This is a genomic window from Leucobacter faecis, assembly GCF_054456695.2.
In genome coordinates this window covers 1-57671 of the sequence record NZ_JBTJER020000001.1, presented here as the reverse complement: position 1 = coordinate 57671, position 57671 = coordinate 1, and the positions used below count along the sequence as shown (strand labels likewise).

49 protein-coding genes and 1 rRNA gene (1 of these 50 running past the window's edge) are annotated in these 57671 nt (G+C 63.9%); 8 read left to right on the top strand and 42 right to left on the bottom strand.

Annotated features, from left to right (window positions below):
- Window positions 1-292: the 3' portion of a single-stranded DNA-binding protein gene (locus tag ACXR2W_RS00250; protein WP_458815499.1), read on the top strand. The gene continues 260 nt to the left of window position 1, outside the view; only the last 292 of its 552 coding nucleotides appear in the window; the start codon falls outside the window, past its left edge; it ends in the stop codon at window positions 290-292.
- Between the two features lie 23 nt (window positions 293-315).
- Here ACXR2W_RS00250 and msrA read toward each other — a convergent pair whose 3' ends face one another.
- The 24 genes from msrA to ACXR2W_RS00130 form a co-directional block, all read right to left on the bottom strand.
- Entirely contained in the window at window positions 316-840 is a 525-nt protein-coding gene (gene msrA / locus ACXR2W_RS00245; protein ID WP_458815606.1) for a peptide-methionine (S)-S-oxide reductase MsrA, read from the bottom strand.
- Window positions 840-1688 carry an NAD(+) synthase gene (gene nadE / locus ACXR2W_RS00240; protein ID WP_458815497.1) on the bottom strand — a complete coding sequence of 283 codons (849 nt, stop codon included), beginning with the start codon at window positions 1686-1688 and terminating at the stop codon, window positions 840-842. Before nadE ends, msrA begins: the two co-directional genes overlap by 1 nt.
- Window positions 1689-1862: 174 nt before the next feature.
- The gene (locus ACXR2W_RS00235) at window positions 1863-4220 is read right to left on the bottom strand and encodes a hypothetical protein (RefSeq protein WP_458815495.1); all 2358 of its coding nucleotides are present in this window, start codon (window positions 4218-4220) and stop codon (window positions 1863-1865) included.
- A gap of 211 nt (window positions 4221-4431) precedes the next feature.
- Window positions 4432-7938, bottom strand: coding sequence for a DNA polymerase III subunit alpha (dnaE, locus tag ACXR2W_RS00230; RefSeq protein WP_458815604.1), 3507 nt, complete (start codon window positions 7936-7938; stop codon window positions 4432-4434).
- 133 nt (window positions 7939-8071) lie between these two features.
- Window positions 8072-8989: an RluA family pseudouridine synthase gene (locus ACXR2W_RS00225; protein WP_458815493.1), complete on the bottom strand. Its 918-nt coding sequence runs from the start codon at window positions 8987-8989 to the stop codon at window positions 8072-8074.
- The gene (gene lspA, locus ACXR2W_RS00220; protein WP_458815491.1) at window positions 8976-9578 is read right to left on the bottom strand and encodes a signal peptidase II; all 603 of its coding nucleotides are present in this window, start codon (window positions 9576-9578) and stop codon (window positions 8976-8978) included. The genes ACXR2W_RS00225 and lspA overlap by 14 nt, the downstream gene beginning before the upstream one ends.
- An 8-nt stretch (window positions 9579-9586) precedes the next feature.
- Window positions 9587-10267 carry a DivIVA domain-containing protein gene (locus tag ACXR2W_RS00215; RefSeq protein WP_458815489.1) on the bottom strand — a complete coding sequence of 227 codons (681 nt, stop codon included), beginning with the start codon at window positions 10265-10267 and terminating at the stop codon, window positions 9587-9589.
- Window positions 10268-10349: 82 nt separating this feature from the next.
- On the bottom strand, window positions 10350-10646 hold the full coding sequence (locus ACXR2W_RS00210; protein WP_458815487.1) for a YggT family protein: 297 nt from the start codon (window positions 10644-10646) through the stop codon (window positions 10350-10352).
- A gap of 3 nt (window positions 10647-10649) precedes the next feature.
- Window positions 10650-11159 (bottom strand): cell division protein SepF, encoded by a 510-nt coding sequence (locus ACXR2W_RS00205; RefSeq protein WP_458815485.1) that lies wholly within the window; start codon window positions 11157-11159, stop codon window positions 10650-10652.
- Between the two features lie 31 nt (window positions 11160-11190).
- A complete protein-coding gene (locus ACXR2W_RS00200; RefSeq protein WP_458815483.1) occupies window positions 11191-11886 on the bottom strand; it encodes a YggS family pyridoxal phosphate-dependent enzyme in 696 nt (231 codons plus the stop codon).
- Between the two features lie 6 nt (window positions 11887-11892).
- On the bottom strand, window positions 11893-13113 hold the full coding sequence (gene ftsZ / locus ACXR2W_RS00195) for a cell division protein FtsZ (protein ID WP_458815481.1): 1221 nt from the start codon (window positions 13111-13113) through the stop codon (window positions 11893-11895).
- A gap of 148 nt (window positions 13114-13261) precedes the next feature.
- Window positions 13262-14227: a cell division protein FtsQ/DivIB gene (locus ACXR2W_RS00190; protein ID WP_458815479.1), complete on the bottom strand. Its 966-nt coding sequence runs from the start codon at window positions 14225-14227 to the stop codon at window positions 13262-13264.
- 74 nt (window positions 14228-14301) lie between these two features.
- Window positions 14302-15738 (bottom strand): UDP-N-acetylmuramate--L-alanine ligase, encoded by a 1437-nt coding sequence (gene murC / locus ACXR2W_RS00185; RefSeq protein WP_458815477.1) that lies wholly within the window; start codon window positions 15736-15738, stop codon window positions 14302-14304.
- A 113-nt stretch (window positions 15739-15851) separates the two neighbouring features.
- Window positions 15852-16925 (bottom strand): UDP-N-acetylglucosamine--N-acetylmuramyl-(pentapeptide) pyrophosphoryl-undecaprenol N-acetylglucosamine transferase, encoded by a 1074-nt coding sequence (locus ACXR2W_RS00180; RefSeq protein WP_458815475.1) that lies wholly within the window; start codon window positions 16923-16925, stop codon window positions 15852-15854.
- Window positions 16926-16928: 3 nt separating this feature from the next.
- Window positions 16929-18122 (bottom strand): peptidoglycan glycosyltransferase FtsW, encoded by a 1194-nt coding sequence (locus tag ACXR2W_RS00175; protein ID WP_458815473.1) that lies wholly within the window; start codon window positions 18120-18122, stop codon window positions 16929-16931.
- A 5-nt stretch (window positions 18123-18127) separates the two neighbouring features.
- Window positions 18128-19618: a UDP-N-acetylmuramoyl-L-alanine--D-glutamate ligase gene (gene murD / locus ACXR2W_RS00170; RefSeq protein WP_458815471.1), complete on the bottom strand. Its 1491-nt coding sequence runs from the start codon at window positions 19616-19618 to the stop codon at window positions 18128-18130.
- Between the two features lie 56 nt (window positions 19619-19674).
- Entirely contained in the window at window positions 19675-20760 is a 1086-nt protein-coding gene (mraY, locus tag ACXR2W_RS00165; RefSeq protein WP_458815469.1) for a phospho-N-acetylmuramoyl-pentapeptide-transferase, read from the bottom strand.
- Window positions 20757-22166 carry a UDP-N-acetylmuramoyl-tripeptide--D-alanyl-D-alanine ligase gene (locus tag ACXR2W_RS00160; RefSeq protein ID WP_458815467.1) on the bottom strand — a complete coding sequence of 470 codons (1410 nt, stop codon included), beginning with the start codon at window positions 22164-22166 and terminating at the stop codon, window positions 20757-20759. Before ACXR2W_RS00160 ends, mraY begins: the two co-directional genes overlap by 4 nt.
- Window positions 22163-23722, bottom strand: coding sequence for a Mur ligase family protein (locus tag ACXR2W_RS00155; RefSeq protein WP_458815465.1), 1560 nt, complete (start codon window positions 23720-23722; stop codon window positions 22163-22165). Before ACXR2W_RS00155 ends, ACXR2W_RS00160 begins: the two co-directional genes overlap by 4 nt.
- Window positions 23723-23748: 26 nt before the next feature.
- Window positions 23749-25542 carry a peptidoglycan D,D-transpeptidase FtsI family protein gene (locus ACXR2W_RS00150; protein ID WP_458815463.1) on the bottom strand — a complete coding sequence of 598 codons (1794 nt, stop codon included), beginning with the start codon at window positions 25540-25542 and terminating at the stop codon, window positions 23749-23751.
- A 24-nt stretch (window positions 25543-25566) separates the two neighbouring features.
- Complete coding sequence (gene ftsL / locus ACXR2W_RS00145; protein ID WP_458815461.1) at window positions 25567-26139, bottom strand: cell division protein FtsL; 573 nt, start codon at window positions 26137-26139, stop codon at window positions 25567-25569.
- On the bottom strand, window positions 26136-27107 hold the full coding sequence (gene rsmH, locus ACXR2W_RS00140) for a 16S rRNA (cytosine(1402)-N(4))-methyltransferase RsmH (RefSeq protein ID WP_458815459.1): 972 nt from the start codon (window positions 27105-27107) through the stop codon (window positions 26136-26138). The genes ftsL and rsmH overlap by 4 nt, the downstream gene beginning before the upstream one ends.
- Window positions 27108-27118: 11 nt before the next feature.
- Window positions 27119-27550 (bottom strand): division/cell wall cluster transcriptional repressor MraZ, encoded by a 432-nt coding sequence (gene mraZ / locus ACXR2W_RS00135; protein WP_458815457.1) that lies wholly within the window; start codon window positions 27548-27550, stop codon window positions 27119-27121.
- A gap of 317 nt (window positions 27551-27867) precedes the next feature.
- A complete protein-coding gene (locus tag ACXR2W_RS00130; protein ID WP_458815455.1) occupies window positions 27868-28257 on the bottom strand; it encodes an SCO2097 family morphological protein in 390 nt (129 codons plus the stop codon).
- Window positions 28258-28329: 72 nt separating this feature from the next.
- Here ACXR2W_RS00130 and ACXR2W_RS00125 point away from each other — a divergent pair, with 72 nt between their 5' ends.
- The gene (locus ACXR2W_RS00125) at window positions 28330-29427 is read left to right on the top strand and encodes a polyprenyl synthetase family protein (protein WP_458815453.1); all 1098 of its coding nucleotides are present in this window, start codon (window positions 28330-28332) and stop codon (window positions 29425-29427) included.
- A gap of 468 nt (window positions 29428-29895) precedes the next feature.
- Here the strand turns inward: ACXR2W_RS00125 and ACXR2W_RS00120 are convergent, their stop codons facing one another.
- Entirely contained in the window at window positions 29896-30243 is a 348-nt protein-coding gene (locus ACXR2W_RS00120; RefSeq protein ID WP_458815451.1) for an Rv2175c family DNA-binding protein, read from the bottom strand.
- Window positions 30244-30373: 130 nt separating this feature from the next.
- Between ACXR2W_RS00120 and pknB the strand changes: the two genes are divergently transcribed.
- Window positions 30374-32311 carry a Stk1 family PASTA domain-containing Ser/Thr kinase gene (gene pknB / locus ACXR2W_RS00115; RefSeq protein WP_458815449.1) on the top strand — a complete coding sequence of 646 codons (1938 nt, stop codon included), beginning with the start codon at window positions 30374-30376 and terminating at the stop codon, window positions 32309-32311.
- Window positions 32312-32340: 29 nt separating this feature from the next.
- Here the strand turns inward: pknB and ACXR2W_RS00110 are convergent, their stop codons facing one another.
- Both ACXR2W_RS00110 and ACXR2W_RS00105 read right to left on the bottom strand, forming a co-directional pair.
- Window positions 32341-33705 carry a class II 3-deoxy-7-phosphoheptulonate synthase gene (locus tag ACXR2W_RS00110; RefSeq protein WP_458815447.1) on the bottom strand — a complete coding sequence of 455 codons (1365 nt, stop codon included), beginning with the start codon at window positions 33703-33705 and terminating at the stop codon, window positions 32341-32343.
- A gap of 71 nt (window positions 33706-33776) precedes the next feature.
- Window positions 33777-34460, bottom strand: a complete 684-nt coding sequence (locus tag ACXR2W_RS00105; protein ID WP_458815445.1) for a lysophospholipid acyltransferase family protein — start codon at window positions 34458-34460, stop codon at window positions 33777-33779.
- A gap of 147 nt (window positions 34461-34607) precedes the next feature.
- Between ACXR2W_RS00105 and ACXR2W_RS00100 the strand changes: the two genes are divergently transcribed.
- From ACXR2W_RS00100 to ACXR2W_RS00090, 3 genes are all read left to right on the top strand, one after another.
- A complete protein-coding gene (locus tag ACXR2W_RS00100) occupies window positions 34608-36443 on the top strand; it encodes an AMP-dependent synthetase/ligase (RefSeq protein WP_458815443.1) in 1836 nt (611 codons plus the stop codon).
- Window positions 36444-36448: 5 nt separating this feature from the next.
- Entirely contained in the window at window positions 36449-37039 is a 591-nt protein-coding gene (locus ACXR2W_RS00095) for a hypothetical protein (protein ID WP_458815441.1), read from the top strand.
- Between the two features lie 96 nt (window positions 37040-37135).
- Window positions 37136-38365: a winged helix DNA-binding domain-containing protein gene (locus tag ACXR2W_RS00090; RefSeq protein ID WP_458815439.1), complete on the top strand. Its 1230-nt coding sequence runs from the start codon at window positions 37136-37138 to the stop codon at window positions 38363-38365.
- A gap of 21 nt (window positions 38366-38386) precedes the next feature.
- On the opposite strand, the gene ACXR2W_RS00085 is transcribed toward ACXR2W_RS00090, so the two are convergent.
- From ACXR2W_RS00085 to ACXR2W_RS00070, 4 genes are all read right to left on the bottom strand, one after another.
- Window positions 38387-39037: a LuxR C-terminal-related transcriptional regulator gene (locus ACXR2W_RS00085; protein WP_458815437.1), complete on the bottom strand. Its 651-nt coding sequence runs from the start codon at window positions 39035-39037 to the stop codon at window positions 38387-38389.
- A gap of 42 nt (window positions 39038-39079) precedes the next feature.
- On the bottom strand, window positions 39080-40408 hold the full coding sequence (locus ACXR2W_RS00080; protein WP_458815435.1) for a sensor histidine kinase: 1329 nt from the start codon (window positions 40406-40408) through the stop codon (window positions 39080-39082).
- A 131-nt stretch (window positions 40409-40539) separates the two neighbouring features.
- A complete protein-coding gene (def, locus tag ACXR2W_RS00075) occupies window positions 40540-41031 on the bottom strand; it encodes a peptide deformylase (RefSeq protein WP_458815433.1) in 492 nt (163 codons plus the stop codon).
- Between the two features lie 18 nt (window positions 41032-41049).
- The gene (locus tag ACXR2W_RS00070) at window positions 41050-44448 is read right to left on the bottom strand and encodes a pyruvate carboxylase (RefSeq protein ID WP_458815431.1); all 3399 of its coding nucleotides are present in this window, start codon (window positions 44446-44448) and stop codon (window positions 41050-41052) included.
- A 191-nt stretch (window positions 44449-44639) separates the two neighbouring features.
- Here ACXR2W_RS00070 and ACXR2W_RS00065 point away from each other — a divergent pair, with 191 nt between their 5' ends.
- Window positions 44640-45440, top strand: coding sequence for a ParA family protein (locus ACXR2W_RS00065; protein ID WP_458815429.1), 801 nt, complete (start codon window positions 44640-44642; stop codon window positions 45438-45440).
- Between the two features lie 140 nt (window positions 45441-45580).
- Here ACXR2W_RS00065 and ACXR2W_RS00060 read toward each other — a convergent pair whose 3' ends face one another.
- From ACXR2W_RS00060 to ACXR2W_RS00045, 4 genes are all read right to left on the bottom strand, one after another.
- Window positions 45581-46147 carry a MerR family transcriptional regulator gene (locus ACXR2W_RS00060; protein WP_458815427.1) on the bottom strand — a complete coding sequence of 189 codons (567 nt, stop codon included), beginning with the start codon at window positions 46145-46147 and terminating at the stop codon, window positions 45581-45583.
- A 153-nt stretch (window positions 46148-46300) separates the two neighbouring features.
- Entirely contained in the window at window positions 46301-46975 is a 675-nt protein-coding gene (ftsR, locus tag ACXR2W_RS00055; RefSeq protein ID WP_458815425.1) for a transcriptional regulator FtsR, read from the bottom strand.
- A gap of 1 nt (window position 46976) precedes the next feature.
- On the bottom strand, window positions 46977-47441 hold the full coding sequence (locus ACXR2W_RS00050) for an FHA domain-containing protein (RefSeq protein ID WP_458815423.1): 465 nt from the start codon (window positions 47439-47441) through the stop codon (window positions 46977-46979).
- A gap of 143 nt (window positions 47442-47584) precedes the next feature.
- Window positions 47585-49051 (bottom strand): helix-turn-helix domain-containing protein, encoded by a 1467-nt coding sequence (locus ACXR2W_RS00045; protein WP_458815421.1) that lies wholly within the window; start codon window positions 49049-49051, stop codon window positions 47585-47587.
- Between the two features lie 135 nt (window positions 49052-49186).
- Between ACXR2W_RS00045 and aceB the strand changes: the two genes are divergently transcribed.
- Entirely contained in the window at window positions 49187-50839 is a 1653-nt protein-coding gene (gene aceB / locus ACXR2W_RS00040) for a malate synthase A (RefSeq protein WP_458815419.1), read from the top strand.
- 118 nt (window positions 50840-50957) lie between these two features.
- Here aceB and mnhG read toward each other — a convergent pair whose 3' ends face one another.
- The 7 genes from mnhG to rrf form a co-directional block, all read right to left on the bottom strand.
- The gene (gene mnhG, locus ACXR2W_RS00035) at window positions 50958-51359 is read right to left on the bottom strand and encodes a monovalent cation/H(+) antiporter subunit G (RefSeq protein WP_458815417.1); all 402 of its coding nucleotides are present in this window, start codon (window positions 51357-51359) and stop codon (window positions 50958-50960) included.
- Complete coding sequence (locus tag ACXR2W_RS00030; protein ID WP_458815415.1) at window positions 51352-51660, bottom strand: MrpF/PhaF family protein; 309 nt, start codon at window positions 51658-51660, stop codon at window positions 51352-51354. The genes mnhG and ACXR2W_RS00030 overlap by 8 nt, the downstream gene beginning before the upstream one ends.
- The gene (locus tag ACXR2W_RS00025; RefSeq protein ID WP_458815413.1) at window positions 51657-52265 is read right to left on the bottom strand and encodes a Na+/H+ antiporter subunit E; all 609 of its coding nucleotides are present in this window, start codon (window positions 52263-52265) and stop codon (window positions 51657-51659) included. The genes ACXR2W_RS00030 and ACXR2W_RS00025 overlap by 4 nt, the downstream gene beginning before the upstream one ends.
- Complete coding sequence (locus ACXR2W_RS00020; protein ID WP_458815411.1) at window positions 52262-53911, bottom strand: Na+/H+ antiporter subunit D; 1650 nt, start codon at window positions 53909-53911, stop codon at window positions 52262-52264. Before ACXR2W_RS00020 ends, ACXR2W_RS00025 begins: the two co-directional genes overlap by 4 nt.
- On the bottom strand, window positions 53908-54399 hold the full coding sequence (locus tag ACXR2W_RS00015) for a Na(+)/H(+) antiporter subunit C (RefSeq protein ID WP_458815409.1): 492 nt from the start codon (window positions 54397-54399) through the stop codon (window positions 53908-53910). The genes ACXR2W_RS00020 and ACXR2W_RS00015 overlap by 4 nt, the downstream gene beginning before the upstream one ends.
- Complete coding sequence (locus ACXR2W_RS00010) at window positions 54396-57281, bottom strand: Na+/H+ antiporter subunit A (RefSeq protein ID WP_458815407.1); 2886 nt, start codon at window positions 57279-57281, stop codon at window positions 54396-54398. Before ACXR2W_RS00010 ends, ACXR2W_RS00015 begins: the two co-directional genes overlap by 4 nt.
- Before the next feature lie 152 nt (window positions 57282-57433).
- Window positions 57434-57550, bottom strand: a 5S ribosomal RNA gene (gene rrf / locus ACXR2W_RS00005).
- Between the last annotated feature and the right edge of the window lie 121 nt (window positions 57551-57671).

The window sequence follows — 57671 nt, the reverse complement described above, 5'->3', positions numbered from 1 at the left end:
CACGCACGACAACAAGTCAGGCACGTCGGCAGTCGTTGAGGCAGACGCGCTCGGACACGACCTGCGGTGGGGCACGACCACTTTCAAACGCATGGCCGCCACCGCTCCGGTCGACGAAACCACACTAGACCAGGCATCGGCGGGAGCCGCTGAAACAGCGGGCCTGGCACAGTCAGCTGAGGCAGCCGAGGCTTCGAACTCGGAATCTAAAGATCAGGCGTTGACACAGAGCGGGTCCGACAGATTCGCCTCCGATGAAGTCTCGACCGCACCCGCTCTGGCGCCGTTCTAACGTTCTGTGCCGCGTGCCAAACCCTAGTTCGTGAGATAGGCGCTAAATTTGGCGCGAATCTTATTGACCTTCGGCACCGCTACAGCGAGACAGTACCCCTGGGTAGGGTTCTTGGCGAAGAAGTCTTGGTGGTGTTCTTCTGCCGGATACACCGTGCCCAGCGGTTCAATGGTGGTGACGACTTCTGCCGGCCACCAGTCCCGTGCACGGGCACGGGCGGCTTCGAATAGCTCCCGCTGTTCCTCGCTCGCGTAAAACATCGTCGAGCGGTACTGGGGGCCAACGTCGCCGCCCTGTCTGTTGAGCTGTGTGGGGTCGTGCATCGTGAAGTACGCATCGAGAATAATTTCGACGGGCACCACCTCGTCATCGAAGCTGACCGCGACCGCTTCTGCGTGCCCCGTATGGCCGGTGCAGACGGCTTCGTAACTGGGGTCAGGCGTTGAGCCGCCCGTGTAGCACGACAGCACTTCGGTGACACCGCGCAGCGGCCGATATGCCGCGTCCAGACACCAGAAGCAGCCACCCGCGAGTACAAACGTGTGAATCATCGATTTTCCCTCCACCATCCATCATCGGGCGTGACCGGAAGTCTGCGTTTGTGTTCGCTCCCCCGGTATCGCCGTTCCACATTCTCACGTGTATCTGCAGAGACGGGTTCACCCTGCAAGTAGGCATCAAGCTCAGCGTAGGTCACTCCGAGGCTGTCTTCGTCAGCCTGGCCTGGCTCACCGTCGAGAAGGTCAGCCGTTGGAATTTTCTGCCACAGTCGGTCAGGTGCACCGAGCACGCGCAGCATCGCAGCGCCCTGCCCTTTGGTCAGCCCCGCTAGGGGTGTCACGTCGGCTGCTCCGTCACCAAACTTCGTGTAGAACCCCGTCACGGCTTCGGCCGCGTGGTCAGTGCCCAGTACGAGCAGGGCTCGGTCGCCGGCGATGGCGTACTGCGCGATCATGCGCATACGGGCTTTCACATTGCCGCGATTGAAGTCACTGATCTCACCCCCACGAACTGCGACGGCGCCTGATGTTTCGACCGTTGCCGCCAGCGCAGCCGTGGCGGGAGCGATGTCAACGACAACGCTCTCATCAGGTGCGATGAAGTCGAGCGCCAGCTGAGCGTCGGCTTCATCGTGCTGTACGCCGTGCGGCAGTCGCACGGCAACGAAGGTCGCGTCGTGCCCGGCCGCGCGCAGGCGTTCAACCGCGAGTTGGGTAAGCCGGCCAGCGAGCGACGAATCTTGCCCTCCTGAGATGCCCAGCACATAACCCCGAACTCCGGGAATGCTAAGCGCGTAGTCACACAGAAATGCGACTCTGCGTTCAATCTCGGCCGCCGGGTCAATCGTGGCCCGCGCTCCGAGAGCGTTCATAATTTCTTGCTGCCGACTGGTCACAATGACACTCTACTCCGGGCGGCTGAGCCACACAGCGCGCCCGCTCAGGCCACGCCAGAATGCCCAGCAGACCAAGCGAATCAAGCGAATCAAGCAGTGGAACTCAGTCAGCGGCGCAGGGATTCACCCCGCGGCAAACAATTTGGTGCAGCATTCGTGGGAGTAGTTCAGCGCTTAGAACGGCACAGCTTTATCGCCACCAGGGGTGTCGCCTTCACTGCGTCCGCACTCGTTAGCGTCGGATTCGGATCCGGCGTTGGCGTGTTCCTCGGTGTGAGCACCAACGCTAGGTTTCGTAGTGTCACCAGCTTTGTTGTTGGCGGCGTCGTCCCATTCGTGTTCACCGAACGGGTGCTTGCGGGTGTGCTCGTCGGCGAGAGCCTGCACATCGGGCGGTTCGAGCGCGGTGCGAAACATCACCCGCGAGGGCGGCTCGGTGCGATACTTACGACCCGATGGGAACGTCCACGTGAAGTCACCGTTGTCGCCCTGTACGGGGAGGCACCCGCCGTGGTGTTTAATCACATGGTGACCGCGGCAGGCGGCGCCGACATTAGTGAGCGAGGTGGAGCCGCCGTCTTCTGCGGCGACCGTGTGGTCGATGTCGCACCGGTAAATCGGCAGAGTACACCCCGGGAACCGGCAAGACGTGTCTCGCGCCGCCAAATTCCGTTTCAAGTGGGCGGGCACCCGGTAGCTATCGACCGTGAGAATGTCACCGACGGTGGTGTTGCCGCTGTTCACGGTGCCGCAGCTACCGCAGATCGTCGTGTCGGTGCTGGTCCCTGTTCCGGTGCCGTCGGTGACGGTGATGATGTCCCAGCTGGGAGTGTCGTGCAGGATTCTTACCGCGGTGTCGGTGTCGATGGGGCCGACTCCCACGAGCTCGGGCTGGAACCCGCGCGTGAGCTCAGCCTTGCAAACGTTGCGCTCGGCTGCAGAGGTGTCAATGGTGTCAGCAGTGCTGGCGGAGCCAGCGGTATCGAGGCGGCCCGTGAGCGAGACCGGCACGAGCACCTGCACCCGCGCGGTGACCCGCAACCCGAGCCGCTTGCGCCCTGCCGTGCGGCCCGTACCTGCAACCCCAAAGCTCGCACCGGCCACGTCAGCGCCAGTCGCATCAGCACGAGTCGCATCAGCGCCACCCACTCCAGCGTCAGTCACGTCAGCGCTAGCCAGATCAGCGTCGCTCACATCAGTACCGTAGAAGTCTTCATCCGTGAGGTCACCATGCGCCAGCAGCGCGACCAGACTATCGGCCCGCGCCTCACCCAGCGGCCGTTTCAGCGCCGACACCGCGGCCGCCGAAAGTGGCGTGCCGGCCGCTTCGGCCGCCTGTTTGCCCGTGGACGTGTCGCGTTCTTGGAGGAGTTTCGCGTACTGGGTGACACGATCAAAAATGACGTGCGCTTCAAAACTCGTGACGACCGCCTGCACCTGGCACATGCCGTCATCGAGCTCGACCAGGCGCACATGCCGGTCACGCTTAGCCAGCTGATGCCGCTCATCAAACGTCACCCCGGCCAGCTTCTCGGCCATCCGCTTCGCCGTCGGAGCCACCTTAGGCGCGGTATCGCGCTTCGCGTGCACCACCAGCGCCCGATCAAGCAGCGCATACCGGCGCGCCACCTCACGCGCCACCGCGGCCTCATCATAGGCCGCGCCACCCGCGTTCCCTTCGGGTGACTCACTGCTGGGCGCGCCGGTACCCGCTGGCTCACCGTCACCGGTCATGCCGTCACCAGTCGTGCCGCCACCAGCCGCGGCAGCGGCCGCGTCGCTGGAGGTTTCGTCGGCTGCCGCGGCAGCAACGACGGCGTCTGTGTCGCTACCTGTGGCAGCGTCAGCTTGAGCGCTTGCTTGGGCGGCTGCTTGAGCAGCAGCCTGGTGGCCGATGACGCGGCCCGCGTTCACCAGGCCCCGCACATGCTGGTCGGTAACCTCACCCTTCGCAAGCGCCCCCAACATGACCGGGCAGCGCTCGACCGCATCAACGGCATGCGACATGTCATGCCCCACCCGACCCTCGGGCACCCGCAACGCGGCCGCGATCTCGGCCCGCACCACCCGATACGACCGATCACGCCACACCTGCGCACCCCGCGGAAGCCTAATCACGGGCCACCCAAACGACTCACCACCTGCGCTCGTGCTCGTGTCGCCGTAAGTGTCGCCGTAAGTACCGCCACCGGTGCTCGGCTGAGCTTCCCTCGCAGCGATACTCGCACGCACGACCGCTTCGTCGGTCACAAACGTCGGCTGCTCCGCTGACGAAGCGCCCGCTGCATCCTCAGCGCCCTCGGTGCCATCGCCCTCGGCGTCATGACCCTCGGCGCCGGCATCGTCGTCCTCGCCCGGCGCGGGCTTGAACGGCCAGTCCCCCTCGGCTTCCGCCAACTTGTACGCCTCAGCCAGCAGCACCGTCAGCTCGGCTTGCAGCGCCCGCATGCGCGCGTCTACATCTACGACCCGGGAGACCAGGTCGTTCAATCGCCCCCGGTTGGGGCTTTCGGCACTGAATGGATGTTGCATGATTCCATTACAACAGGGACCTACGACATCCGTGTTTACCGTTGAAAATATGCGGAAGTTGAACGCTTCTGCGGTGTTGTGGATCCTGCGACTCCTCCGTCGCGCAGGATGACAGGGTGGGGAATGCGCAGGATGACAGGGTGGGGAGTGCGCAAGATGACAGGGTGGGGAGTGCGCAGGATGATACCGCCGTACCCTCACACCGAAGCCGCTACGCGATGAGCTCCTCGAGTGGCAGCAGACAGCGCGGGCCGAGCAGCCCCTTGAGTTCACCAAACAGGTCAGCTGACACCCGCACCTGCAGCGGCACTTCGAACACGCGCACCGCCGTGGCGGTGAGTAGGTTGAGCCGCACCTCACTGTCGCCGCGGTGGCGCCCCAGGGTTCGTTTGAGCTCCTCCATCAATTCCTCAGTGGCCTTCGTGTCTGACAGTGTCAGCGTTAGAGTCGTCGCGTCGTCTTGTACCACCGCGTCAATCGGCTTTACCCCGTAGGCATGCATGGACATGCCGTCGTCGCGGGCCTTGAGCTTGCCTCGCAGCGCCACAATGGTGTCGGCCTGCAGCAAATTCCCAAACTCTTGGTAAGACTTGCCCATAAACAGCGCTTGGATCTCACCCGAGAAGTCTTCGACCGTCGCCATGCCGTACAGATTGCCAGACTTGGCGGTGCGGTGTTCCACGCTGGTAAGCAACCCCGCCACTGTCACAATTTCGCCGTCCATCCCCGCCATCGCGTCGGGGTTGGTAATCTGTGCAACGGTCGCTGAAGCTTCCTTTGAGATCGCCTGTTCAAGGCCGCGCAACGGGTGATCCGATACGTACAGCCCCAGCATTTCGCGTTCGAAGGCGAGCTTGTCCTTCTTCGTCCATTCGGGTCGATCTGGTACCTGCGACACCGGCTCCGGTTCACCCTGCTCTTCAGCCACCTCTGCGAAGAGGCTGTCGAAGTCAAACCCGACGTTACCCTTTTCGGCGTCGCGCTTTTCTTTGACTGCGCTCTCAATCGCGGTCTCGTGGATCTCGACGAGCGCGCGCCTCGTGCCCCCGAGGCCGTCGAAAGCCCCGGCCTTAATAAGCGACTCAATGGTGCGCTTGTTGAGAGCCGGGATCGCAACTTTCTTGAGAAAGTCATGGAAGCTCTCGAACGCACCGTCTTTTTCTCGGGCGGTACGAATTGCTTCGACGACGTGGCCACCCACGTTACGAATCGCGCCCAGGCCGAACCGAATGTCTGAGCCCACCGCCGAGAAGTCAGCAAACGAGTCATTCACCGCGGGTGGCAGTACTTTGATACCCATGTGGCGGCACTCGTTGAGGTACAGCGCAAGCTTGTCTTTCGAATCCCCCACGCTCGTAAGAAGCGCTGCCATGTACTCGGCGGGGTAGTGCGCTTTCAGGTAGGCCGTCCAGTAGCTCACCACGCCATAGGCGGCCGAGTGGGCCTTGTTAAAGGCGTAGTCAGAGAAGGGCAGCAGAATGTCCCACAGCGCTTTGATCGCTGGATCCGAGAAGCCGCGCTCGCGCATGCCCCCGCTGAAGCCCGCATACTGTTTGTCGAGCTCAGACTTCTTCTTTTTGCCCATGGCGCGGCGCAAAATGTCTGCCTGGCCCAGTGAGAATCCCGCGACCTTCTGCGCGATCGACATCACCTGCTCTTGGTAGATGATGAGGCCATAGGTTGTGCTCAGCACATCTTGGAGCGGTTCCTCGAGTTCAGGGTGAATCGGGGTGATGGGCTGCAGCCCGTTTTTGCGCAGCGCATAATTGGTGTGCGAGTCCGCGCCCATCGGGCCGGGACGATACAGCGCGAGCACTGCCGAGATATCTTCAAAGTTATCGGGCTTCATGAGACGCAGAAGGCCGCGCATGGGGCCACCATCGAGCTGAAACACGCCCAGCGTGTCACCACGGGCCAGCAGCTCATACGATGCGGTGTCGTCGAGTTCAAGCCTCTCGAGGTCGAGCTCTTCGCCGCGGTTGAGGCGAATGTTCTCGAGCGCATCAGAGATGATCGTGAGGTTACGCAGGCCCAAGAAGTCCATCTTGATGAGCCCGAGTCCCTCACAGGTCGGGTAATCAAACTGGGTCACGATCTGGCCGTCTTGCTCACGCTTCATGAGCGGGATGATGTCGATCAGTGGGTCACTCGACATGATCACGCCAGCGGCGTGCACGCCCCACTGACGCTTCAGCCCCTCGAGTCCGAGCGCCGTCTCGTACACCTGCTTTGCCTCGGCGTCGGTGTCGATCACGGCACGAAACTCGGCCGCTTCTTTGTATCGGGCATGCTTCGGGTCGGTGATGCCCGAGAGTGGAATGTCTTTCGCCATGACAGCGGGCGGCATCGCCTTTGTCAGCTTCTCACCCATACCGAACGGGAAGCCCAGTACGCGCGAGGCGTCCTTGAGCGCCTGTTTCGATTTAATCGTGCCGTACGTGACAATTTGAGCCACGCGCTCGTCGCCGTACTTCTCGGTCACGTACTTGATGACCTCGCCGCGACGGCGATCATCGAAGTCGACATCGAAGTCGGGCATGGACACGCGGTCGGGGTTCAAGAACCGCTCGAAGATGAGCCCGTGTTGCAGCGGGTCGAGGTCGGTGATGCGCATGGCGTAAGCGACCATCGATCCGGCGCCTGAACCGCGGCCCGGGCCCACCCGGATCCCATTGTTCTTAGACCAGTTGATGAAGTCGGCCACGACGAGGAAGTAGCCGGGGAAGCCCATCTGCGTGATGACCCCGATCTCATACTCGGCTTGTTTGCGCACCGCGTCGGGGATCCCCCCGGGGTAGCGGTAGTGCAGCCCGCTCTCGACCTCTTTCACGAACCAGCTGTCCTCTGATTCGCCCTGCGGCACGGGATAGTGCGGCATGTAGTTTGCTTTGGTGTTGAACTCGACGTCGCAGCGCTCGGCGATCAGCAGCGTGTTGTCACAGGCCTCGGGCAGCTCGCGAAAGATGTGCCGCATCTCTGCGGCGCTCTTCAGGTAGTATCCGGATCCACTGAACTGGAATCGGTTGGGGTCGTCGAGTCTCGAACCCGACTGCACGCACAGCAGCGCTGAATGTGCCTCGGCGTCTGCCTCGTGGACGTAGTGCAGATCGTTCGTCGCCACGAGCGGAATTTTCAGGTCTTTCGCGATCTCGAGAAGATCGAGCTTGACACGGCGCTCGATATCGAGTCCGTGATCCATCAGTTCACAGAAGAAGTTCTCTTTGCCGAAGATGTCTTGAAAGTCTGCCGCCGCCTCGCGTGCCTCTTTCAGCTGACCCAAGCGAATGCGAGTTTGGATCTCACCCGACGGGCAGCCGGTCGTGGCGATAAGCCCCTTACCGTATGTTTGTAACAGTTCGCGGTCCATGCGCGGCTTGAAGTACTGCCCCTCGATGGACGACAGGCTCGATAGCCGAAACAGGTTGTGCATTCCGGCGGTCGTCTCGCTGAGCAGCGTCATGTGGGTGTACGCGCCGCCGCCCGAAACGTCGTCGCCGCCGCCCGAACCCCAGCGCACCCGGCTCCGATCGCTGCGGTGTGTGCCCGGCGTGAGGTAGGCCTCGATGCCGATAATCGGCTTCACACCGTTGTCGCGAGCCGTGCGCCAGAAGTCGAACGCACCGAAAGTGTTACCGTGATCGGTCACGGCCACCGCCGTCATACCCTGCTCGGCGGTCGCTTTCATGAGCGGGCCGACACGGGCCGCTCCGTCAAGCATCGAATACTCGCTGTGCACGTGCAGGTGCACGAAGCCGTCATCAACCGCCACTATCGGGCCCCTCTCGCCATTACCCTCAAGGGTACCGCGGCGGCGCTGGAGTTACGCGGTACGCTTTACGCCCGCGCGGGCCTCACACAGCGAGAACGTCGAGTGCGTGCTGAAGGTCAGCCGGGTACACGCTTTCGTATTCGACGAGCAGCCCCGTACCCGGGTGCCTAAACCCGAGCCGCATAGCGTGCAGCCACTGGCGCGTGAGCCCCAGCCGTTCGGTCAGAGTCGGGTCGGCCCCATACATCGAGTCCCCCACGCACGGGTGCCGCTGCGCTGACATGTGCACGCGAATCTGGTGGGTGCGGCCCGTTTCAAGTTGCACTTCGAGGAGGGTCGCATACGGAAACGCTTCAAGCGTTTCGTAGTGGGTGACTGATGGCTTACCGTCGCTCGTAACAGCGAACTTCCATTCGTGGCCGGGGTGCCGGCCGATAGCACCTTCAATGGTGCCCGCAAACGGATCAGGGTGTCCCTGAACTACCGTGTGGTAAATCTTGTCCACCTCGCGCGCTTTGAACGCACGCTTGAGATCGGAGTAGGCGCGCTCACTCTTGGCAACCACCATGAGCCCGCTCGTGCCTGCGTCGAGCCTGTGCACAATCCCCTGTCGCTCGGGAGGACCAGAGGTAGCGATCCGAAAGCCCGCGCCCGCGAGTGCCCCGAGCACGGTGGGCCCTTCCCACCCGAGTGAGGGGTGGGCGGCCACGCCGGCGGGCTTATCAATCACGACGATGTCTTCATCGTCGTGAATAATGCCGAGCTCTGGGAGGTGCACGGGCACTATTTCTGGGCCGCGCTTCTCTTCCCACGACACTTCAAGCCATGAGCCCGCCGAGAGTCGATCAGATTTTGCGAGCGCGCGACCGTCAAGCAGCACGCCACCCGCCTGCACAATTTCGACAGCAAAACTGCGTGAGAAGCCCATCAGTTTCGCGAGCGCTGCGTCGACGCGTTCGCCCGCCAGACCATCGGGAACAGGGAGACTACGGTGTTGCATTCGATCCTTCTTGAGGGTCGCCCTCAGCGGCCTCATCAGCTTGACCTGCGCCACCATGTCGCCCGGTCCCGTCGATCGGCAGACCGATCAGTGTAATCACGACGAACAACACCATTCCGCTGACAATCGCGATGTCTGCAATGTTGTAGATAGCCTCTGGAAAACCCAGCCACATCCACGGTGTTGAGATGAAATCAATCACGTGGCCCTCTGGAAAGCCTGGCTCGCGGGTGAGACGATCGGTGAGGTTACCAAGCACACCACCGAGCAGAAGCCCCAAAAAGACCGCCCAGGGCCACGACCGTAGCCGTCGCAGCTGCCACAAGATCACGACGACGACAGCGACCGCCAAGATCGTAAAGATCCAGGTCGAGCCGCTGGCCATCGAAAATGCGGCGCCGGGGTTGCGCACAAAGTGCCAGCGCAAAAAGTCACCCAGGACGGGCACAGTTTGCCCCTCAACGAGGTGTGCGACGACCCAGTTCTTCGCGACCTGGTCGACCGTAAGCACGAGCGCGGCAATCGCCGCGAGCAGCACGGGAACGTGCCACCCGCGGCGAGACCGCGCAGTCGTTTGAGACGTGCTCACCCGGGGTACTACTGGAGACCCTCGGGAGCGCCCGAGGGCTCGGGCGAACCATCGAGTCCGCGCAGCTGCGACTGAATGTACGAGCGCAGCGTCGAACGGTACTCGCCTTCGAACTGGCGCAGATCCTTGATCTTGAACTGCAGGTCGCTGCGCTCGTCACCAAGAATGCGCAGCTCTTCTGCACGCTGCTCCTGGGCGTCCTGCACCAGCTGCTTCGCGGTACGCTCTGCGTCGTTGATCATCTGATCACGCTTGTTCTCGGCCTCGTTGATGAGGCGATCGCGGGTCGTCTCACCCTCGTGCACGTGCTTGTCGTGCAGCTCGAGCGCGAGCTGCAGCATAGCGCTCGACTTGATCGCGTCGGGCTGCGTACCACCAGCCGCTGCGACGACCGGCGCGGGCTCGGCAGCAGGGGCGGGCTCCGGCACAGGAGCAGGCGCAGGGGCCTCAACGACAATCGTCTGCTCTGACACGTCAGCGGCAGGGACGCCAGCGCCAGCTTTGCATGCGGCGAGCTTCGCTGTCAGCTCATCGATCTCTTGCTTGAGCGCGGTCTTCTCTTCGTCGTGCTCGCGCAGCATTTCGACAATCTGGTCGAGAAAGTCATCGACCTGATCCAGATCGTAGCCGTCACGAAACTTGGTGATCGTGAATTTCTGATTCACGACATCTTCTGGAGTCAAGGCCATGGTTACGTCTCTTTCGATTCGGGACCACCCGCGTGGTCTACAAGCTACGCTAGCAAATAACGCACCGTTTGTGCACGGCGCGCTATGCGAAGCCGGGAATGATGGCGAGCAGAATCCAGCAGCTTACGAGCGTGAGGATCCAGCCCAGGTCGATGGACACCTGGCCCAGCCTGATGGGTGGCAGGAGTTTACGAAACATCTTGATGGGCGGGTCTGTCGCACTGTAGACCAGCTCAACCAGTACAGCGACCGCACCGCGCGGACGAAAGTTGCGGCTAAAAATCATCACCCAGTCGATGATGAGCCTCGCCCACAGCACAATAATAAAGAGCCGAATCGCCAGCCGCAGAACCGTGCCGATCGCGAAAACAACCTCCACCTGTTACGCCGTCGGAGTAACGAAGAAGGAGCCACTCTCATCGCGCACAGAGTCCTCGCCCGCAATTTCAATGTGCTCTGGCGTCAGCAAGAACACCTTGCTGGTGACCCGCTCGATGCTGCCGTGGAGCCCAAGCGTGAGGCCGCTCGCAAAGTCAATGAGCCGCTTCGCATCGCCATCGGGCATCGCAGAGAGGTTCATGATCACCGGCACACCCTCGCGAAAGTTCTCGGCAATGACTGTAGCGTCACTGTACGCCGTGGGACGCATCGTGAAGATCTCACTCATGGGCTGCGGCGCAGCCTGCCGGGCGGGTGTCACACGCCGCAGCGGGGTCACCGCGGCAGCCTTGGGTTGCGCCGCACGAGCAGGCTCGGCAGCAGACGTCGTCGAGGACGACGCAGCACTCGTCACCTTTTCAGGCCGAGACGGTGTCGTCGTTGCCTGCTGCCCCTCGAGGTCCTCCTCAGCGAGGCCCAGGAACACCATGGTCTTCTTTAGTGGGTTGCTCATCGTTATCTCCCAACGGTGCGATGGTACGAGACTACAGGTGCTCTGGTCGTTTGCCTGTGATTGCGCTGCCGATGCGCAGGTGTGTCGCCCCGGCCGCGATCGCCGCGGCAAAATCGTGCGTCATTCCCGCAGAGATGTCGGTCGCCTCGGGCGCGAGTGCCCGCACCCGCTCTGAGTATTTGGCAAGGCGTGCAAATGCACTCTCGGGCGATTCTTCAAGCGGCGCGACCGCCATCACGCCGCGAAGGCGCAGGGCCGGGGCCTCCAGCACTCGCTCGGCGAGTCGCTCGAGCTCGGCGGGGGCAACGCCCCCTCGTCCCGGATCATCGGTGAGGTTGACCTGCACGAACGCGTCGATCACCCGGTCGCCCTGCGCGAGCGCGTCAACGAGCCGTTCTCGATCAATCGAATGGATCGCGCTGGCATACCGGGCGGCCTGCCGAGCCTTCTTGGTCTGCAGCTGTCCAATAAAGTGCCAGTTCAGATCGAGATCTGCGAGCTCCGCGGCCTTATCTTGCGCCTCTTGGTGCCTGTTCTCGCCAACGTCGTGCACGCCGAGCCCGGCGAGCTCACGAACGAGGCTCGCCGGGTGAAACTTGGTCACCACAATGAGCGTGGTGCTCTCGGGCGCGCGCCCGGCATCGCGGCACGCGCCTGCGATCTCGCTCCGGATCAGCGCTAACCTGTCGCCCAACCCCGGGTACGCGGGTGAAGCCACCTCTGTCATCGCCTTTTACCGCAGAAACTCGGGGATGTCGAGGTCATCGTCATCGTCGCCGTCGAAGGCCGGATCAGGGAGCTGCGCTTCAACCGGGGGGTTCGAGAGCACCTCACCGAACTGACCCGTGGCAGGCGCTCGGTTCTCTGCTTCGCGCTGCGGCGTGGTTTTGAAGCCGGGAAAACCGAGCCCGGTAGCCTCTGAAGCGACGGGAGCTGGCACGTCTTCAAGCCGCTCCACGTGGCTGCCGCGACGCCCGCGTTCGGGCACGACCGCGGGTGTGGGCGAGCCGTCGTCGTCGAAGCCGGCAGCGATCACGGTCACACGCACTTCGTCCCCGAGCGTGTCGTCGATGACCGTGCCGAAAATGATGTTGGCCTCGGGGTGCACAACGTCTTGCACGAGCGTCGAGGCTTCATAGATCTCGCTCAGCGCGAGGTTCGAGGAGCCCTGGATGGACAAGAGCACTCCGTGGGCTCCTTCAACGGAAGCTTCGAGTAGGGGTGAGGCGACCGCAAGCTCAGCAGCCTTGATCGCGCGATCCGCGCCCCGCGCCGAGCCGATACCCATCAGGGCAGACCCGGCCCCCTGCATCACTGACTTCACGTCGGCAAAGTCGAGGTTGATGAGACCCGGCGTGGTGATGAGGTCAGTGATGCCAGACACGCCCGCCAGGAGCACCTGGTCGGCCGCCGCGAATGCCTCGATCATGCTAATGCCGGGCTCACTGATGTCGAGCAGCCGGTCATTCGGCACAACGATGAGCGTGTCGACCGCTTCGCGCAGCGTGTGTACGCCAGCGTCGGCCTGCGCCGCGCGACGCTTACCCTCAAAGCTAAACGGCCTGGTCACCACACCAATCGTGAGCGCCCCGATCGACTTTGCAATGCGCGCCACAACGGGTGCGGCACCAGTGCCGGTACCGCCACCCTCGCCCGCCGTAACGAACACCATGTCGGCGCCAGCTAGCGCCTCCTCGATCTCCTCGGCGTGGTCCTCAGCAGCGCGACGACCCACCTCGGGGTCGGCGCCCGCGCCAAGCCCGCGCGTGAGCTCACGGCCGACATCAAGCTTCACGTCGGCGTCGCTCGCAAGGAGCGCTTGGGCGTCAGTGTTTACGGCGATGAACTCGACCCCGCGCAGGCCGAGCTCGATCATCCGATTGACGGCATTCACGCCGCCGCCGCCCACACCGACGACCTTGATCACCGCGAGGTAGTTCTGGTTCGCTGCCACGTGAATCCCCTCCAACCTTCAACCTCTACCTGAAGTTAAAAGTTAGTATAGCTGTATACGTTTCTGGCCTAACGCTAGGGGTTTTACAGGCCCACATGCATCAGACACGCCGCGCCATCCGACATTATGCGCGAATTCATGTAGTCGGTTACCGAAACACGGGTGCGTCTGGGGACGACACATCTATGAGCTCGAGCGGGCGATCGCCCAGCGCGCCCAGCATTGTCTGCAGCACGACCGCCTTGCGTGCCGTGTGCGTGTCATCACCCCACGCCACGCGCAGGCCGCTTGTCAAGATCAAAGTGATGTCTTGCGGCCCTGACGCTTCGACGGTGCTCACCTGAGCCCGCAGGTCGGTGGGCATGTCACGAATGATGCGCGCGGCCTCGCCGAACGCGGGCGAGGCGAGATCGCTAATCGCGCCCTGACCAACGGGCACGCCCTCGGTGGCGCCCTCACTCACCCCCACTTTTACCCCGGCAGCGTCGAAGTGATCAAACCCGCCGTCACTCTCAATAGCGATGACGGGCAGCCGTTCCTCTACCTGTACGCGCAGGGTATGCGGCGGAACACGCTCCACCTTGTACCGCTGGATGAGCGGAAACACCTCGAGCGCAGCGTGCACCTCGCCGTCGTCGACGAGAGCGAGCGGCACACCTTCAAACCGTGAGAGCGCGCGATGCAGGTCAGCCTCGGGCACTGCCGCCGCCCCTGAAACCTGCACGTCACGCACCGCGGTCAACGGCGTAAACGCGCAGAGGGCAACAAACAGTGCGAGTGCCGCAATAGTTCCTCCCGCGACGAGCAGGCCACGGCGCTGCTTGCGCAGTTGATCGGCGAAACGGCGACGTTCTCGACGCTCACTGCGGCGTCTGGCGCGCGCGGCCTGGCGCAGGCGCCTATCGGCGGCACGCACCGGATCCTTCGGTGCCCCGACACCTACCCAGGTCAGCGCGCGCGAGACTCCCGTACGTACGTCCCCCGTCACCGTCGCAACAACCCCAGGGGTCGTTTTCCCGCCGTCAGCGCGGTCGCCCTGGATCGGCGACTCCGGGGGCGCACCAGCGGCCGTCTCAGCGTGCGTCGACTCGTCGACGGTGCCCCCCTCGGTCACCGGCGCGTCGTGTTCCTCCCTCGACGTCGGCGCAAGGGGCGGTTCGGGTTCTCGATCAAACCCGCCCGGGCGTTTCACGCGCCCTCGGGCTCGAATCGTGCGCGCAACGCGTCTACGACCTGTGGAATGATGCGGTAGACAGATCCACAGCTCATAGTCACCATCACGTCACCGGGGCGAGCGATACGTGCGAGATACTCGGCAGCGTCAGCCCACTCTGGCACGTACGCAACGCGGCCCGGGTCAGTGAAATCGTTCGAAACGAGTGCGCCGGTCACGCCTTCCACGGGATCCTCGCGCGCGCCATCAACCGCGAGTACGACCGTGTGGTCTGCCCATGTTTCGAGGGCTTCGGCAAACTCACGGTGAAACAGACTCGTGCGGCTGTAGAGGTGGGGCTGGTGGATCGCAATGAGGCGGCCCTCCCCCACGACTGCTCGCGCCGACTCCAGCAGTGCAGCAACCTCGGTCGGGTGGTGCGCGTAGTCGTCGTACACGCGTACGCCCGCGACGTCGGCGTGAAACTCGAAGCGTCGCTTCGTGCCACCGAACTGCGCGATCGCGGCAAGCGCTTCTCCCGCATCAAATCCCAGGCCGGTGAGTACAGCGAGTGCGCCCACCGCGTTGACGGCGTTGTACTTGCCGTACACCGACAGCTGCGCGCTGTGCTGTTCGAGCTCGCCGTGACCGTTCTTGAGTTCAACGGTGAATTTAACCGGGCCCGAGTCGTCAACGTCGAGTAGCCGCACGTCTGCTGCCGGGTCTTCGCCGAAGGTACGCACGGGGGCATGGGCGTCTGTCTGGCGCAGCGCGTCAAGCACTTCAAGTGCCCCCGGGTCGTCGCTCGAGATGACGATCTGTTCACGCGCTGCCAACGCGAAATCGACAAACGCCTGCATGAACGCCTCGCGCGATCCGTAGAAGTCGAGGTGCTCGGGGTCTACGTTGGTGATGAGCGCGATCGAGGTGTCATACAGCAAGAAAGACTTGTCTGACTCATCTGCCTCGATCACGAATAGCTCGTCTGACCCCGGGGCGGCCGAGACGCCGAGGCTCTCGATGATGCCGCCGTTGACGAACGAGGGATCGGCGCCTGCGCCGAGCAATCCCGTCACGACGAGGCCCGTTGAGGTCGTTTTACCGTGTGCGCCCGCGACCGAGACGACGCGCTTGCCCCGCGCAAGCCACGCGAGCGCTTGCGATCGGTGCAGCACGGGTAGCCCGTGTGCGAGCGCGTACTGGTACTCGGGGTTGTCTTGCCACAGCGCGCCGGTAACGACCAGCGTGTCTGCGTCGCCCACATGCTCGGCCGCGTGACCGATGAACACTTTGATGCCGATAGCCTCGAGCGCCTCGGTCGAGTAGTTGGCGCTTCGATCCGAGCCCGTGACGGTGACACCGGCCTGGTGCATCATGCGGGCAATACCGCTCATGCCCGAGCCCCCGATCCCAACGAAGTGCACCCGACCAAGGTTGTCGGGGATTTCCATTTCGAGATCGGGGTAGATCATGTGCGCTCCTAGCGGGTCAGCTGACACTCCAGCGTACCGCGCCGAGCTCGCGATTCTGCCCGCTCTCTGTCAGATTCGTGAGCTCGGCGGCGCGGCTACGCTCGAACCCCAGCTCAGCTGCGCGCTGCCTCGTGTACGAGCGCGAGCAACCGCTCAGTTCCGTCGAGTGAGCCAGCGCCGCGAGCGCGCTTCGACATCTCGGCGAGCCGCGCGTCGTCCGTGATCAGCGGCAGCAGGGTGCCCCTGACCCAGTCGGGTCCAAGCACACCGTCTTCCACAAGCAGCGCGCCACCGGCGTGCACCACGCTCGCGGCGTTGAACCGCTGCTCACCGTTACCGTGGCTATAGGGCACGAACACGGCAGGCACGCCGAGTCCGGCCAGTTCACTCACGGTCGTTGATCCGGCGCGCGACACAGCGAGGTCGCACGCTGCGAGAGCCAGATCCATGCGGTCGCAGTATTCGAGCACGCTGTACCCCGGAACACCCGGGTCCTGCACCTCGGTGAGCCCGCCCCAGATGTGCAGCACCTGCACGCCGGCCGCGGTAATCGCCTCAGCCGATCCTGAGATGCCCTCATTGATGGCGCGCGCGCCGAGCGACCCACCCGTGACAAGCAGCGTGCGCTTGCCCGGTTCAAGCCCAAAGTGTTCGCGCGCGCTCGCGGCGAGGCTTGCACGGTCAAGACCCGTGATTTCGGGTCGCAGCGGCATGCCGGTCACGCGCGCGTGCCGGATCGGAGTGCCAGGGAAGGTCACGCCCACGAATCTGGTCGCTCGCGCCCCCAGCTTGTTCGCGAGGCCGGGTTTGGCGTTGGCCTCGTGGATCACGATGGGGGTGCGCTCCTTTGCGCCCGCGCGATATGCGGGGGCCGCAGCGTACCCGCCAAAGCCAACGATCACGTCGATCTTGCGGTCCCTGATGAGCGCACGAGTCTGCCTCACTGCACGCGCGAAGCGGCCCGGAAACTTGAGCGCGGCCGCATTGGGTCGGCGCGGGAAGGGCAGGCGTTCGATCGTCACGAGCTCGTAGCCGCGCTCGGGCACGAGCCGCGCTTCAAGCCCCTCGCGCGTGCCAAGCACGGTGATGGTCGCGTCTGGCTCGGTCGCGCGAATGAGATCTGCGAGCGCGAGCAGGGGGTTGACGTGGCCTGCGGTGCCACCGCCCGCGAGCAGGTAGTTCGTCATGACCTATTTCCTTCCGTTCATCTGGGCGAGTTCTTGCTGGTACGCCGCACCGTCGCGGGCAATCGATATGACGACGCCTATTGCGAGGAGGCAGGCGATGAGGGCGGTGCCACCCGCGCTAATGAGCGGGAGGGGCACACCGAGCACCGGGAAAATACCGATCACCACACCGATGTTGACGAAGGCCTGGCCCACGATCCACACGAGCACGCCACCGACCACTGCCTTACCGAAGCGATCCCTGGCCCGAGAGATCACGCGCAGCATCACGACGGTGAGCACAACGAACAGTGCGATGACGAGCAGCGCTCCGATGAGCCCGAGTTCCTCACCGATGATCGCAAAAATATAGTCGTTGTCTGCGGCCGGTAGCCAGGACCATTTGGCCTTCGAATTACCAAGCCCGACTCCGAAGAGACCGCCGCCCGCGAGCGCCCACAGGCCGTGGGTCGCCTGCCAGCCGAGACCGCTGTAATCTTCGCTGCCGCCAGCGTGTTCGAACAGGCGCGCCATACGGTTGCTGCTGGTGACAACGAACAGCAGCACGCCTAGGAGCCCCAACCCCGAGACGACGCCCAAGCTCTTGCCGCTCACGCCACCAAAGTACATGGCACCGATGACGAGCGCGGCCATGATGATCACGGTGCCGAGGTCGTGCCCGAGTAGCACGACGCCCAGCGCAACGATCGCGCCGGGCAACACGACCGGGATCAGCTCGTGCCACATGTTGCCCAGCAGCTTTTCTTTGCGCAGCAACACCGCGCCGATCCACACAACCAGGGCGAGCTTGAGCGCTTCAGATGGCTGTGCGTTGATGGCACCGATCTGAATCCAGTTGCGGTTGCCATATTCTTCGATACCCAGGGGCGTGAACACCAAGAGCTGCAGCGCGATGCCGAGGCCTAAAAACCCCCACGCCCACTTCTTCCAGAAGGCGACAGGCATGGCGGCCGCGATGAGCATCAGCGGCAGCCCGATGATGGTGAAGGTCGCCTGACGCCAGAACCCGCCAAAGAAACCCTGGTCGCTCAGGTACGACATGATCGACGATGACGAGAGCACCATGATCAGGCCGATGCCCACGAGCAACAGCGTGATGCCGTACAGGGCCGCCACCGTGCGGTCGGAGCCCGGTTTGAGGGCTGCACCCAGGTGAATGCGCGCTCGCCAGCTCCCGGCGCTGCTCGTCGCGGGCACGGCTATTATCCCAGCGCTCGCACCGCGGCTTGGAAGCTGCGGCCGCGCGCGGCGTAGTCACTGAACTGGTCCATGGATGCTGCCGCGGGTGCGAGCAGCACGGTATCGCCGGGCTGCGCCATCTCGGCGGCGGCCTGCACAGCGGCCACCATCACCGGGTCGCCCGTGTCCAGGGTGATTTCAACGACGGGCTTGTCTCCCAGGTGCCGGGCGAGCGCTGCGAGCACGACGCCGCGGTCTTGACCGATCACCACGGCCCCGCGCAGACGATTAGCGTGTGTCGCGACGAGAGCCTCAATGTCGACGCCCTTCAGCAGCCCGCCTACGATCCAGACGACACCATCGAGCGCGCGCAACGACGCGTCTGCCGCGTGCGCATTTGTTGCCTTCGAATCGTCAACGAACTGAACCCCGCCGATCGCGCCGAGCTGTTCGGCACGGTGCTGATCCGGCACGAAGCTCAAGATCGCGCTCGCGATCTCCGCCGGTTCGACGCCGCGTGCCCGCGCGAGGGCGCTCGCGGCGAGCACATTCTGCACCATGTGTGGCTGGGCGATGCCCCGCCCCGCCAGCTCTTCGAGCGTCACTAGTTCGAAGGCCTCCGAGTGCCGCTCGGCGTGAAATCCGCGGTCGATTAGCAGCCCGTCGACAACACCGAACCCGCTGGGTGGCGGTGCGTCGAGGCCGAAGCTGATTGCGCGCGCGCCCTCGATCACGTCGGCACCCTCGACCATGCGCACGGTCGCTTCGTCGATGCGGTTGTAGACGCATGCGACCTGGGTGTGCTCGTACACGCGCGCTTTCGCGGCCCAGTAAGCCCCCGCGCTGCCGTGCCAGTCGAGGTGGTCGTCGGCAAAGTTGAGGCATGCGCTCGCGTAGGGTGAGATCTCGCCCAGCCGTTCAAGCTGAAAGCTCGACAGCTCGACCACGAGTACGTCGTACCCCTGCGGATCGCGCAGCGCATCGAGGATCGGCGTGCCGATGTTGCCCGCGGGTGTTACCCGCAGGCCAGCCGCCTGCAGCATGTGCGCTGTGAGCTGGGTGGTAGTCGTCTTGCCGTTTGTGCCGGTGATGCAGATCCAGTCGGCGACGCGCGGCGTCTTGTCACGAAGTCGCCATCCCAGCTCGATGTCGCCCCACACCGGCACGCCCTGCTCGGCCGCCCACGTGGTGAGCGGATGATCGGGGCGGTACCCGGGCGACACGACCACGAGCTCGGGTGCGAACGCGCGCAAGTCCGCGAGCTGCTCATCATTGCCCGCTGCCGTGAATCGCTCGGCTCCGATCACATCGAGCAATCGCTCTCGCTCCGGATCAGGGCTGCCGTAGACCACGCGCACCCGCGCCCGCAGCTCCACCAGGGTGTCAGCCACCGAGAAGCCCGTTACACCGAGGCCGAGCACCGCGACCCGCAGGCCGCTCCAGTCGTGATGCCAGCTTGACAGCTGCGCGACGCGGTGCGCCGCGTTCACTGAGGATGAAGTGTGTTCGGTCATGTCTGGCTCCGTCGATGAAACTTGGTTCGCTGCGATATCGGTCGTTGCAACTGTTGCTACTGCTGCAACAGCCACTCACCGTAGAAGGCGCCTACGCCCACCACGACAAACAGCCCGGCGATGAGCCAGAACCGTACGACCACCGTCACCTCGGCCCAGCCTTTGAGCTCGAAGTGGTGATGAATGGGGCTCATCAAGAAGATGCGCTTGCCCTTCGTGATCTTGAAGTAGATGCGCTGCAGAATCACTGATCCGGTCTCGATGATGAAAAGACCGCCGATGAGCAGCAGCAGCAGCTCGGTGTGGGTGAGAATCGCGAGCGCGGCGATCGCGCCGCCGATGCCCATTGATCCGGTGTCACCCATGAAGACCTGGGCCGGGTTCGTGTTCCACCACAGGAAGCCGGCCAGGCCGCCGAGAAACGCGGCCGCGACGACCGCGAGATCCATGGGGTCACGCACGTCGTAGCAGCCCGCTTCGTTGGCGGTCGCGGCGCAGGCCTGCGCCGCCTGCCAGAAGCCAATCACGAGGTAGGAGCCGAAGGCGAAGATGGCGGCGCCAGCCGCGAGGCCGTCGAGGCCGTCTGTGACGTTCACAGCGTTGGTGGTGGCCGTTACGATGACCATCACCCAGATGATGAACAAGATGATGCCTGCGATGGGGCCGAAGATCATGAAGTCAAACGGCAGGTCTCTGAAGATAGAGATGTGCGTTGAGGCGGGGGTGAGCCCGTTCTCGTTTGCGAACTGCAGGCCAAGCATGGCGAACGAGACCGCGATCGCGATCTGGCCCGCAACCTTGGCCCAGCCGCCGAGCCCCGCCGACTGCTGCTGGCGCGTCTTCATAAAGTCGTCGATAAATCCGACGAGGCCTGCGCCCACCGCCATGAGCAGCACCAACAGTGCCGACGGCGTTGGGGTCTCCCCCATCACCAGTTTGCCCACGAAGTACGCGATCACGGTGCCCGACAAAAAGATCAGCCCGCCCATCGTGGGCGTGCCGCGCTTCACCTCGTGGTCCTTAGGCCCGTCGACGCGAATCGGCTGCCCCCAACGGAGCCTATTGAAGCCGCGCACAAACAGCGGCGTCAATAGCAGCGAATAGAGCAGCGAGAAACCGCCAGCAATGAGCAACGCGATCATGCGTAGGCCTCCCCGAGTCGGTCACCGAGACGCTGTAGGCCCGCGGCGTTTGAAGATTTGACCATCACGGTGTCGTGCGCGCGTAGCGTCTGCGTGAGGTATTCGTAGGCCTCGTCTTGGGTTTCAAAGAACACGCTCTCGCCGTCCCAGGAGCCCTCGTTGATGGCGCTAATGTGCAGGTGCCTGGCCTCTTTGCCCACGACGACGAGCTCAGAAATGCGCAGGCGCACTGCCTGCAGCCCCACCTGAATGTGCTCCTGGATGGTGAACTCGCCGAGTTCGCTCATTGCACCGAGCACGGCGACGGTGCGCCCCTCGGGCTTGCGCACCTGGGCGAGTGTGCGCAGCGCGGCGCTCATCGAGTCGGGGCTCGCGTTGTACGCATCGTTGATGATCGTGACGCCGTCGCGCCCCCCGAGCACCTCCATGCGGCCGGGCGCCGCGAGCGTCGCCGCTTCGAGCACGCCCACGATCTGCGTGAGTGTCAAACCCAGCTCAATGCCCACGGCCGCGGCGGCCAACGCGTTCATCACGTGGTGTTCGCCGAGCACGCGGAAGTGTACGGGCAAGCTCTCACCCGCATAGTTCAGCGTGAAGCGCGTGCCCTCGGCCGACGAATCTACATCACTCGCACGCACTTCTGCTTCGGGGTGACGGCCAAACCAGCGCACGCGCGCTGCCGTCAGGTCTGCCATCTTCGCTACCCGGGCGTCGTCGCGGTTGAGCACCGCGACCGCAGTCGCGGGCAGGTCTCGCACCATCTCGCTCTTGGTGCGGAAGGTGGTTTCAATGCCACCAAACTCGCCGGCGTGCGCGAGCCCGACAGACAGCACAACGCCAATGTGGGGCGGTGCCATCGCGGTGAGCCGTGCGATCTCGCCCTCGCCGCTGGCGCCCATTTCGGCGACCAGTGTGCGGGTGTCGTGCTGCACGCGCAGCATCGTGAGCGGCCCGCCGACCTCGTTGTTGAACGACTTCGCCGAGGCGACAGTCGTGCCAACGAGCTCGGCCATCGCCGCCACAAGGTTCTTGGTGGTGGTTTTACCGTTGGAGCCGGTGATGCCGACGATCTTGAGGTCGTCGCTTGCGCGTACCCGGCGCACAACCTCGGTCGCGAGCGCGCCGAGCGCATCGGTGGCGTCGGTAACGACGATCTGCGGCACTCGCGCATCGATTTCTCGTTCAACGATGAGCAGCGCTGCGCCCGCGTCGACGGCCCCAGCCGCAAACAGGTGGCCGTCGGTTTCTTCGCCCCGGCGGGCAAAGAAAATGTTGCCCGGAGTGACCTCGCGCGAGTCAGTCTGTGACTCGCCGCGCACGGTTGTGGCGCCGGTGGCACCGCTGGTGCCAACGAACAGTCGCCCGCGCGTTGCGTCAGCAACCTCTTGGAGGGTGAGTTCAATCACTTGAGAAGTCCTGCCTCGCGGAGCGCCGCGCGTACCTCGTCGCGGGCTGAATATGGAAGCTTTTGGCCCGCGACTTCTTGATAGTCCTCGTGTCCGGGACCGGCATACAGGATAACGTCACCCGGCTCCGCAAGCGAAATGGCGAGACGCACGGCCTTGCGCGGATCGCCCTCCTCAATCACTGTTGCGTGGCGCGCAGCCTTCGCGCCCGCGATGAGCTGGGCGCGAATGGCCTCGGGCGGCTCAGAACGCGGGTGGTAATCGCACACGATCAACGTGTCGGACCCCGCAGCCGCGATGCGACCCATTTCTTCGCGCTTCGTGGTGTCGCGGTCACCGTCTGCACCAAACATAAAGATCACTTTGCCCGGCGCGACCTCAGCGAGTGCCTCCAGCATCGCTTCGAATGAGCCCGGAGTGTGACCGTAGTCTACGAAAAATCGAGGCCCCGTCGTGTCGGGTGTTGTCATCTCCTCGAGGCGGCCCGGAATATACACCGGGATCCGGCCTCGCTCGAGACCCGCCTCGATCTGTGCGAGCGGGATCCCCGCTTCGTGCAGCATGATCAGCGAAATGGCCGCGTTCTCGGCCATGAACTTGCCAAACAACGGCACGCTGCCTCTAAAGTGGGCACCCTCTGGCCCCTGCAACACGAACGAGACCGCATCGAGCGTTTGCCTGGTGACGGCGAGGTGCCAGTCGGCCTGTTGCCCAAACTCGGTCGCGAGTCGCGTCACCGGAATCTGTGATTCGCGTGCGATCCGCTGACCGTAGGGTGAATCAACGACCACCACACCACGCGTTGCATGCTCAGGGGTGAAGAGCGCGAGCTTGGCCGCAAAGTAGGTCTCGAGGTCACCGAACTCGTCGAGGTGATCCTGCGAGAAATTGTTGAACGCGACTACGTCGAAGTGCACGCCGTCAAGTCGGTGTCGCACCACGGCCTGCGCCGAGACCTCAATGGCGACCGCTTCGACGCTGCGCTCGGCCATGCGCGCGAGCAGCCCGTGCAGTTCACACGATTCAGGGCTCGTGAGGTCGGCGGGGATTACCTCGTCGCCCACTCGGCGCTCTGCGGTTGAGCTCAGGCCGGGCACGAGGCCCGCAGCGCGCATCAGCTCTGCGAGCACGTACACGACGCTCGTCTTGCCGTTCGTGCCAGTGATGCCGCACAGGAGCCCAGGAAACTGGTCGGTGCCATACACCGCGGCCGAGATTTCGCCCATCACGCTACGCGGGTGCACGTCAGTCACGAGGACGGGCAGGGACACGCCCGCCGCAAGTTCGGCGCCACGCGCGTCGGTGAGCATAGCGGCCGCGCCACTGTCTGCCGCGGCGCTGGCGAATTCAGCGCCGTGCCGGTTCGCGCCCGGCATGCCGACATACAGGTCTCCCTTGCGTACGTCTCGCGAGTTCAATGACACACCCGTCACATAGGCATCTGCGATATCAGTGAGGGTCTCGGGGGTCGCGCCGCGCAGCTCGAATCTGCGGGCCAGCTCCGCGAGCGGAACGGGCGATGGATCGTGCGGACGGATGCTGAGCGCATTACTCACGGGGTGGTGCCTCCTGCAGGCTGAAATCAATACTCCGTGGGGAGTGGGGTGAACTCCCCCGTAGACGGCGGGATCTGGAAGGTACGGATCGTGGCCTCGGCGGCCTCGCGAAACGCGGTGAGTGCCGCGACACCTCCGTCACCTGCCGTAGGGTACGCAATCGATGTTACCGCGACGTACTGGGGATCCTCGGCAGGGAAGACACCAGCGAAGCTGTGCACGTAGTCCCCGCGGTACCCACCCTGACCATCTGACTGCTCGGCGGTACCCGTCTTGCCTGCGATCCGGTACCCGGGAATCGACACGATGTCGTGGAACCAGCCCTCGGCGACAACCGTTTCGAGCATGGCCATCACCTGATCGGCGGTGTCCTCTCCTACAGCAGTTACTGGGTCGCCGTGCTCGGGCGTGGTGACATCGCCGTCAGCACCGGTGCAGCTCTTTACGAGCGTAGGCGGCACACGTGTGCCGCCGTTCGCGATCGCCTGGTACGCGCTCGCTGTCTGCACGATGGTGGACGACAGCCCCTGCCCAAAGGTGGTGTTGTAAGAGGTTTGTCTGTCCCACTGATCAGCCGGGTAGAGCAGGCCCGAGTCTTCAAGCGGCAGCCCCGCTTCTGTCGCCACACCAATGCCAAATTTCTGCAGGTAGTCGTAGCGAAGTTCTGCGTCCAACTGCGTACCGAGCATCGCCGTGCCCACGTTCGAGGACTGCGTCAAAATACCCGCAAGAGTCCACTGCATGGGCTCGTGGTTGAAGGAGTCGCCGAACCGCACGCCGGCCTCGGGCTCCAGGTAATCGGGGGTGAGGTTCTGCGTCGCGGGGGTAGCGAGGCCCTGGTCGATGAGCGCGGCCGCCGTGATCATCTTGAACGTCGAACCTGGCTCATAGGGGGCAACAAACGAGCGCGCGTTGAGTTTTGCCGGGTCAGACGCGTCCACGTCGTTGGGGTCGACAGAGCCGTCCTCGGCGACCGCGACTAGTTCGCCGGTCTTCACGTTCATGATGACGAGCAACCCCCAGGCGGCCGCTACATCTTGCACCTGTGCGTTAATGCTCTGCTGCGCTTCCCACTGCAGATCTCGGTCGATCGTGAGTTCGACGGTGCCTCCGTTGACCGCTTTACGTTCAACAACCACGCTGCCCGGCAGCGCCACTCCGTCTGCGCTACGCTCATACGTCTCCATACCGTCAACGCCCGTCAAGCATTTCTCTTGTGAGAGCTCAACACCCGCCTGCGCTACCTCGTCCATGCCCGAGAACCCGATGACGTTACCGGCGATCGCACCGTTGGGGTACGTGCGCTTGTGGTGATAGTCGAAGGTGAGCCACGGAATGCTGAGCGCCTTGAGCTTATTGAGCTGCTCAAGGTCAATCGAGCGCTTAACGTACGCGAAGTCAGACTTCGGGTTTTCTTCGAGGGCATCGTCCACGATCTTCCGAATCTCGGCGACTGATTGCCCGGTGACCTCACCGATCTGCGCGTACGCCTCCTCGGTCGTGACTTCAACCGTGCCCGCACCGCGTTCGAGGTCGGGCCCCCAAAATTTGCCGCCGTAGAGCGTCGTGTTCTTGGGCGACAGCTGCACATCGTAGCGCTCGTCTGTCGTGGCAAGCACCATGCCGTTGCGGTCGACAATGTCACCGCGCAAACTCGGCACGGTGACGGGTACCGCCCGCTTTTCAAGGGCATCACTGTTGAGCGCGGCGGCCGACACCACCTGCACATCAACGAGCCGCACGAGAAACAGCAGGCTCATCACCACCACGATGAAGAGGGCGGCCGTGCGGCGCAGCCCGGTACCGCGCAAGATCAACATTCCGTGGCTCCCCTCACGAGACGCTTAATGGGTGTTCGGGGCGGGCAGTTTGCCCTTCCACCGAACGGGGGGTTGGCTTGGCGCTGACTGCGCGCTCGCGGCGCGCGGCACAAGCAGTCCCGCTGCATCGACAACGGGCATTGACTCGAGCGTTGCATTGGGGATGATGTTGCCGCGTGGGTCGCTTGTGACCGACTCCAGCGTGCCGAGTACGACGCCATCGCTCAGACGCAGCGTGGCAGGCCTCGCATTTTGCACCATGCCAAGCCCTGCCGCGTTTTCTGCGAGGTTCTGCGGTGACGAGAGCTTGCCCACGTTCTGGGACAGCACGCGTTCGACGCGGCCCAGGTCACGCTGCTCGACTTCGAGCGCACGTGCCTCGTACGCCCCCTGCGAAATTGCGATGCTGAGCCCCAGCTGCGTTGCGAAAATTGCGAGCACGATGCCCACTGCCACGAGCGACGCCACAACCGGGCTACGACCGATCTTGCGCCGCACGCTCGGCGCAAGACGCAGGTGGTCTTGTCGTTCGCGCTCTCCCTCCCAGTGAGGCCGCCGAAGCGGGGCGTTGTAGATGGGTGAAGTCTGCGCACTCATCGCGTGTCCCGTAGGCGTTCAGCGGCGCGCAGCCGCACGGGAATAGCGCGCGGGTTGCGTTCCTTTTCTTCATCGCTCGCGAGCTCAGCACCGCGAGTGAGTAGCTTGAACTCCGGGCGGTGCTCTGGCAGCTCCACCGGCAGCCCTGCTGGCGCGGTTGATTTGCTTCGCTTGGCGAGTTCACGCTTGATGGCGCGGTCTTCCAGCGACTGGTAAGACATGATGACCGCCCGGCCGCCCACGGTCAGGGAATCAAGCGCCGCGGGGATCGCGCGCTCGAGCACACTCAGTTCGCCGTTGACCTCGATCCGGAGCGCCTGGAACACGCGCTTGGCGGGGTGTCGTTGGTCGCGTACCGCCGCGGGCGTCGCTTGCTGCAGCACGTCGACCAGCTGGCCGCTGCGCAAGAGCGGCGCGTCCGCGCGCGCAGCGATGATCGCGCGTGCGTAGCGGCCCGCGAGGGGTTCTTCGCCGTACCGCTCGAAGATCGCGCGCAACCGCCCCTCGCTCGCGCTCGCGAGCACGTCGGCCGCGGTTTCGCCGCGTGTCTGGTCCATGCGCATGTCGAGCGGCGCGTCTTGCGCGTACGCGAAGCCGCGCTCGGCGTCGTCAAGCTGCAGCGACGACACTCCGAGGTCAAACAGTACGCCGTCGATCTTGGGGTGGCCCACGCCCGCGATCGCTTCGGCGATCTCGTCATACACCGCGTGCACCCGGATCGCGCGGTCACCAAACCGTTTGAGGCGCTCGCCCGCGAGACCGAGTGCCTCGGTGTCGCGATCGAGGCCGATCACGGTGAGGCCTGGATTCGCTTCAAGCAGCGCCTCGCTGTGGCCACCCATGCCGAGCGTGGCGTCTACGACGACGGCCCCCTCGCGCGCGGCCGCCGGGGCCAAAAGCTCGAGGCAGCGCTCGAGTAGCACGGGGGTGTGCAACGCACTCGGGTCCCTAGTTTCGTGTGTAGTCATGTGGTCCCGGGCTAGAACAGTCCCGGAATCACCTCCTCCTCGATTGCCGCAAACGCCGCTTCTTGCTCAGTCAAGTACCGCTGCCAGGCCTGCGCGTCCCAAATCTCTGCGCGGGAGCCCGCACCAATAACAGCGAGTTCACGATCGAGCCCGGCGTATTCACGCAGGGCCTGCGGGATCGTCACCCGGTGCTGTTTGTCTGGGGCCTCCGCGTGTGCGCCAGACAGAAAGACGCGCATGTAATCGCGTACCTGTTTAGACGACACGGGGGCGAGGCGCACACGCTCGTGCATCTCAGCAAAATCACTCTCGCTGAACACGTACAGGCAACGCTCTTGGCCGCGTGTGATCACGAGGCCTTCAGCGAGCTTGCCGCGGAACTTGGCGGGCAAAATCAGCCGCCCTTTCTCGTCGAGCCTGGGCGTGAAGGTTCCTAGAAGCACGGAATCTCCCCTCAGCTCGACTTGGTTTCACAGACTACTCCACTTTCATCCACTTCACGCCAAACTTCACCAATTCCTGTTTGATATTGCGAAATCGCGCCGGGGTCACCACCAGTTCACCCGCGACCGCGCCATTTCAGGGCACGCCAAATCCGCGTGTTTATGCGCCGCACCACGCGCATACCCCCGTAAGGGAGCCGAGTGGAGGGGATTTGCTGTGCCTGCGCCTGCACTGCGTGTCACGCGAAACTTTTGGGCAAGAAAAAAGGGCCGTGGTGCGATGCACCACGGCCCAATAAGCTTGAGGCGAGAACTACCTAGCGGTCGCCCTCCATGCGCTCGTCCCAGCGACGCTCCATGCGGTCGCTAAACGATTCGCGCGGAGTGCGCTCCTTGCGCTGGCCGCCAGAATGCCCCGACGCATTCTCGCCGGGCTCGGGGACGTCTGCTTTACCCGGTGTAAACATCAACAACACACCACCGAGCATTGCAGCGAACCCAATAAGGCCGAGCCACAACTGCTGAGCGGCCACGCCGCCCACCAGCACTCCAATGCCGACCAGCGCCAGGATGATACCCAGCACCAGCGAACGATAATTTACTCGGCGACGACTGCCTGAGACCGTTTGCATAACGTCGGCCTCGCTTTGATAGAGCCCACGCTCCATCTCGTCAAGCAGTCGCTGCTCGTGTTCTGACAGCGCCATGACGACCCTCCCGACCGTTCCAATACTTTCTATGCACAGTCTACGCGGCCCGCCTCGAAGTAGGCTAGTTGCGTGGACGAAACGACTCGACTCGCAGGGCTTCTTCAGGAGCGCATCAACGACACGCTGGGGCGGCACCGTGATGCCTTAGCCCCCCTCGGGCCCGACACCAGTGCGGTGCTCGATGAGGTGACCCAGTTTCTGCAGGGAGGCAAACGCTTTCGCGCACAGTTCGCGATTCTCGGATATCGCGCGGTGCGTCATCTCGATGTGGCGGGTGAGATCGACGATGAGTTCGGTGCGCTGCTCGACGCTGCCTGCGCGCTCGAACTGTTTCACGCGGCAGCACTGATTCACGATGACATCATTGATCGTTCAGATACGCGCCGTGGCCGCGCGGCGACGCATCGCAGTTTCGCTGCGCTGCACCGCCGCGAAGGGCTGCGAGGGGACGCAGACCACTTTGGCGTCGCCTCGGCGCTGCTCGTGGGCGACCTACTGCAATCGTGGGCTGACGAGCTCATGCAGGCGGCTTGCGCCGCCGTCGACCGCGACCGCGGCGATCAAGCTCGCGCGCACTTTAACCGCATGCGCAGCGAGGTAGCGCTCGGACAGTACCTCGATGTACTCGAAGAGCAGCAGCCTCTTTTTGCGGCGCACAACGAGCAGCTCGAGCGTTCAACACGGGTCCTCGTGTACAAGTCGGCCAAGTACAGCGTCGAGGCGCCGTTGCTCGTGGGCGCGGCCCTCGCCGGGGCAGACGCTTCGCAAGAGAGCGCCCTCGCTGCTTTTGGGCTGCCCATCGGTGTGGCGTTTCAGCTGCGCGACGACCTCTTGGGCGTGTTCGGTGACGAACAGGTCACGGGCAAGCCTGCGGGCGATGACCTCATTGAGGGCAAGCGCACGGTGCTCGTAACTCTCACCCGAGATACTCTGCCCCAAACGCAGCGCAACATCTTCGACGACATGCTCGGCACCGAGCTCGATGCCGAAGAGGTGCACATGCTACAGCGCACAATCGCCGACAGCGGCGCTGTGGAAGAACTTGAAACAATGATCGCGCGCAATGTGGAGCGCGCCTCGGCCGCTCTGCAGGACTCGCCGCTGCGGCCCGATGCGGCGCATCTACTGACGCAGTTGGCCCAGCGCGCGGCACAGCGCAGCTCATAAACACAGCGCAGCTCATAAACCCAGCGCAGCTCTTCATCACGGCGCAGCTCTGCAGCTGCACAAATAAACAACGCACCGGGCCCGGCATGCGGGCCCGGTGCGTGATCCGGATCGAAGAGCGCTAGAAAGCGAGCCCCTGCGTCGCCCGCCGCGTCGACCTAATTAGTGACCACCTAAATATTGTCGCCTCGGTCAATCATCGGCGCGCAGGCATGGGTGGACACGGTAGTGGCGTGTGAATGCCAGGCCAGTCGACGGGGCACGTGTCCACGAGCGCCACCGCGTGACGAAAGTAAAATATGCGCGACTAGTTCCGTTTCTGGCGCAGGCTTAAGCGGAAGTAGTCGCGCATATTTCTGTATCCGGGGTTGGCCGAGCGCGCGGCACGGCGCAGCTCTTCAGCTGCACAAATAAACAACGCACCGGGCCCGGCATGCGGGCCCGGTGCGTGATCCGGATCGAAGAGCGCTAGAAAGCGAGCCCCTGCGTCGCCCGCCGCACTGCCGCCTTATTGCCGCGCGACAGCGAGTCGATGGGCCGTTCGCCGAGCTCGTCGTTGACGGTCATGAGCCAGTCAACGGCTTCATCGTTAGCAAACCCTGCGTCGAGCAGCACGAGCAGCGTGCCGCGCAGTGCGGGCAGCGGCTGGTTGCCCTGCACGAACTCTGCGGGGATCCGCAGTGCACCTTCAACGCGCACGGTAGCGAGCTGGTGGTCTTCGATCATGCGGTGAATGCGACCCGGTGATGCGTCAAAGCGCTCCACCAGGTCGGCGATAGTGAGCAGTTCGGATTCTGAAGCGTTGCTGTGTGACACGCCCCTAACTCTGCCACCGCACGGAGGCGGGCGCAATCGGCAGGCCGCAAATTGCGGGGCCCTGGGCGATTTCGCTTCGCTTACGGCGTGCGACGGGCGCGTGCCCAAGAATGTTTCGTAGACTCTTGGGGTGACCCAAGCGCCTACCGACCCGATGATCGGGCACACGCTCGACGGCCGTTACGCGATTCGGTCGCGTATTGCCCGCGGCGGCATGGCGATGGTGTACCTCGCAAACGATCTGCGACTTGAACGCCGGGTCGCGGTCAAGGTCATGCATGAGCACCTGGCCGAGGACGAGAACTTTCGTCGCCGTTTCGACCAAGAGGCGCGTAGCGCAGCGGGTCTCGCACACCCCAACCTGGTGAATGTGTTTGACCAGGGCTACGACTCTGGCCGCAACTACCTCGTCATGGAGTACCTGCCGAGCATTACACTGCGAGACCTGTTGAAACAGCAGCGGTCGCTCACACGAGAGCAGACCCTCGAGATCGGTGAAGCGATTCTCGCTGGTCTCTCAGCTGCGCACCAAGCGGGCATCGTGCACCGTGATTTGAAGCCCGAGAACGTCATGCTCGCCGATGATGGCCGCATCAAACTCGGCGACTTCGGCCTGGCTCGAGCCGTCAGCGCGAACACGACCACGGGGCAGGCACTTCTCGGTACCATCGCGTACCTCTCCCCCGAACTCGTCACCCGCGGCATTGCAGACGCCCGCAGCGACCTCTATGCCTTTGGCATCATGGTGTACGAAATGCTCACGGGCGTGCAGCCTTTCACGGGTGAGCAGCCCATGCAGATTGCCTACCAGCACGCCCACTCTGACGTGCCTGCTCCGTCCCTTGTGAGCCGTGAGTCGACGCCCGAACTCGACGATTTTGTGCGCTGGCTCACGCAACGTGAACCCACCGCGCGCCCGCTCGACGCTGGCGCGGCCCTCGTGCACCTGCGCAGCATCGCGAACGGCACGGCGCAGCTCATGGCGGCGCACGCGGGCACGACTGTGCTGCCCGATCTGGCACCCACTACGACGTTCACACCGTCAACCGCCGTGCTGACCGAAGCGCAGCTGGGCGCGCTCGAAGAACCGGCGTTACCGCCGCCCACGCCGCCAACAGCTGACCTCACCCCGATTGACCGAGCGGCCCAGGCCGCCCACCTGCGCAAACGACGAGGGCGCACGATCGCGGCGATCGCGGCGGCGGCCATCGTGATTGCTGGTGGCACAGGTTGGTGGTTTGGCCAGGGCCCGGGCTCGCAGGCTACTGTGCCGCTCGTCGCGGGCGAGAGCGTAGACGATGCGCTGATGCTGCTGGGCGAGGTGTCTCTGACCGGCGAGGTCATCGACTGTTCAAGCCTCGAGGTCGAAGCCGGTCTCGCTGTGAGCACAGACCCAGCGGCCGGATCGCGGGTGAACCGGGGCACAAGCGTGCAGCTGTGCCAGTCCACCGGGCCTGCCCAACTGCCCGTGCCCACCATCGTGGGGCTCTCACAGAAGGATGCAAAGGCCGAGATCACAGGCGCACACTTCAAGTTTGGTGGGGTGGCCGAGGAACGGTTCTCTGACGTCGCGAAAGGAACCGTGCTCGCTGCGCTCGGCGCTGACGGCGAACCGGTCGGCGATACATACTCTGAGCAGGCCGTAATCGACGTCGTCGTATCGCTCGGCGCGCTACCGAGTGTCACCGGCCTCACCGAGGCCGAGGCCACCAAGAAGGTAAAGAAGGCTGATCTGGTGCTGAGCGGAGACCTCAGGCAAGAAGTGCATGACGCTGAGGCTCCGGCCGGCACTGTACTCGACCTTGTGCTCTCTACCGACCCTGTGCGCCCCGGCGACGCGGTCGGCTTTGTAGTCTCGATCGGACCAGAGCTGTTTGCCGTGCCAGACGTAGCGGGCATGGCGCTCCAGGAGGCCATGGACGCTCTCGTCGCAGCAGGCTTCGAACCGACAACGCTCGTGCCTGATGCACTGCGTAACCTGGCAAAGGCCACGGGAACCGACCCCGCCAGCGGCACCGAGGTTCCTGCCGGCACCGAGATCAGGGTGAAGAGCACGATCTCGCTGTAGCGCACAGCGAGATCGTGCCTCGCCGCTTCTTAGTGCCGCTGCTTGAGTTCCTCAGACACCTGGAAGGCAAGCTCGAGCGACTGCATGTGGTTGAGACGCGGATCACACAGCGACTCGTAGCGGTTCTCGAGCGCCTCCTCGTCGATGTTCTCGGAGCCGCCAAGGCACTCGGTGACGTCATCACCGGTGAGCTCGACGTGGATGCCACCCGGGAACGTGCCCACCTCGCGGTGTGCTTCGAAGAAGCCCATCAGCTCGTTCATTACATCGTCGAACCGGCGTGACTTGTAGCCGTTGGCCGTCGTGATGCCGTTACCGTGCATCGGATCGGTCACCCACAGCGGGGTTGCCCCAGCGTCGCGCACGCCCTCGAGGAGGCCCGGTAGCACATCGCGAATCTTGCCAGCGCCCATGCGCGTAATGAATGTGAGCCTACCTGGCGTGCGCTCGGGGTCGAGCTTGTCGATGAGGCGTAGCGCATCATCAACCTGGGTCGTCGGCCCGAGCTTCACGCCGATCGGGTTATGCACGTGCGACAGGAACTCGACGTGCGCGCCGTCAATGTCACGAGTGCGCTCACCGATCCAGAGCATGTGCCCCGAAGTGTCGTACAGGTTGCCGGTGCGCGAGTCGATGCGCGCCATCGGGCGCTCGTAGTCGAGCAACAGCGCCTCGTGACTCACGTAGAACTCAGTCGAGGTGAGCGCCGAGTGGTCAACACCGCACGCGTCCATGAACTTGAGCGCGCGATCGATCTCTGCCGCGAGCGACTCGTAACGACGGTTCGCGGGGTTCGACACGAAACCCTTGTTCCACTCGTGCACCTGGCGCAGGTCGGCAAAGCCCCCTTGCGTGAACGCACGAATCAGGTTGAGCGTCGACGCCGACACGTGATAGCCCTGCACGAGCCGATCGGGGTTGGGCTGGCGCGACTCGGGAGTGAAGTCGTAACCGTTCACGATGTCGCCGCGGTAGGCGGGCAGCGTAACGCCCTCGCGAGTCTCGGTGTCGCTTGAGCGCGGCTTGGCGAACTGACCCGCCATGCGCCCGACCTTGATCACGGGCATCGACGCGCCGTACGTCAGCACGACCGCCATCTGCAGGATCGTCTTCACCCGGTCACGGATCTTATCTGCGGTGGCCGCGGCGAACGTCTCTGCGCAGTCACCTCCCTGCAGCAGAAAGGCTTCGCCGCGGGCGGCGGCGGCAAGGCGCTCGCGCAGCTGGTCAGCTTCGCCCGCAAAAACAAGCGGGGGCTGGGTGGCTAGTTCGGCCGACGCGGCACGCGCTGCCTCCGGATCAAGCCAACTGGGCTGCTGCTTTGCCTCAAGTGAGCGATACGCATCAAGCTCGGCAAATACCTGTTCAGCAGTTTTTGTGGCTTGGCTCGTCATGTGTGAATCCTCTACGTTGTGGAAAAGGCGCGGCAATTACTTGCCACGCCTCGTCCAGCCTACTACTTGGGTTATGTCTGTTGGGCCCGCGCGCGTACGCTGGACGCGTACACATCGGCGTACTTCTGGCCGCTGAGTTTTTGAATCTCGATCATGATCTCGTCGGTCACGCTGCGCAGCACGAACCGGTCGGCGCTCATTCCGCTGAATCTGCTGAAATCGAGCGGCTTACCAATCACCGTGCCGATCCGGCGTATGCGAGGGATCTTGACCCCGATAGGCATTGCTTTCTCAGTGTCGATCATCACGACCGGCACGACCGTGGCGCCCGATTCGAGCACGAGGCGCGCAACGCCTGTGCGGCCCCGATACAGCTGCGCGTCGGGACTGCGCGTGCCCTCGGGGTAGATTCCGAGCACATCGCCGCGGTCCAGCACCGATAGGCCGGTCGTGAGCGAGGCTTCAGACGCTTTGCCCCCCGAGCGGTCGATGGGAAGCTGCCCCACTCCGAGCATAAAGTTCTTCACGAGCCAACCTTTGAGGCCTTTACCCGTAAAGTAGTCACTTTTTGCCAGGAAATAGACGCGGCGGTCGACCATCACAGGCATGAAGAACGAGTCGATCACCGAGAGGTGATTGCCCACCAGAATCACGGGACCCGTAGCGGGGATATTCTCGCTGCCCTCGACCCAGGGGCGATAGACCGTCTTCAAGAGTGGCCCAATAATCAGGTGCTTGAAAATCCAGTAGAGCACGGGGTGAGCTTCCTCTCGTCGACTCCTAAGAATAGCCGAGCCGCGTTGCTTCAGCGGTATAGGCGGCGGCGCGTATACTCTGGAATCACATGCGCGGCATCTGTCGCCGCCCGCCTAAGACCTGTAGAAGGTATCAAAGGAGCTGCCGTGAAACAGTCGGAAACCCCCGTCCTTGTCCCCGCCATCCCAGAAGATAACATCACCGACCTGCTCGAGCAGCGCGTGGCAAAGACGCCCGATCGCCCGCTCTTTGCCGTCCCCCAGGGCGAAGGCTGGCGGGATCTTTCTGCGCGTGACTTTCACCGCGACGTCATCGCGCTCGCAAAGGGGTTTGCCGCGGCGGGCGTCGAGCCCGGCGATCGAGTCGCTTTCATGTGCACCACACGGTTCGAATGGACGCTTGTTGACTTTGCGCTGTTTTATGCGGGCGCGATCATGGTGCCCGTATATGAGACGTCATCGCCCCTGCAGATCCACTGGATCCTTGAAGACTCGGGCGCCAGCGCGATGATTACCGAGACGGCTGAGCACGCGCAGCGTTTCGAGGAGATCCGCGGCGATGTCGCGGCAATGCAAAAGTCGTGGCGACTCGATACCGGCGCACTGGACGAGTTGCGTGCGACCGGCGCCGAGGTCACCGACGAAGAGATCGAGCGACGCCGGTCGCTCGCCGTCGGCAGTGATATGGCGACCATTATCTACACTTCTGGTTCGACGGGCCGCCCCAAGGGCTGCGTACTCACCCATTCAAACTTCGTCGATCTCTCACGCAATGCTGCGGGTGCGCTCGACGAGGTGGTGCAGCAGCCAGGCTCATCGACGCTGCTGTTTGTGACGCTGGCGCACGTGTTTGCGCGGTTCATTTCGGTGCTCGCGGTGCACGCCGGGGTGCGTGTGGGCCACCAGGGTGACACCTCGAAGCTGCTGCCCGCGCTTGGGTCATTCAAACCCTCGTTCTTGCTTGCTGTTCCGCGCGTGTTCGAGAAGGTGTACAACTCAGCCGAGCAGAACACGGAGGCCGAGGGTAAGGGCAAGATCTTCCGCAAGGCCGCGAAGGTCGCAGTCGCGCACTCTGAGGCGCTCGATGCTGGCAAGGTGCCCTTCATGCTGGGGCTGCAGTTCAAGTTGTTCGACAAGCTCGTGTATTCGAAACTGCGCGAAAAGCTCGGCGGCCGCGTGAAGTATGCGGTGTCGGGTTCGGCGCCCCTCAGCCACTACCTCGGACACTTCTACCGCAGCCTCGGAGTCAAGATTCTCGAGGGCTACGGCCTGACCGAGACGACCGCGCCAGTCACGGTAAACCTGCCCGACAAGTTCAAGATCGGCACCGTCGGCCCCGCCCTACCCGGCCACACCGTGCGCATTGCCGAGGACGGTGAGATTCAGGTCAAGGGCATCGACGTGTTCAAGGAGTACTGGAACAACCCGACCGCTACGAAAGAGTCGTTCACTGAAGACGGGTTCTTTGCGACGGGAGATCTTGGCACGCTCGACGACGACGGCTACCTGTCGATCACCGGACGTAAGAAAGAAATCATCGTCACAGCCGGCGGCAAGAACGTCGCCCCCGCAGCACTCGAGGACCCGATCCGGTCGAACACGGTGATCGGCCAGGTCGTGGTCGTCGGCGACCAGAAGCCGTTTATTTCAGCGCTCGTGACCCTCGACGCAGAGATGCTGCCGGTGTGGCTCAACAACGCGGGCGAGGACCCGCAGATGACGCTTGCCGAGGCGGCAAAGCACCCGAAGGTGCTCGCCGAGGTGCAGGCGGCAATCGATGCCGGCAACCGTTACGTTTCCCGTGCAGAGTCGATTCGCAAGTTCGTGATCTTGCCGCTCGAGTTCACCGAGGCGAACGGTCACCTGACTCCCAAGATGAGCATTCGCCGAGACAACATTCTGCGCGACTTTTCGACCGAAATTGCTGAGCTCTACGGCGATAACCCGCAGACCGAGGCAACCAACCTGCACCGCCAGCGATAGGTCACGTGCAATCGTCTGAGCGCCAGCTACCGCGGTGGGTTATTCCCGTCGCGGTAGCTGGCGGTGTGCTCTCACTCGTGCTGTTGCTTGCGTTCGCGGGATCGCTCGTCTGGTTGACGTCGCAGGCGCAGGGCGTGCTCACCGCGGGCCCTAAACCCGTCCCCTCACCCGAGACTGTCGAACCGCCAAAGCTTCACCCCGCACCGCCGAACGGGAGTTTCAAGCCGCACGCAGACTCGGGATCGCGGTCGGGCCAAGAGCCGAACTCGGAGTCTTCGCGCGATATTGCGGCCCAAATCCAGTCGCTCGCTGACTCGTATCTCGCGGCACAGCGCGACGGTACGATCTACGACCTCGTCCCAGGCGGCGAACAGGTCGACCCCGCATACACGGGCGCGTTCCTATTCGCGCTCACCGACCTCAAGTCTGCATCGCGGTTTGGTGGTAGCTCGGCGCAGCTCCAGGAACTCCTGGACAAGGCGCACACCTACGAAGAGCGTTTCCTCGCGGGCGAGGACCTCGGTACGAGCGTGAAGATCACACGCGAAGACGGCAGCGTCTTCGAATCTGACGGTAAGTACCGCCTCATAGATTAAGTAGGCCCCGGCGCTAGCGCCAGTTGTCACAGCCGCGCCCGATCACGCCTGCCGAGAAATGTGCGCATTGCTCGAGTCGGCGCATACACTTGCGGCATGACCGCCGCACTCACGTCGTCCGAGCTCCTGCAGCTGCGCATGCGTGCGCAGCTGCTTTCGCAACCCGTGCATCCGGATCCCGGTCAGCCCAGCGGGTCGCAGCACATCGCCGCGGTCACGCGGCACATGCTCGCACTACAGGGACAGGATTGGCCCTCTTCGCGCTGGGCGCTCGGTGTGCGGGCACCCGGTACGAGTGTTGCTGACGTGCATACCGCGTTCGATGAGGGGTTGCTCGTCAGGTCGTGGCCGATGCGCAGCACCGTGCACGTGATCGCGGCAGAAGACATCGGATGGGTACAAGCGCTCACCTCGGAGCGGGTGTTGCGCGGAGCAGCGAAGCGGCGCGCCTTTCTCGGGCTCGACGATGCCACGCTCGAGCGCGTCGTTGAAGTGTCGCTCGCCGCACTCGCGGGTGGCGCAAGGCTCACCCGCGACGAGCTATCGGCGTATTGGACGGCGGCCGGGATCGAGTGGCAGAGCAACTGGCGGTACCACCTCGTGTGGTGGCTGTGCCAAACCGGTCTCGCCGTGTTGGGGCCTGTGTCGCGTGCGGGCGTCACATGCGAAGAGCTCTCGAACGAGCCACTCATCGTGCTCGCAGACGACTGGATCACCGCACCCCGGCAGCTGAGCGGCGACGAAGCGTTCGGCGAGCTCGCGGCCCGGTACGCGACCGCCCGTGGCCCGATTACAGCGAAAGACTTGGCCTGGTGGGCGGGCCTCACGATGGGCGACAGCAAACGCGGGTTAGCGCTCGCAGTGGGGGCTGGGGCCCTGCAGCAGGTCGAAGTCGTGGATTCCCCCGCGTCGTTCTGGTGCGGCGCGAAACTGCTGGGCGACGCAGTGGGCACGGGTTCGGGCGCAGGCTCCAGCACCAGCACCAGCACCAGCACCAGCACCAGCACCAGCACCAGCAGCCTGCTGCTTCCCGCATTCGACGAGCACCTCCTTGGGTATACCGACCGCGCCCCACAGCTCGACCCCGCACACTTTGACCGGATCGTGCCCGGCCGCAACGGAGTGTTTCGCGCCACGGTAACCAGGGGCGGGGTCGTCGAGGGCACCTGGCGCCGCGACACGGCCCCGAAGGCCGCTGCCGCCGCGGGCCGCATTGTCGCGGAGCCCATGCCGGGCTGCGCGATCCGGAGCGAAGAGCTCGCGGGGCCAGCCGCGCGCTGGGCGCAGTTTCATGGCTATCTCGAGCCGAGCGTCGTGGTCAGCTAGTCAGCCCGCTCAAGCATCAAGCTAGGGCGTGTTCTGCAGGTACGCGAGAACAGCGAGCACGCGCCGATGCTCGGCGCCCGAGCCCTGTAGCCCGAGCTTCTGAAACACCGATGTGACGTGCTTTTCGACCGCGCCGGTGCCCACGAACAGCCGTTCGGCGATGCCAGCGTTCGTGCGCCCCTCGGCCATGAGCCCCAGCACCTCGCGTTCGCGCGGGGTCAGGCTCGCAAGCGGGTGCGCCCGTTGCGTGAGCATCTCGCGCACTACCTGGGGATCGAGCACGGTTCCTCCCGCACGCACTCGAGCGACCGCATCTTCAAGCTCATCGAGCGACGCTACGCGGTCCTTGAGGAGATAACCCAGGCCGCCCGTCACACCATCACCCGGGCTCGCTGCGACGAGCTCGCGCGTGTAGCTGCCTTCAACGTACTGGCTGAGCAGCAGAATCCCGATGTGCGGGGCACGCTCTCGCAGCGTGAGCGCCGCCTGCACACCCTCATCGCGAAATGTGGGCGGCATGCGCACGTCAAACACCACGAGCTCGGGCCGCGTGGCCTCCAGCTCGTCGAGCAACGAAACCGCGTCGCCGTAGACACCCACAACCTCGCACCCGGCTTCGCGAAACAAGCGCACGAGACCCTCGCGCAGCAGCAGCGAATCTTCTGCAATCACGAGCCGAAGCGGTGGTGGAAAGTCAGAGCGCACCCGTCTACGTTATCGCGCAGCGAGTGGCACGCGCGCGGTGACGGTCGTGGGGCCGCCCACCGGGCTGTCAAATTCGAAGTACCCCTGCAGGCCGTGCAGGCGCTCTGCAATGCCAGCGAGACCGTGCCCGTCACGAAGCGCCGCCCCGCCGACACCCGTATCTTGCACGCGCAGCACCAGCTCGGCACCCCCTGGCGCAGCGGCGCTCACTGACACCGACTGTGCGCCCGAGTGTTTGGCCGCGTTCGTGAGCAGTTCTGCCGCGACGAAGTAGACGCTGCGTTCAATTTCGGGTGCAAACTCTGTGCTTTCGTCGAACGCGACTGTGAGCGTCACGGGAATCGGGCTGCGCTCGGCCAACGACCTCAGGCCCGCCGCCAGGCCACGATCCTGCAAGATGGGCGGGGCGAAGCCGCGAGACAGCGCCCGCAGCTCCTCGAGCGCATCGTGTGCTTGGGTGCGCGCTTCGGCGAGCATCTCACCCGCCGCTTGCGGGTCACGTGCGAGTCTGCGCTCTGCTGCCGCGAGATCCATCTGGAGCCGCACCAGCCGCTGCTGCGGGCCATCGTGAATGTCGCGCTCGAGCCTACGCAGCGAGCGATCCTCGGCCTGCACCGCCGCCCCGCGCTCTGCTGCGAGCGTCGCCACTTCCTCTCGCAGCAGCGCTGCCCGACCGGGGCTAAGCAGCGCGACCGCGGCGCCCCAGTGTACGAGGGTGAGACCGCGCGTGATGAGCGGCAGCACCAAGAGAGCAATCACGCCGACAATCGCGAAGAACACGTTCTCGCCCAGCGCCGGGTCAGTGACCCACTGATTTCCCGGCGCGATGAAATCGACCACGACACGGTGAAGCACAATGTTCTCGCCGGTCATGGGAATGAAGCGCACCCAAAACCAGTAGCTCGCCCCACCCAGTCCGAGCGCAAGCCAGGTCACCGTAACACTCCAGCTCACGATCCCAATGATGGGTTGCACGAGCCATGCGTGCATCAGATACCGCCAAGATGCGCCGTCACGCAGCGGGGTGAGCGCGCGCCACATGAGCCCCCGCTGGGGGTCTGCCACAGGCCACACCGGCTCGGCAATCGCAGGCCTCCCGGCCCAAGCGAGGCGTACCCGTTCAAATCGACCGAACCCGCGCGCAGCGAGCAGCCCGCCCACGAGCACAAACAGTCCGATCGTGAACACGACGAGCGACAAGCCCAGCGACACTAGGGTCGTGAAGACTGCGAGTCCTACGACCGCGATAGGTAGGCCGGCGAGGAGGTAGCCCATCTCGCGCGGCAAACGTCGCCACAGGTCGAGAATAAAGGGCGGCCGTGCAGGGGTATCGTTCATACTTCAATTCTCTTCGCCGCAGCCGGGGCTGTGAATCCTGTGAGCCCACGAAGGCGCCCGGGGGTTATCCCCCGGGCGCCTTCGTGGTGCAGCGTTGTTGCGGTCAAGCGTTGCCGTGCGCCTACCCCAAGCTAGAACCAGCTCGAGGTGCGAATCTGCCGCATCGCCTCGCCTCGAGTTTCGCGGTCGAGGCGCGAAATGTACAGTTTGCCGTCGAGATGATCGCACTCGTGTTGCAGGGCTTGCGCGAGTAGACCCGACCCCGAGATCACAACCTCGCGGCCGTCAAGATCGATGCCGCGCACGGTCGCCCGCGGGTAGCGCATCACCTCAAACCACAGGTCGGGCACCGAGAGGCATCCCTCCCCCGTGGCGACCGGGTCACCGTCGAGCGCGACGATCTCGGGGTTGAGCACGTAGCTCACCCGGCCGTCAATGTGCAGGCTAAACGCCCGCTCCCGGTACCCAATCTGGGTGGCGGCGAGCCCCGCACGACCGTCAAATGCGACGGTGTCGCACAGGTCAGCCACGAGGGCTCGCACTCCGTCATCGATGGTCTCAATTGGCTCGCACACTGTGCGCAGCACCGGATCACCGAACAGTCGAATTTCTCGAATTGCCATAGCTTACGAGCTTAGCGCCTAACCGATCACGGCGATGAGGTCACCCGATTCGACCGCGCGGGTGCCCGTGAACACGAGGCGCTCGACCTTACCCGACACCTGCGCGGTGATGGGCGCCTCCATCTTCATCGCTTCGATCGTGGCGATCGGCTGCCCGGCTTCGACCTCGTCGCCCGCCGCGACGTTGACAGTGACAGTGCCCGAGAATGGCGCGGCCGTGTGGCCGGGAAGGGTGCGATCAGCTTTCTCAGCCACTGGCGTCTGCACGGCGACCGAGTCGTCTTTCACAAACACCTGGCGTAGCTGGCCGTTGAGCCGCACCATCACCGTGCGCACGCCCTTATCGTCGGCGGCACCGATCGCTTCGAGCCCCACGTAGAGGCTGACACCGCGCGACAGGTCAAAGACCCGCTCGACTCCTGCTTCGAGCCCGTACAGGTAGTCCGAGGTATCGAGCACCGAGAGGTTGCCAAACTTCTCGCGCGACTCTTCGTACTGCTTAGTGGGGACCGGAAACAGCAGCCTGTTGAGCGCGGCCTGCCGAGTTTCGCCCGGCGTCGCCAGGAGGGCTTCATCCTCGGGGCTCAGAGCCGCAACCTCGGGCTTCACGTTCTTGCCCGCGAGCACCTTCGACCTAAACGGCTCGGGCCAGCCGCCCGGAATCTCGCCCAACTCGCCAGCAAGAAAACCGACCACCGAGTCGGGTACGTCGTAGCTGCCCGGGTTCGCTTCGAAGTCGGCCGGGTCGGCATCGACCGCCGCAAGGTGCAGCGCGAGGTCGCCCACCACCTTCGACGACGGCGTCACCTTGGGGATACGTCCCAGAATGCGGTCGGCCGCCGCATACATGTCTTCGATCTTCTCAAAGTTCTCAGACAGTCCCAGGGCGATCGCCTGCTGGCGCAGGTTCGACAGCTGCCCGCCAGGAATCTCGTGAGTGTACACGCGGCCGGTGGGCGAAGGCAGCCCCGATTCGAACGGCTTGTACAGCGCGCGCACCGCGTCCCAGTAGGGCTCGAGCGCGTACACGGAGTCTTGTGAGATGCCGGTGTCGCGGTCGGTGTCGGCGAGCGCAGCCACGAGCGCCGACATCGATGGCTGGCTCGTGGTGCCCGACATGGGCGCTGAGGCAACATCGACCGCGTCGACGCCGGCCTGTGACGCTGCAAGCAGCGTCGCGAGCTGGCCACCCGGTGTGTCGTGCGTGTGCAGGTGCACGGGCAGGTCAAAACGCTCGCGCAGCGCGGCGACGAGGGTCGCGGCAGCCTGCGGACGCAGCAGCCCCGCCATGTCTTTAATCGCGAGCACGTGCGCACCAGCTTCGACAATCTCGTCGGCAAGCCGCAGGTAGTAGTCGAGCGTGTACTTCGTCTCGCCGGGGCTCGCGAGGTTACCCGTGTACGCCATCGCCACCTCGGCGACCGCCGTGCCCGTTTCGCGCACCGCGTCAATCGCGACGCGCATCTGGTTTACGTCATTGAGCGCGTCGAAGATGCGAAACACGTCGACACCGGTTTGTGCTGCCTCGGCAACGAAACCGCGGGCGACGCTCGCCGGGTACGGCGTGTATCCCACGGTGTTCTGTCCGCGCAGCAGCATCTGAATCGGAATGTTCGGCATCGCCTCGCGCAGCGTAGCGAGTCGCTCCCACGGGTCTTCGCCGAGAAACCGCAGCGCCACGTCGTAGGTCGCGCCACCCCAGGCCTCAACCGACCACAGCTCGGGGGTCATGCGCGCAACATACGGCGCGATGCGAGCGAGGTCGCGGGTGCGCACACGTGTGGCGAGCAGCGACTGATGCGCGTCACGGAACGTTGTTTCGGTGACAGCGAGCGCCTTCTGTTCGCGCAGCGCCTTCGCGTACGCGTCTGGTCCCAGCTCGATCAGCTTCTGACGAGCCCCCGCGGGCAGGGGCTCGCTCGGGTCAATGCTCGGCAGCTTCGACGCCGGATCGATGTGCCCGGGGCGCGCGCCGTTGGGCTGGTTCACCGTGACGTTGGCAACGTGCTGCAGGAGCCTCGTTGCACGGTCTTTCGGCTTGTTCATCGCGAGCAGCTCGGGGCGCTCCTCGATAAACGCGGTCGACACGTCACCCGCTTGAAAGTCGGGGTCTGCGAGCACGGCCTGCAGGAACGGAATATTGGTGGAGACGCCGCGAATACGAAACTCGGCGAGCGCGCGCTGTTCACGGGCGACAGCGTCACGGAACGTGCGGCCGCGGCAGGTGAGCTTCGCGAGCATCGAGTCGAAGTGCGGGCTGATCTGCGCGCCCACGTCGATCGTGCCGCCGTCGAGTCGCACGCCACCGCCGCCCGGTGAACGGTAGGCCGTGATCCGGCCCAGATCTGGACGAAACCCGTTAGCAGGATCTTCGGTCGTGATGCGGCACTGCAGCGCCGCGCCGCGCAGCTTGATGCGATCCTGTGTGAGCTCGAGCTCTTCGAGCGTCGAGCCCGATGCGATGAGCATCTGCGCGCGTACGAGATCAACGTCAGTGACCTCTTCAGTCACCGTGTGTTCGACCTGAATGCGAGGGTTCATCTCGATGAACACGTGCTCGCCGCGGCGCTCCCCCTCGGTATCGAGCAAGAACTCGACAGTGCCCGCGTTCTCGTAACCGATCGACTTGGCGAACGCGACGGCGTCGCGGGTGAGGGCGTCGCGCGTGGCCTGGTCAAGGTTGGGCGCCGGGGCGATCTCAACAACCTTCTGGTGGCGGCGCTGCACCGAGCAGTCGCGCTCAAACAGGTGCACGGTCGCGCCGGTCTTGTCTGCCAGCACCTGCACCTCGATGTGGCGCGGGCGCAACACGGCCTGCTCAATGAACATCGTCGCATCACCGAACGCATTGTCGGCCTCGTGCATTGCGCTGACAAGCGCTTCACGCAGGTCTTCTTCGCGTTCTACACGTCGCATGCCTCGGCCGCCGCCGCCGGCAACCGCCTTCGCAAAGACCGGAAACCCGATCTCGCGGGCGCCTGCGATGAGGGCGTCGAGGTCTTGCGATGGTGGGGTCGAGGCCAGCACCGGCACGCCCGCAGCGATCGCGTGCTCCTTCGCGGCCACCTTGTTGCCCGCCATTTCGAGGGCGAGGCGACCGGGCCCAATGAACCTGATGCCAGCCTCGTCTGCCGCGGCCGCAAGCTCGGGGTTCTCAGAGAGAAAACCGTAGCCGGGGTAGATCGCGTCGGCGCCCGACTCTTTCGCTACGCGAATAATCTCAGACACGTTGAGGTACGCCCGCACAGGGTGCCCCACCTCACCAATGAGGTACGCCTCGTCGGCTTTGAGTCGATGCAGCGAATTTCGATCTTCGTACGGAAACACCGCCACGGTGAGCGCGCCGAGTTCGTGCGCCGCACGGAACGCACGGATCGCGATTTCGCCTCGGTTCGCAACAAGCACCTTCTTGAACATACGGTAAAACCCCTCTGTTAATAACGCGTTTAGTGGCTGCCCAGGCCCTAGAACTTGTTCGATATCAAGATACATGCTTCCCCCAGTTTCGTCGGCATCTACGCTCTCCTTGGGGGTGCCGCACGACAAATCCTGGGCCACGCCGCAGATTCTGCGGCACCTGCGCGAACCGGATCGACTAGAATCGTCACGTGCATGTTTTGAGTGTGAGTTCCCTAAAGGGCGGCGTCGGCAAGACCACTGTGACGCTTGGCCTCGCCTCGGCCGCGTTCTCTCGCGGACTGCGGACCCTCGTCGTTGACTTCGACCCGCAGTCTGACGTTTCAACCGGCCTGGCCGTCAACCCCGAGGGCTTTGCCAACGTCGCTGACGTCCTCGAAGGCCCCAAGGAGAAGACCGTGCGTGCGGCGATCGCGCACAGCGGCTGGAACGACTACCACGAGGGCGGCGTCATCGACCTCATGGTCGGCAGCCCCACGTCGATTAACTTCGACGGCCCCCATCCTTCAACGCGAGACATCTGGAAGCTTGAGGAGGCGCTCGCGATTCTCGAGAGCGAGTACGACCTCGTGCTCATCGACTGCGCACCGTCCCTCAACGCCCTCACGCGCACCGCGTGGGCCGCGAGCGACCGCGTACTCGTGGTCGCAGAGCCCAGCCTGTTCGCCGTCGCGGCAACCGACCGCGCCCTTCGATCAATCGAGGAGATTAGGCGGGGCGTGAGCCCGCGCCTGCAGCCACTCGGGATTTTGATCAACCGCACGCAGCCGCAGTCCCCCGAGCACCAGTTCCGCATTCGCGAGCTGCGTGAAATGTTTGGACCGCTCGTGTTGAGCCCTCAGCTCCCCGAGCGTTCTGCGCTGCAGCAGGCTACCGGCGCTGCGAAGCCCGTGCACATGTGGCCGGGTGAGGCCTCACAAGAGATGGCCGCCAACTTCGACACGATCCTGGATCGAGTACTGCGCTCTGCAAACATGAACGCTGAGAAGTAACGCGCACCGCCGCGCGAAACAACACTAGAGCGCCGCGTCCCCAGAGAGGGGACGCGGCGCTTTAGTGTTGCAGCGGTTACGCAAGAACAGATATCTAAGACAGCAGGCATCGCCTCGGTGGCCACGCATGGCCAGTAATGCTACGAAGACTTTTGTTTGCTCGTGCGACGGTGTGCGAGTTCGTCGAGTTGCTCGCCCGGCTCCCGGTGCTCGTCCATGTCGATAAGCGATGATTCGACCTCTCGCAGCACTTTACCGACCGCGATACCAAATACGCCCTGGCCACGGCTTACGAGGTCGATCACCTCATCGCTCGAGGTACACAGGTAGACACTCGCCCCGTCACTCATGAGGGTCGTCTGCGATAGATCGTGCACGCCGGCCTCGTGTAGTTGCGCGATGGCCGTGCGAATCTGCTGCAGCGAAATGCCCGTGTCGAGCAGGCGCTTCACGAGTTTCAGTACGAGGATGTCGCGGAACCCATAGAGCCTTTGTGAACCCGATCCTTTGGCTCCGCGCACGGTCGGCTCGACGAGCCCAGTGCGCGCCCAATAATCGAGTTGTCGGTAGCTGATGCCCGCAGCACGCGCCGCGGTGTTGCCTTTGTAGCCACTCGCCTTGGGGCGCGGCAGACCGTCGTCAAAGAGAAGCTCAGGCGCGCTCGAGCCCTGCTGCGCGTGCGTATCGCGCGGCTCAGAGTTCTCCATCACGTTCCTCTCATCGAATCGGCAACCGAGCGGCCCCGAACTCACACAACGCTACCGACCCTTGGGCCCGAGATCAACGACCGACACACACCATTTTGAGCGTGTCGGCGCGACCCCTCCGAGCTTCGTTGAGATGCCGCGGCAAGCGGTCGTTTACGCGGAGCCAAATCGGCGTCGCAACACGCCGGAACGCACGGTATCAAGGTGCTCTGCGAGCTCCAGTGAGTCTTCGACACCGCGCGGAGTGGCGCTCTTGACGCCACGCGCGGCAACAGCGTGCGATATGAGCTCTGCCTCACGTTCAGCCGCCACCCGCAGGGCGCGCAAATGCTGCGGCGTGATGCCGTTCTCTGCCAGGTGGATGAGCGAAGTCAGCTGTGTCACAGCTTCACGCGGAAACACCTCGGCTGCTGGGAGTAAGCCCGCCGCGATTGCCTCGCCCAAGAACCGCCTTGATGCGCCCGTAGCTCGGCACAGCTCTTCGCCGCTGAGCACCCGCTGCGGTGTCAAAATACTCGACACGGTACGGGCCGCCCCGGGAATCACCGGATCGCGGCCCGCATCAATCTCTTCAAGCACTTCTGCGATGACTTTGAGCGGTAGGTAGTGATCGCGCTGCAGCGAAAGGATCATGCGCAGGCGCTCAATGTGCACCTGACCAAATTTGCGGTAGCCAGCCCGCGTACGCTCGGGTCGCACCAATCCCTGCTCCTCGAGAAACCGCAGCTTCGAGGGCGAGAGGTCAGAGAAGTCGTCGCGAAGCAGCGCGAGCACCTGACCGATGCTCAGCAGCTCCTGCGATGACCGCGCGACCCTGGGGGAACCCACCCTAGGCGCTCTCACCCAGGTCGAAGCGCGACGCAAAGAAGGTGAAACGGTATTTGCCCACCTGCACCTCTGCGCCATCGGTGAGCGCAAGCTCGCCATCGATGCGCGCCCCGTCGCAGAACGTGCCGTTGAGCGAGCCGAGGTCGACGACGCTAAACGCCGTGCCACTGCGGTGAAACTCTGCGTGCCTGCGCGACACTGTTACATCGTCGAGAAAGATGTCGACGGCCGGGTGCCGCCCCGCCACCGTCACATCGCGGTCAAGTAAGAAGCGTGCCCCCTGGTCGGGGCCGCGACGTACAACGAGCAACGCCGCCCCCGAGGGCAGTGCGCCTACAGCTTCGCGCTCGTCAACGGAAAGATCGGTCGCGTGGGCTCGAATCATTGCCCCCAGGTCATCGCGAAACTGCTGAGTTGCGCGCGCCTCGGTGCCGTCGGATCGCCGGGGATGAAATTCAGCGTTCATAACCCACCCACCTTCCAAACTCGTGACGTGTTGGGCTTGCGCCCTGTTGTACTCCCTACGCTATCGCAGCCTGGGTTGCTTACGCACCTCGCTGCCCAATATCGGGCTTTGAAGTGTACGGCCGCGCGTGGCGGCTTTACCACTTACGGTTCGTGGCGCTCAAGGAACTCATACACTTCGTTGGTGTCTACCCCTGGGAAAGTGCCGGTCGGCAGTGCTGCCAGGAGGCTCGTCGGCGTCGAGGCTTCAGGCCACGCCGCCTGCTCCCACTTGCGGGTGAGCTCTTCAGACGCGCGCCTACAGCACCTGTCATCGGGGCAGTTCGATGCGGTGCGGTTGCCGGTTTCACGCCCACGAAACCATTTGACGTCTTCAAATCTGACGCCCACGCTCACCGAGTACAGGCCCTCTTTAGCCTTCTCGACGCGAGAGGTGCACCAGTATGTGCCGCCGGCCGCCATGTCTGTGTACTGGTACCAGGGATTAAACCTGTCGGGCTGCCCGAAGACGGTGCGCGCGGTCCAGTTGCGGCAGACGTAAGCACCCTCAAAGTTGCCGAGTGCGTCCGAGGGAAACCTGACGCCGTCATTCTCGTAGGCCTTAATGAGCGTGCCAGATTCGTGCGCCTTCATAAAGTGCACGCGCAGGTCGAGTTTCTCGGTCGCCAGGTTCGTGAAGCGGTGGGCTGCCATCTCGTATGACACACCAAACGCGTCGCGCAGGTCTTCCATCGAAAGGTGCCGCTCACGCTTTGCGGTGCGCAGGTGCTCCCCCGCGGCCGCCTCGGGTAGGAGCACAGCGCCTGCGAGATAGTTCGCTTCAACACGCTGCCGCAAGAAGTCCCCGTAGTTACGAGGTTCCTCATGCCCGCACACCACGCCAGCAAGCGCCCGAAGCACGGGAGCGCGTGCATCTCGTGACGGCACATTCGCGGCGAGATAGATGCGTCCGTTTCGTCGGTCAATCACCGACCTGGTCGAGTGCGGCACGTCAGAGACGTAGTGCAGACTGAAGCCGAGCTTGGCTGCGATGTTCGAGACAACCTGCTGCGACACTGGCCCGCTCGAGTAGCCCACTGATTCAAGCAGGCCCTGCGCGGCATGTTCGAGGTCAGCATAGTAGTTACCTGCCACGCGCATTTCACGGCGCAGTTCGGTATTGGCCCGACGCGCTTCCTCGGGCGTAGCCGCCCGCTCACGGTGCAACCGCTCGACCTCCTGGTGCAGGCCGTGAAGTGCGCGCAGCGTCTCGTCACTTGTGGCCTTTGACACCCGGATCGGCGCAAGACCGAGTGCGGTAAAGACCGCACCGCGTTGCGCTCGCTCCACCGCAATCTCAAGCGCAGCCCGCTCGCTCGGGGCTTCTTCGAGCAGCAACTCATCGACGGTCGAGTCAAGGGCCTGAGCGATAGCGCGCAGTAGGGGCAGTCGCGGCTCACGTTTACCGTTCTCGATCGCCGACAGTTGTGAGGGTGCACGCTCGACGGCAGCGGCCAGCTGCTCGAGCGTCATACCGAGTCGCGTGCGTCGTTCACGCACGCGACGGCCCAGCGTGAGTGCGTCCCCCGGGTCAGATACGCCCGGCTCTTGAACTCCTAGCAGCGATGTCATGCGTTCATCGTGCCACCCGCGCGTATTTTCAGCAAGCAGAAATACCGGCGAATTTCTCACCTCAAAAGGTCTTCCCTGCTATTGCACTCACCCCAAGATGGAATTACCAGGCACGACGACGACAAAGGACACATCATGACCATCACACAGGCGGCCCCGTATTTCACGCAGACCGCCGCACCCGCGCACACACCCCGCATCGAGATTCTCGGCAGGCCGTTCGACCGCAGCGACGAAATACTGAGCGCGGAGGCTCTCGCCTTCGTCACTAAACTGCACACGCGATTCGCAAACGTCCGCCACGAGCGGCTCGCAGACCGGCAGCGCCGCCGCTACGAGATCGGCAACGGCCGCGACCCCAAGTTTCGCGAAGACACGCGCCATATTCGCGAAGACGCGAACTGGCGGGTCGCAGGGGCGGGGCCCGGCTTGGAAGACCGTCGCGTTGAAATTACCGGGCCCACTGACCCGAAGATGACAATTAACGCCCTGAACTCTGGAGCCCGTGTGTGGCTCGCAGACCAAGAGGACGCCACAAGCCCCACTTGGGCGAACATGATCGGCGGACAGCTCACCCTCTTCGACGCGATTCGTGAGCAGCTCGAGTACACAAGCCCCGAGGGCAAGCACTACGCTGTCACCGCCGAACGCACGCCGACCATCGTGATGCGCCCCCGCGGGTGGCACCTCGTCGAAAAGCATCTGCGTTACGTTGACGCACAGGGCCGCGCAGGCGCCGCCTCTGCCAGCCTCGTCGACTTCGGCCTATACGCCTTCCATAACGCCCGGGAGCTCGTCGCCCGCGGCCGGGGCCCCTACTTCTACATTGCCAAGCTCGAATCGAGCGAAGAGGCGAAGTTGTGGGACGAGATCTTCACCTTCACCGAACAATATCTGGGCCTCGCGCACGGCACGATCCGGGTCACCGTGCTCATCGAGACCCTTCCTGCCGCCTTCGAGATGGAAGAGATTCTCTACGTTCTGCGCGATCACATCGCGGGTCTCAACGCGGGCCGCTGGGACTACATCTTTTCGATCATTAAGAACTATCGCGGCCGCGGCGCCCGCTTCGTCTTGCCCGACCGCAGCGAGGTCACAATGACGGTGCCCTTCATGCGCGCCTACACCGAGCTTCTCGTGCAGACCTGCCACCGCCGCGGTGCACACGCCATCGGCGGCATGAGCGCCTTCATCCCGAACCGTCGCGATCCCGAGGTCACGGCGCGGGCAGAGACCAAGGTGCGCGCGGACAAGAGCCGCGAGGCCGCTGACGGCTTCGACGGCACCTGGGTCGCTCACCCCGATTTGATCCGGATCGCGCAGTCGGAATTCGACGCCGTGCTCGGCGACCGCCCCCACCAGCTTGATCGGCAGCGAAACGACGTGCACGTCACCGCTGCGCAACTACTCGATGTGCGCATCGGCCGGGACATCACCGAGGCCGGGGTGCGAGAGAACGTGACGATCGGGCTTCGCTACATCGAGGCATGGTTGCGCGGTCACGGGGCCGTCGCTATTGACAATCTCATGGAGGACGCGGCGACCGCTGAGATCAGCCGGTCTCAGATTTGGCAGTGGATTCACCAGGATCAGTGCACGGCCGAGGGCACCGCGATCACGGCGGGCTGGGTGACCGAACTGATCACCGAGGCCGTCGCGGGGTTCGATCGTTTCACCGGCGACCGCTTCGACGATGCGGTGGCGCTCTTCACGGATGTGGCGCTGGGCGACCAGTTTCCGACCTTCCTCACCGTACCCGGTTACAGCCGGTACCTGGTCGACGTGTAACCGCCATCGCCTGGTTACTCTGCTCAGCCCCCGGTCACGCTTTCACGCGGCCGGGGGCTGAACTGTTGCGGTGCACAGCCCTGTCAGCCCGCCCTTGATCCGGAGCCCGAAGCGCGAGTCAGCGGTAGAGCGAGTCGCTGCGGTCGATCGCGGGGCCCAGTTCGTCAATGACCATGGTCTCTTCGTCAACCTGACCGGCACGGTATGCCGCGCGCCCCACCATGTGGGCCGCGATGGGGGCCGTGAGTGACTGAAAGACGAAGACGGGAATGAGCGCGGCGAGCGTTGCGAATGAGCGTTGATCGAGCGCGACAGCTGCGATCGTGAGCAGCAGCCCAAAAACCTGCGGTTTGGTGGCGGCGTGCAGCCTGGTGAGTGCATCGGGAAACCGCAGCAGACCGATGCCGGCCGCGACCGACAGTACGGCCGCGAGCACGAGGCACACCATCGCGGTGAGGTCCATAATGGTGGCGGCGAGGCTGCCGTCAGGTACGAGTTCGGCAAGCGCGATACTAAACATTGCTGCCTCCCGCTGGTGGCGCCACCGGAGTGACCCGCTGTCTGCGCACGTAGCGTGCGACGACAATCGTGGCGAGGGTCGCGGTGGCCGCAATCGACACCATGAGCGGAATCGAGTCCGTGTGGCCGCGCACCACCATATCGAGCCCGAGCGCGAGCATCAGTGTTGTGAGCAACACATCTGAAGCGATCATCCGGTCGAGCAGCGTCGGCCCCGCAACAATGCGCACGATCGTCATCATGGCGGTGAGGCTGAGCCCTACCCCCGCGGTGATCGCGAGGACCAGCATCGTCGTGCTCATGCGCTCCGCTCCTCTCGTGACTGTTCGACTTCGGGGGTGCCTTCGGGGGTGCCTTCCGGCGGGCTTTCGGGGGCCGTCTGCCCGCCGACGGTGCCAAATGTGAGCACGAGCAGCCGCTCAATGCGCAGCACCTCACGGCGCATCGCCGTAATCTCGTGCTGGCTGGGCGTGTTGAGCACGTGCAGGTAGAGCACCGATTCGAACCGGTCGACGTCTGCCACGAACGAGCCGGGAATCAGCGAAATCGTGAGCCCCGTCGCAGTCAAAATAAAGTCTGACTTGGTGCGCAGCTTCACGCCGATGATGGCGACGGGCGGTGTGGGGCCCGGGCGCACCGCTAGCCACGCCACCTGCCATGACGCCTTCGCCACGTGCCAGAGAAAGTAGGCCAGGTAGCGCAGCGCATGTAACGGACTAAACTTGCCCGCTAGTTCGACCGGCGGCAAATAGAATAGACGCATCACGACGATTGCGACGATCACGCCGCTCACGATCGACAGCGGCGAGAACTCGCCCCACAAGAGCGCCCACAGCGCCACGAGGCCCACCATGAGCGGTAGCTCGTGCACGCGCACAGCGCGCTCGAGGCGACGCAGCTCGCTCATTCGCTGCTCCCCTCTGGCGCGGTGTCACCGCTGCCACCGCCGAGTTGCCCCGGCGTATCACCTAGCACCATCGAGACGAGCTTACCCGGGTTCGCCATCGTCTCGCCCGCCCGCGTCGCATACGCGTACAGCGGGCCCGCAAACACCGTCAGCGCAAGGCTGACAAGTACCATGCCCGTCGTCGCGGTGAGCATCAACTTAGGAATGTCTTTGCGGTCCTGCAGCGGGCCAGCGTCGGGGGCGTCCTGCAACTTCTCAATCATCGCGTCTTCTCGGGCGCGTAACACCATCGCCTCTGTAGAGGGAGCCGCCGCGCGCACCACCGAAGTGCGGCGCGGTCGCCAGAATGCAAGCACCCAGGCGCGTGCGAGCGCATACAGCGTCAACAAAGATACGAGCGCCCCGATGCCAATCAGCCAGTATGCCCCCGGAGTCGCAAGGTCTGCCGCGGCAGTGAAGAGCCCCATCTTGCCGATGAAGCCAGAAAACGGCGGGATCCCGCCCAGGTTGAGCATTGGAATAAAGAACAGCACCGCGATAATCGGCGAGCGACGCATCAGACCGCCCAGTTCGGCGAGCGAGGTCGTGCCACCTTCACGCTCAATGAGTCCCACTGCCAAGAACAGCGTCGTCTGCACAATAATGTGGTGCGCGATGTAATAGATGGTGGCGGCGAATCCGGCGGCGTTTGCCATGCTGATACCAAAGATCATGTACCCGATATGGCTGATCAATGTGAACGAGAGCAGTCGTTTCACGTCGAGCTGCGACACGGCACCGAGAATGCCGATCAAGAGCGTGAGCCCTGCGATCACCATGAGTAAGGGGTCAACGCTGGAGTGCGGAAAAAGCTGGGTTTGGCTGCGAATAATCGCGTACACGCCCACTTTCGTGAGCAGCCCAGCGAACACCGCGGTCACGGGCGCAGGAGCCGTGGGGTACGAGTCGGGCAGCCAGAAGGACAGCGGAAACACTGCTGCCTTAATGCCAAACGCAATGAGCAGGGCAAGGTTGAGAAGCAACTGCACTTCGCCCGGCAGCTCAGCGATGCGCAGCGTGAGCTGGGCCATGTTGACCGTGCCCGTAGCACCATAAATCAGGGCAATCGTGGCAAGAAACAGCACGGAAGACACGAGCGACACGACAACGTAGGTGACGCCAGCACGAATGCGCTGCGCCGTGCCCCCGAGGGTGATCAGCACATAGCTCGCCACCAGAAGGATCTCGAAGCCGACGTAGAGGTTGAAGAGGTCACCCGCGACGAACGCGTTGAAGACCCCGGCGCCCAGCACGAGGTACGTCGGATAGTAGATCGAAACGGGCGTCTCATCGTCGCCGTCGGCGAGGCCCTGCCCGATCGAGAACAGAAACACCCCGAGCAGTACCACGGCCGACACCGTGAGCATGAGCGCCGCCACTCGGTCGACGACGAGCGCGATCCCGAAGGGCGCTGCCCAACCTCCCACCTCCATGACGAGTGCGCCCTGGGCATCGACCACCCACATGAGGGTGCCCGAGATGCCCACGGCTGCGATCAGCGCGGCGAGCGTGATGCCCTGCTGGGTGCGCCTGCGCCCCGGCAGCGCGAGCGTGATGGCCGCCGCCGCCAGCGGCACGAGCACGATCAAAGGCACAAGCACGGTCATGCGTGGTTTCCTCCGGTCTGCTGGCTCGCCACGTCGATGCCTAACTCGGCATCTTCGTCGGTCTCTGTGTCGTCAGAGGTTTCGGGCGTCTCGGCCACGTCCTCATCGGTCACCTCGTCGCTCGCGAGAGCGTCGGTCGAGCCCAGCTCGAGATCGGAGTCGTCATCGCGCACGGTATCGCTGCGGTCTTGTGCAAGCCGCCAAGAACGGTAAATCAGCGCGAGCAAGAATGCGCTCACACCAAACGTGATCACGATCGCCGTCAAAATGAAGGCCTGCGGCAGTGGATCGCTCATGCCTTCTTCTCCGCCCCCGACGATCGGTGCTCGGCCAAATGATCCGGACATCAGAAAAATGAGCAGGTTCGCGCCGTTACCCACCAGCAAGAATCCGAGCAGGATGCGCGTGAGGGTGCGGTCGAGCATGAGGTAGATGCCGCACGAGATCAGCACCACCATCACGAGAACGAGTATGAGTGGTGTGGTCACGGGGTCTTCGCCTCCTCTTGCTGGGCCGCCTGTTTGTCGAGCTCTTCGTGTTCATCAATCTCTGAGCCGAGGCTGCGCAGCACATCGAGCACCAGACCAAAAACCACGAGGTACACGCCGATATCGAACAGCGTCGATGTGACGAGCGGCAGTGTGCCGAACCAGCCGAGGTCCACGTCGATCCAGGCAGAGGCGAGCGCCGACTGGCCAAAGAACATCGGAAGCAGTGCCATTGTCACCGCGATAGCGAGCCCCGCCCCCAAAATGCGGCCAGCGTCGAGCGGCACGGTGGCGCTCAGTTCGTGACGCCCCCCGGCGAGGTAGCGAGCGACGAGCGCGAGGCCGGCCACAAGCCCGCCCGCGAACCCGCCGCCGGGCGAGTTGTGGCCCGTGAGCAGCAGATAGATCGACAGGATGATGAGGCCGTGAAAGATGAGCCGCACGACAACTTCGAGCAGGATCGAACGGTTCGCCGGGTCGAGCGTTCGGCCCGCAAGCACCCACGGCGTACGCCTGGCTGGATCGTTAGGATCAGCGACGCGGCGCAGATTGTCGCGGGCGACGGTGCGCGCCTGTTTGCGAGACAGCTTGGGGCGTAGATCAGCGCGTGTGCTGAGAAACACGAGCGAGGCCACCCCTGTGGCCGCGGCGAGCACAACAGAGAGTTCGCCCATCGTGTCCCAACCGCGAATATCGACGAGCATCACGTTGACCACGTTGCTGCCGTGACCGCCCGCGTAGGCAAGGCCCGGTAGCTCTAGGGAGATCGGGTCAGCGACGCGCGCACCGAGTGCGACGATCGCGGCGGCGCCGAGCGTGAGGCCGGTCGCGATGCCGATCACGGCGCGGGCCCAGCGCACGGGCCGCTTCACTCGCGTGTTGAGTCGCTGCGGCAGGCGCCGGATCACGAGCACGAACGCAATGAGCGTGACGGTCTCGACAAGCGCCTGCGTCAGGGCAAGGTCGGGTGCACCGTGGGTTGCGAAGAGCGCGGCCATGCCATAACCAGTGACGCCCACGAGCACAACAGCTTGGAAGCGTGTGCGGGCGCGCAGCGCGAAACAGGCCGCGACAATCATGAGGATCGCGATGGGCAGCTCTGCCGGTGAGCTCATGAGTACATACTCGTTGGGCCATGCCTGGCCCCAAAGAATGGTGCCGCCCAGGCTTCCCGCCGCGACAATGAGAATCACGGAGAGGTAGAACGGTAGGGAGCCTCGCTGTGTGACGGCAGTGGTGCGAACGGCCAACGTATCGATCCACTGGGTGAGCACCCAGTAGATGTGCGCTGCGGTAAAGCGTTCGGGCGGCGCGGGTAGCGGGCGGCCGCGTTTTGCCAGCAGCACCGCGATGACGAGGCCGAGGGCGATCGCAGCGCCTGAGGCCGCGAGAGCCGGTGTCCACCCGTGCCAGAGCTCAAGACTCACCGCGTCACTCGGCCAACCGATGCTCAACACCTCACCCAACCAGGGTGCGCCGACCCCAAGCAGCAGCGCGAGGCTCGCAAAAATTGCGGGGGCGACGTAGATGCCCGGGTGCTGCGCGTGCACGATGCGTGAGGGCGCCACACCCGGCTTCGACCAAAACGCTCCCCAGTAGAAGCGCCCCATGTAGGCCACAGTAAGAATGCTACCGACGAGCGCGACCCAGAATGCGAGGACGGCGAGATTGCTGCCCTGGCCTTCGTCGAGCATCTCAGTGAAAGCCGCTTCTTTGGCGACGAACCCGACAAACGGTGGGAACCCGGCCATGGATGCTGTGGCAACCCCCGAAATGATCGCGAGCACGGGCATCGAACGTGCTAGCCCGCTCAACTCGCGCAGGTCACGAGTGCCGGTTGCGTGGTCGATCACCCCGACCGACAAGAACAGGGGCGCTTTTGCCGCGGCGTGGGCGAGCAGCAGCGTGATGCCGGCGAAGGTCGTGGCCGGGGTGCCAATGCCGATCACCATCACGAGCAAGCCCAGCTGACTGACCGTGCCGTGCGCAACCAGCAGCTTGATATCGTACTGGCGCAGTGCACGGAGCCCGCCGCTGATCATGGTGATGGCCCCGAGGCACACCAGGGTCACCCTGAAGCCTGGCACGTCGGCAAACCCGGGGGCCAGCCGAGCAATCAGGTACACGCCTGCCTTCACCATGGCTGCGGCGTGCAAATACGCGCTCACTGGTGTGGGGGCTGACATAGCACCGGGCAGCCAGAAGTGGAACGGGAAAATCGCTGACTTAGAAAGCGCTCCCGTGAGCACGAGATATACCGCTACCGTCGCCGTCACACCGGTGGGCGATGCCTCGACGATGCCCGCGAGCGAGCTCGTTCCCGTCTCTGCTACCAGTAGCACGAGCCCCACGAGCATTGCCAGGCCGCCAAACGTCGTTACGATGAGTGCCTGCAACGCGGCCGCGTTAGCCGTTCGAAGCCTCGTGACGTGGCCGATGAGCAGAAAGGAGAAGACCGTTGTGGCCTCCCAAAAGATGAAGAGCAGATAGACATCGTCCGCGAGCACGAGCCCCAGCATCGAAACAGTGAAGCCCATGAACACGGCGGCGAACCGTGCGAGCCCTGCTTCGCCTGCTTCGAAGTAATACGCACAGTAGAGCAACACGAGCGCGCCCGCCCCTGTGACGAGGAGCGCGAACACGGCCGCGACAGGATCTAGCCTGAACCCGAGGCTCATAGACAGCTGAGGGATCCACTCGTGATACTCGGTGAGTACGTCTCCCCCGAAGACCGGGATACTCAGCACCAAAACCCAGCTGAACATTCCGCCCATGAGGGTGGCAAGGAGCAGGAACGATCGTGGTCCGAGCCGTGCCACCACAGGGTGGACGCAGATAGCGCACAGCGCAACGACGAGCAGCATGCTGGTCATTGCACCCATGCACTGCCTACTTTCTTAAGGTATCTAGATGGCCCGCCACAATCCTATCGGGGAGCGCGTGGCAGATTCCTGGGGCTGTATATGCCCCTGGTTTTGGGCATAAAAAAAGGGGGTTGGTTCACACAATTGTGAACCAACCCCCACTAAAAGATGTCCGGCGGTGACCTACTCTCCCACACCCTCCCGAGTGCAGTACCATCGGCGCAGTCAGTCTTAGCTTCCGGGTTCGGAATGTGACCGGGCGTTTCCCTGACGCTATAACCACCGTAACAATATCAACATAACAACCACCCCACCCCCACCAGGAGGTTACTGGGTGTGGCCGTCCGTTGGGAACCACAAAGTAGACGCGAACATCGTTACACACACATTCATGCTTATGCATCCCCA

Coding starts and splice junctions, on each gene's coding strand:
- ACXR2W_RS00225 (WP_458815493.1), bottom strand. CDS start 8,989: ATGCAACACCGTAGTCTCCCTGTTCCCGATGGTCTGGCGGGCGAACGC.
- murC (WP_458815477.1), bottom strand. CDS start 15,738: ATGATCTACCCCGATCTCGAAATGGAAATCCCCGACAACCTTGGTCGG.
- def (WP_458815433.1), bottom strand. CDS start 41,031: ATGGCAATTCGAGAAATTCGACTGTTCGGTGATCCGGTGCTGCGCACA.
- ACXR2W_RS00025 (WP_458815413.1), bottom strand. CDS start 52,265: ATGAGCGAGCTGCGTCGCCTCGAGCGCGCTGTGCGCGTGCACGAGCTA.
- ACXR2W_RS00215 (WP_458815489.1), bottom strand. CDS start 10,267: ATGGCCTTGACTCCAGAAGATGTCGTGAATCAGAAATTCACGATCACC.
- aceB (WP_458815419.1), top strand. CDS start 49,187: ATGACCATCACACAGGCGGCCCCGTATTTCACGCAGACCGCCGCACCC.
- mnhG (WP_458815417.1), bottom strand. CDS start 51,359: ATGTTTAGTATCGCGCTTGCCGAACTCGTACCTGACGGCAGCCTCGCC.
- ACXR2W_RS00070 (WP_458815431.1), bottom strand. CDS start 44,448: ATGTTCAAGAAGGTGCTTGTTGCGAACCGAGGCGAAATCGCGATCCGT.
- murD (WP_458815471.1), bottom strand. CDS start 19,618: ATGACCGAACACACTTCATCCTCAGTGAACGCGGCGCACCGCGTCGCG.
- ACXR2W_RS00200 (WP_458815483.1), bottom strand. CDS start 11,886: ATGACAGAGGTGGCTTCACCCGCGTACCCGGGGTTGGGCGACAGGTTA.
- ACXR2W_RS00180 (WP_458815475.1), bottom strand. CDS start 16,925: ATGACGAACTACCTGCTCGCGGGCGGTGGCACCGCAGGCCACGTCAAC.
- mraY (WP_458815469.1), bottom strand. CDS start 20,760: ATGATCGCGTTGCTCATTGCTGGCGGTTTCTCGCTGCTCTATTCGCTG.
- ACXR2W_RS00045 (WP_458815421.1), bottom strand. CDS start 49,051: ATGACATCGCTGCTAGGAGTTCAAGAGCCGGGCGTATCTGACCCGGGG.
- ACXR2W_RS00090 (WP_458815439.1), top strand. CDS start 37,136: ATGACCGCCGCACTCACGTCGTCCGAGCTCCTGCAGCTGCGCATGCGT.
- ACXR2W_RS00060 (WP_458815427.1), bottom strand. CDS start 46,147: ATGGAGAACTCTGAGCCGCGCGATACGCACGCGCAGCAGGGCTCGAGC.
- ACXR2W_RS00050 (WP_458815423.1), bottom strand. CDS start 47,441: ATGAACGCTGAATTTCATCCCCGGCGATCCGACGGCACCGAGGCGCGC.
- dnaE (WP_458815604.1), bottom strand. CDS start 7,938: ATGCTTGACGGAGCGGCCCGTGTCGGCCCGCTCATGAAAGCGACCGCC.
- ACXR2W_RS00110 (WP_458815447.1), bottom strand. CDS start 33,705: ATGACGAGCCAAGCCACAAAAACTGCTGAACAGGTATTTGCCGAGCTT.
- ACXR2W_RS00030 (WP_458815415.1), bottom strand. CDS start 51,660: ATGAGCACGACGATGCTGGTCCTCGCGATCACCGCGGGGGTAGGGCTC.
- ACXR2W_RS00080 (WP_458815435.1), bottom strand. CDS start 40,408: ATGAACGATACCCCTGCACGGCCGCCCTTTATTCTCGACCTGTGGCGA.
- ACXR2W_RS00130 (WP_458815455.1), bottom strand. CDS start 28,257: ATGGCGCTGTCAGAACACGAGCAGCGACTGCTTGACGAGATGGAGCGT.
- ACXR2W_RS00010 (WP_458815407.1), bottom strand. CDS start 57,281: ATGGGTGCAATGACCAGCATGCTGCTCGTCGTTGCGCTGTGCGCTATC.
- ACXR2W_RS00150 (WP_458815463.1), bottom strand. CDS start 25,542: ATGTTGATCTTGCGCGGTACCGGGCTGCGCCGCACGGCCGCCCTCTTC.
- rsmH (WP_458815459.1), bottom strand. CDS start 27,107: ATGACTACACACGAAACTAGGGACCCGAGTGCGTTGCACACCCCCGTG.
- ACXR2W_RS00235 (WP_458815495.1), bottom strand. CDS start 4,220: ATGCAACATCCATTCAGTGCCGAAAGCCCCAACCGGGGGCGATTGAAC.
- ftsL (WP_458815461.1), bottom strand. CDS start 26,139: ATGAGTGCGCAGACTTCACCCATCTACAACGCCCCGCTTCGGCGGCCT.
- ACXR2W_RS00205 (WP_458815485.1), bottom strand. CDS start 11,159: ATGAGCAACCCACTAAAGAAGACCATGGTGTTCCTGGGCCTCGCTGAG.
- ACXR2W_RS00020 (WP_458815411.1), bottom strand. CDS start 53,911: ATGACCGTGCTTGTGCCTTTGATCGTGCTCGTGCCGCTGGCGGCGGCG.